Origin of the sequence: Streptomyces sp. NPDC059718, assembly GCF_042733315.1 — a bacterium.
Lineage (GTDB): Bacteria > Actinomycetota > Actinomycetes > Streptomycetales > Streptomycetaceae > Actinacidiphila.
The window spans coordinates 165,176-222,846 of record NZ_JBHWGA010000006.1; the positions used below are offsets into that span (position 1 = coordinate 165,176).

The window sequence follows — 57,671 nt, forward strand, 5'->3', positions numbered from 1 at the left end:
GCGGGGATGCAGGGATGCCGGGACGACCGCGGACGCCGAGGGCCTGACCAGCCCGTCGGCGGCTCGACGGCAGGAGGCGGGCTCCCGGCCTCGGAAGCGGTGCGGGGCCCGCCTCCGGGCGTTGCGGGGGGTCCACGGGGCGGACGGGACGCGGTTCACCCGGTCAGATCGCTACCATGGTGTCTCGGAACCTCCCTCCTCGCCCGTCTCCGGCCGGGAGGGGACCAGAAGGAGTGCCCTTGCAAGAAGAGGCCAGGCAGGCTCAGCCGACGACCACCGCAGACGGGAAGCAGGCGGCTTCCCTCTCCGCGGCTCCTCCCGTCGCGCCCGCCGCACCCGCGGAGAGCAAGGCCGCAGGGCCCGCTCCCGCCGCCCCGGCGACCCCCGCCGCCCGGCCCGTACGCACTCCCGGGAGCGTGGCCCCGAACCGGCCCGCCACCTCCTCCAACCGTGTCCGAGCCCGTCTCGCCCGGCTCGGCGTCCAGCGTTCCAGCCCGTACAACCCGGTCCTGGAGCCCCTGCTGCGCATAGTCCGCAGCAACGACCCCAAGGGCGACCCGTCGCAGCTGCGCCAGATCGAGCGGGCCTACCAGGTCGCCGAGCGCTGGCACCGCGGCCAGAAGCGCAAGAGCGGCGACCCGTACATCACGCACCCGCTGGCGGTCACGACGATCCTGGCCGAGCTGGGCATGGACCCGGCGACGCTGATGGCCGGGCTGCTGCACGACACCGTCGAGGACACCGAGTACGGCCTGGACGCGCTGCGCCGCGACTTCGGCGACTCCGTCGCGCTGCTGGTGGACGGCGTCACCAAGTTGGACAAGGTCAAGTTCGGCGAGGCCGCGCAGGCCGAGACGGTGCGCAAGATGGTCGTCGCCATGGCGAAGGACCCGCGTGTGCTGGTCATCAAGCTCGCCGACCGCCTGCACAACATGCGCACCATGCGTTACCTCAAGCGGGAGAAGCAGGAGAAGAAGGCCCGCGAGACGCTGGAGATCTACGCCCCGCTGGCGCACCGGCTGGGCATGAACACCATCAAGTGGGAACTGGAGGACCTCGCGTTCGCGATCCTCTACCCCAAGATGTACGACGAGATCGTCCGGCTGGTCGCGGAGCGCGCCCCCAAGCGGGACGAGTACCTGGCGGTCGTCACCGACCAGGTGCAGCAGGACCTGCGCGCCGCCCGCATCAAGGCGACCGTCACCGGCCGCCCCAAGCACTACTACAGCGTCTACCAGAAGATGATCGTGCGGGGCCGGGACTTCGCCGAGATCTACGACCTGGTGGGCATCCGCGTCCTCGTCGACACCGTCCGCGACTGCTACGCGGCGCTGGGCACCATCCACGCGCGGTGGAACCCGGTGCCGGGGCGGTTCAAGGACTACATCGCGATGCCCAAGTTCAACATGTACCAGTCGCTCCACACGACGGTCATCGGGCCCAGCGGCAAGCCGGTCGAGATCCAGATCCGCACCTTCGACATGCACCGCCGCGCCGAGTACGGCATCGCGGCGCACTGGAAGTACAAGCAGGAGGCCGTCGCCGGCGCCTCCAAGGTGCGCACCGACAGCCCGAAGTCCGCCAAGAAGGACGACGCCGTCAACGACATGGCGTGGCTGCGGCAGTTGCTCGACTGGCAGAAGGAGACGGAGGACCCGGGCGAGTTCCTGGAGTCGCTGCGCTTCGACCTGTCCCGCAACGAGGTCTTCGTCTTCACCCCCAAGGGTGATGTCATCGCGCTGCCCGCCGGCGCGACCCCCGTCGACTTCGCGTACGCCGTCCACACCGAGGTCGGCCACCGCACCATAGGGGCGCGGGTCAACGGCCGCCTGGTGCCGCTGGAGTCGACCCTCGACAACGGCGACACCGTGGAGGTCTTCACCTCCAAGGCGGCGGGCGCCGGCCCGTCCCGGGACTGGCTCGGCTTCGTCAAGTCCCCGCGCGCCCGCAACAAGATCCGCGCCTGGTTCTCCAAGGAGCGCCGCGAGGAGGCCGTCGAGCAGGGCAAGGAAGCCATCGCGCGTGCGATGCGCAAGCAGAACCTGCCGATCCAGCGGGTGCTCACCGGCGACTCGCTCGTCACGCTCGCCCACGAGATGCGCTACCCCGACATCTCCGCGCTCTACGCGGCGATCGGCGAGGGGCACATCACCGCGCAGTCCGTCGTGCACAAGCTCGTCGAGGCCCTGGGCGGTGAGGAGGGCGCGACCGAGGACATCGCCGAGGTCACGACCCCGTCGCGCAGCCGCACCAAGCGGCGCTCGGCCGCCGACCCGGGTGTCATCGTCAAGGGCGAGAAGGACGTCTGGGTCAAGCTGTCCCGCTGCTGCACCCCGGTGCCGGGCGACCCGATCATCGGCTTCGTCACCCGCGGCAACGGCGTCTCCGTGCATCGGGCCGACTGCGTGAACGTCGAGTCGCTCTCGCAGCAGCCCGAGCGGATCATCGACGTCGAGTGGGCGCCGACCCAGTCCTCGGTCTTCCTGGTCGCCATCCAGGTCGAGGCGCTGGACCGGTCCCGACTGCTGTCGGACGTCACACGCGTCCTGTCCGACCAGCACGTCAACATCCTGTCCGCCGCCGTCCAGACCTCCCGCGACCGGGTGGCCACCTCGCGCTTCACCTTCGAGATGGGCGACCCCAAGCACCTCGGGCACGTCCTGAAGGCCGTGCGCGGTGTCGAGGGCGTCTACGACGTGTACCGGGTGACGTCGGCGCGCCAGCGCTGACACGGCGCGGAGAAGCACGCAGAAGGGCCCGTACGCCTCGCGTACGGGCCCTTCTGCGTGGTCCTGCGGGTGCTTCGGTGGCTCAGCCGAGCCTCAGCCGCCGAACTCGTCCAGGGACTTGAGCGCCTGGTCGAGCAGCGCCTGCCGCCCGTCCAGTTCCCGCTGCAGCTTGTCGGCCTTGGAGGTGTTCCCCGCCGCCCGCGCCGCCTCGATCTGCTCGCGCAGCTTGTCGACGGCCGCCTGGAGCGCCCCGGTCAGGCCCGCGGCACGCGCCCGCGCCTCGGGGTTGGTGCGGCGCCACTCGGCCTCCTCGGACTCCTGGATGGCGCGCTCCACCGCGTGCATGCGGCCCTCGATGCGCGGCCGGGCGTCGCGCGGCACGTGGCCGATCGCCTCCCAGCGCTCGTTGATGCCGCGGAAGGCGGCGCGCGCCGCCTTCAGGTCGGTGACCGGGAGCAGCTTCTCGGCCTCGATGGCCAGCTCCTCCTTCAGCGTGAGGTTCTCGCGCTGCTCGGTGTCGCGCTCGGCGAAGACGTCGGAGCGGGCCGCGAAGAAGACGTCCTGGGCGCCGCGGAAGCGGTTCCACAAGTCCTCCTCCGCCTCGCGCTGGGCGCGGCCGGCGGCCTTCCAGTCGGTCATCAGCTCGCGGTAGCGCGCCGCCGTGGGACCCCAGTCGGTGGAGCCGGACAGCGCCTGCGCCTCCTCCACCAGCTTCTCCTTGCGCCGGCGGGCGTCCTCGCGCTGCGAGTCGAGCGCCGCGAAGTGGGCCTTGCGCCGCTTGGAGAAGACCGAACGGGCGTGGCTGAAGCGGTGCCACAACTCGTCGTCGGTCTTGCGGTCCAGCCGGGGCAGGCCCTTCCAGGTGTCGACCAGGGCGCGCAGCCGCTCGCCGGCGGCGCGCCACTGCTCGCTCTGGGCCAGCTGCTCGGCCTCGGTGACCAGGTCCTCCTTGGCCGTCTTGGCCTCCTCGGAGGCCTTGGCCTTGGCGACCTTGCGCTCCTCGCGGCGGGCGTCGACCTGGTCGGTCAGCGCGTCCAGCCGCTTGGCGAGGGCTTCCAGGTCGCCCACGGCGTGGGCCTCGGTCACCGTGGCGCGCAGGTGATCGATGGCGGTCAACGCGTCCTTGGGGGACAGGTCGGTGGTCTTCACCCGGCGTTCGAGGAGGCCGATCTCGACGACGAGGCCCTCGTATTTCCGCTCGAAGTAGGCGAGCGCCTCCTCAGGGGAGCCTGCCTGCCACGAGCCGACTTCACGCTCGCCATCGGCCGTACGCACGTACACGGTCCCCGTCTCGTCGACGCGGCCCCACGGGTCGCTGCTCACAGCGCCTCCTCCACGTGATGCCCGGCCGCCGTACGGCTCGCGGGCATCGTCCACAGTTCCATTCGGCCGGGCCGTGCCCTGACCGGTCCGACGGTCCGCTCACATCCATGGTGCAGCCGTCGGAGCAGGCACCCTACACAACGCCAACATAGGCGACCGGTGCCCCGGCTGTCCGCATCCCGCACCCGCGAAATTCACCTGCGGGTGCGGGACGCGGCGGTCAGGACTTCCCGACCGTCGCCTTGTTGATCACCACGGTGGCGTTCGGGGCGCCGTCACCGGCACCGGTCGACTCGCCCGCGGCCGCGATCTTGTCCAGCACCTTCATGCCGGCCTCGCTGATCGTCCCGAACGGGGTGTAGTTCGGCGGCAGCGGGCTGTCCTTGTAGACCAGGAAGAACTGGCTGCCGCCGGTGTGCGCCTGGCCGGTGTTGGCCATGGCGACCGTGCCCGCCGGGTACGTGCCCCCGGCGACCTCCTTCGCCTTCAGGTTCTCGTCCGGGATGGTGTAGCCGGGGCCGCCGCTGCCCTGGCCCGTCGGATCGCCGCACTGCAGCACGTAGATGCCGCTGGTGGTGAGCCGGTGGCACTTCGTGTGGTCGAAGTAGCCCTTGCCGGCCAGGAACGCGAAGGAGTTGACCGTGTGCGGGGCGTTCTTCGCGTCGAGGTCCAGCGCGATGTCGCCGCAGGTCGTCTGCAGCGTGAAGGTGTACTTCGCCGCGGCGTCGACGGTGACCGCGGGCTCCTTCTTCCACTGCTCCGTGCCGGGGCTGCCCGCGGCGGGCTTGGCGCACGGATCGGGCGCCTTGCTCGTCTCCGCGGGGGTGGGGGAGGCGCCCGCGGCGGCGGCGTCGTCCTTCTTGGGGTCCGAATTGAAGGCGCCCGCCGCCCAGGCCGTGGCGCCCGCCGCCAGGACCACGGCGAGCACCGCGGCGACCACCGCGTTGCGCCGTACGGTCTTCCGGTGGGCCTGCACACGGCGGTCGTGCTGCCGCTCGAACTTGTCCCGGGCGAGCTGGCGCCGCCGCTGATCCTTGGTGACCACTGAGCCGTCTCCCGATGCCTTCTGCTCGTCGCGTCCGAATGTGACTGCGTTCGCCGCCGATCTTCGCGCCCGGCGCGCCCCCCAGTCCAGCGACGTTACTGGTTCGCGATGGCCGCGTCAGCGCCGGTAGGCTCGTGGGGCCGCCGTCGTGCGGTACGACCTGCCGAGAACGACTGCCGACAGAAGGACGAACGTGCTCATTGCCGGGTTCCCCGCCGGGGCCTGGGGCACCAACTGCTACGTGGTCGCCCCCGCCGCCGGTGAGGAGTGCGTGATCATCGACCCGGGCCACGAAGCGGCCCAGGGCGTCGAGGACACGCTCGCCAAACACCGTCTCAAGCCCGTCGCCGTCATCCTCACCCACGGCCATCTCGACCACACTGCCTCGGTCGTCCCGGTCTGCGGGGCCCATGGCGTCCCGGCCTGGATCCACCCCCGGGACCGCTACATGCTGAACGACCCGGAGAAGGCCCTCGGCCGCTCGATCGGCGCGCAGCTGCTCGGCGAACTGACCATCGGGGAGCCCGACGACCTGAAGGAGCTCACCGACGGCAGCACGCTGGAGCTCGCCGGTCTCGAGCTGTCCGTGGCGCACGCGCCCGGCCATACCGAGGGGTCGGTGACCTTCAGGCTCCCCGAGACCGCCGAGATCCCCTCGGTGTTCTTCTCGGGCGACCTGCTGTTCGCCGGCTCCGTCGGCCGCACCGATCTGCCCGGCGGTTCCATGGACGAGCTGTTCGTGTCGCTGGCCCGTGTGTGCCTGCCGCTCGACGACTCGACCGTGGTGCTGTCCGGCCACGGACCCCAGACGACCATCGGCCGTGAGCGCGCCACCAACCCGTACCTGGCGGAGGTGGCCCGCGGCCTCGGAGGGGACGACCACCCCGCCCCTCCGCGACGAGGAATGTGACGAGAGACCTCCTGTGAGCACCTTCCAGGCCCCCAAGGGCACCTATGACCTCCTGCCGCCCGATTCCGCCGTGTTCCTGGCGGTCCGCGAGGCGCTGTCCGCGCCGCTGCGGCGGGCCGGGTACGGCTACGTCGAGACCCCCGGCTTCGAGCAGGTCGAGCTCTTCTCCCGCGGCGTCGGCGAGTCCACCGACATCGTGACCAAGGAGATGTACACCCTCACCACCAAGGGCGGCGACGAGCTGGCGCTGCGCCCCGAGGGCACCGCCTCCGTGCTGCGCGCCGCGCTGGAGGCCAACCTCCACAAGGCGGGCAACCTGCCGGTCAAGCTCTGGTACTCCGGCTCGTACTACCGCTACGAGCGGCCGCAGGCCGGGCGTTACCGCCACTTCTCCCAGGTCGGCGCCGAGGCGATCGGCGCCGAGGACCCGGCACTGGACGCCGAGTTGATCATCCTGGCCGTGGACGCCTACCGCTCGCTCGGGCTGCGTGACTTCCGCCTGCTGCTGAACTCGCTGGGCGACCGCGAGTGCCGTCCGGTCTACCGGGCCGCCCTCCAGGACTTCCTGCGCGGCCTCGACCTCGACGAGGACACCCGCCGGCGGATCGAGATCAACCCGCTGCGCGTCCTGGACGACAAGCGCGACAGCGTGCAGAAGCAGCTCGTCGGGGCCCCGATGATGCGCGACCACCTGTGCGAGGCCTGCAAGGCGTACCACGAGCAGGTGCGCGAGCTGCTGACGGCCGCGGGCGTGGCCTACGAGGACGACCCGAAGCTGGTGCGCGGTCTGGACTACTACACCCGCACCACCTTCGAGTTCGTGCACGGCGGCCTCGGCTCGCAGTCCGCGGTCGGCGGCGGCGGCCGCTACGACGGCCTGTCCGAGATGATCGGCGGCCCCGCGCTGCCGTCGGTGGGCTGGGCGCTGGGCGTGGACCGTACGGTGCTGGCCCTGGAGGCCGAGGGCATCGAGCTCGAACTGCCCCCTGCCACGCAGGCGTTCGCGGTGCCGATGGGCGAGGAGGCGCGCCGGGTGCTGTTCGCGGTGGTCACCGAGCTGCGCCGGGCGGGTGTCGCCACGGACTTCGCCTTCGGCGGCAAGGGGCTGAAGAACGCGATGAAGTCCGCCAACCGTTCGGGAGCGCGCCTCGCGATCGTCGCCGGCGAACGTGACCTCGCCGAGGGTGTCGTGCAGGTGAAGGACCTGGAGAGCGGCGAGCAGAGCGCGGTGCCGCTCGACGGCGTCGTCGCCGCCGTGCGGGAGCGGCTCGCCTGACCGTCCGACGGTCACGCGCGGCCGGCCGGTGTCCCCACCGGCCGGCCGCGCCGTGCGTGCACCGGCCATCGGCCACCTGCCTCCCGGCCGCGGGTCACTCCGGCCGTCCCCGCTCGATCCACCGGGCGATCCGCTCCGGCCGCATCGGCCGCCCGAAGTACCAGCCCTGGCCCCAGTCACAGCCCAGTGAGCGCAGCCGCCTGGCGTGCTGGGAGCTCTCCACGCCCTCGGCGGTGACCGTGAGGCCGAGCGCGTGCGCCAGCGACACCAGCCCGCCGACGATCCGCCAGCCGACGAGGTCGTCCGTTCCGGCGCGGTGGGGGTCGGTGACGAACGCGCCGGCGATCTTCAGCCCGGACACCGGAAGGTCCCTCAGGTAGGCGAGGTTCGACCAGCCGGTGCCGAAGTCGTCGACGGCCAGCGAGACCCCGGCGTCGGCGATCGCCTGCAGGGCGCGCAGCGACTCGTCCTCGGGCCCGATCACGGCGGTCTCGGTGATCTCCAGCTCCAGGCGCCCGGGTTCGAGCCCGGTGCTCTCCAGGATCGACGTGACGTCGTGCACCAGGCCGGGGTTGCGGATCTGACGGACCGCCAGGTTGACGTTGATCTGCGGGGCCGCCTCCCCGTAGCGCCGCACCCAGGCGGCCGCCTGCCCGACCGCGCGCTCCAGGATCCACCGGCCCAGCGGCATGATCAGCCCGGTCTCCTCCGCCGTCCCCACGAACTCGTCCGGCCCCAGCACCCCGAACTGCGGGTGACGCCACCGCACCAGCGCCTCCACCGCCACCAGGGAGCCGTCGGCGAGCGAGCACAGCGGCTGGTAGTCGATGAAGAACTCCCCGCGGTCCAGCGCCACCGGCAGCCGTACGGAGATGGCGTACCGGCTCACGGCGCGCGCGTTGTGCTGGGGGTCGAAGAGCGTCCAGCGGCCCCGTCCGGCCTCCTTGGAGCGGTACAGCGTCAGATCCGCCGCCCGCACCGCCGCGCCCGGGGTCGTGGCGGCGATCCGCTGGGCCAGCACCCCGACGCTCGCGCCGATCGTCAGCTGCTGGTCGCCCACGAGGAAGGGCCGTGCGAACGTGGTCAGGACGAGCTTGGCGACCGCCACCGCCTCCTGGTCGCCGCGGCACTCCTCCAGCAGCACCACGAACTCGTCCCCGCCCAGCCGGGCCACCAGGTGCCCCAGCGGGGCGAGCGCGGCGTCCAGCCGCTCGGCCACGGCCGTCAGCAACTGGTCCCCGGTCCCGTGGCCGAGGCTGTCGTTGACGACCTTGAAGCCGTCGAGGTCGACGTAGCACAGGCCGAAGCGCGCGCCGGGCTGCGGCTGCTCGAAGAGGCCCTCCAGCCGCTCGAAGAACGCCGTGCGGTTGGGCAGCCCGGTCAGCGGGTCGTGGGTGGCCTGGTGACGCAGCCGCTCCTGCAGCCGGTAGCGGTCGGTGATGTCCTCCACCATCGCCACCTGGTAGCGGGGCTCCCCGTGTTCGTCGCGGATCAGCGAGACGGTCAGGTGGGTCCACACCACCTCGCCGTCGCGCCGGTAGTACGGCTTGTCGCACTGGAACCGCTCGCGGCGCCCGTTGACCAGGTCGTCGTACGCCTCCCACACCCCCGGGGCGTCCTCGGGGTGCACCAGTTCGGTGACCCGGCGGCCCCGCAGGTCCTCCGGGCGGGCCCCGAGCAGATCCCGGAGCGCCTGGTTGAACTGCACGATCGTGCCGTCCACGTCCGCGATGCCGATGCCGATGGCCGCGTGCTCGAACAGCGCGCGGAACCGGGCCTCCGAGGCGCGCCGGGCCCGCTCGGCGTCCTCACGGGCCCGGAAGGCCGCGCGCTGGATCGCCTCCTGCTCGCGCAGCGTCCGCTCGCGCAGCGCCGCCGCCCAGCCGGAGGCGAAGGCGCCGGCCACCACCGGTACCCGGTCGGGAGCGGCCGGCTGGATCTGCAGCAGCGCCACGGCGGCCGCCAGGATCTCGGGGTCGGTGAAGTGGGCCTCCACCAGCAGCGTGCCGGCCTGTTCCGCCGGCGCGGTGTCGCACGTGGGGTCGCCCAGCGCCCGTCCGAGCAGCTCCGCGGTCGTGGCCGCCACCCGGTGCAGGGTCAGCGGGGGCAGGGCGAGCCCCGGGCCGGAACGCAGCAGGTGCGACCAGGCGTCCGCGAAGTCCGGGGCGGGTCCCGCGACGGGGGAGCGGGACTCCCTCACGGCCGCCGCCCCACACCGGCCAGGCCCGACATCCGCTCGGGATGCGGCCCCACCGACTCGGGGTCCTCCGGGCGCCACTCGGACAGCCACACCAGGCCCGGCGGCAGGAGGTCCCAGCCGTCGAAGAACGCCGTCACGTCCTTCCTGGTCCGCATGACCAGCGGCGTCGTGGTGCGCCGGGCGTACAGCTCCGCCAGCGAGTCCGCCTGCTCGGGGCGGCTGTCCCGGGAGGCGTGGGTGAGCACCAGATGGCTGCCGGGCGGTACGGCGTCGCGCAGCGCGCCCACGATCTTGGCGGGGTCCTCGGCGTCGGTGACGAAGTGGAGCATCGCCACCAGCAGCACCGCCACCGGTTCCCCGGGTGCGAGCAGGGCGGTGACCTCGGGCCGGGAGAGCAGGTCGCCGGTGTCGGTCATGTCGGCCATCACCATGGCGCTCAGCGGGTCGTCCTGGAGCAGCAGGCGGCTGTGGGCCACCGCGATCGGGTCCAGGTCCACGTACACCACGCGTGCTTCCGGGTGGACGGCCCGCGCGACCTCGTGCACGGCGCCGAAGGTCGGGATCCCGGAGCCGATGTCCAGGAAGCGGGTGATGCCCAGGCCGGCGAGGTGCTGGACCGCGCGGCGCAGGAAGGCGCGGTTGGCACGCATGATCACCGGCAGGTCGGGCCACAGTGCCATGGCCTGCCGCGCCATGTCGCGGTCGGCCTCGAAGTTGTGGGATCCGCCCAGGTAGTAGTCGTAGACCCGGGCGGCGTTCGGCGTCTCGACGTCCGTCCCTGCGGGCACCCACTCGGGTCGACGCATGGGGCACCTCTCCCCGTCGAAGTGAATCCTCGGATCTCCGGATCCTCTGAGAATCCTATATGTCTTATTTCTGTGCATTTTCGGGAGGGTTCGGTCCATCACACCTGCGCCGCGGCCGATAACACAGGGCGATGGATGCCACACGAAGCGCAGCCGAATCCCGCCCTCCCGCCCGGCCGTTGTCGCTCGCACGGGTGACACGGCACCATGGGACCCGGCACTTCCGGCGGGTTGGACGCGTTGGGCAGTGCGGCACATTCCCGACCCACGGAAACGGCGACATGGTGACTACGGTGGTTGACACGGCTCGCACCGACAGGGGGAGCCAGGAGCCCACGGACGGGCTCATCGGCGCGGGCAGGGCCTTCACCTGGCTGCTCGTGGTCTGCGGTGCGCTCGGCCTGCTCGCCTCGTGGGTCATCACGATCGACAAGTTCAAGCTGCTGGAGGACCCGAACTTCGTCCCCGGCTGCAGCCTGAACCCGATCATCTCCTGCGGCAACATCATGAAGAGCGAGCAGGCGCACGCCTTCGGCTTCCCCAACCCGATGATCGGCATGGTCGCCTACCCGGTCGTCATCGCCCTCGCCGTGGGAATGCTCGCCGGCGCCCGCTACCGTCGCTGGTTCTGGCTCGGACTGCAGGCCGGGACGCTCTTCGGCGTCGGCTTCGTCACATGGCTGCAGTACCAGTCGCTGTACAACATCGGCTCGCTGTGCCTGTGGTGCTCGCTGGCGTGGGTCGTCACCATCGCGCTGTTCTGGTACACCCTCGTCCACAACCTCAAGCACGAGATCATCCCGGCGCCCGCGCGCGTCCGGGACCTGGTGCTGGAGTTCCACTGGGTCGTCCCCGTCCTCTGGTACGGCGTGATCGCGGTGGCGATCCTGACCCGCTGGTGGACGTACTGGAGCACCCTGATCTGACGGCGGGGCCGCGGTGTCGGTGCCGTGACATAGGCTTCCTTGCCGTGGAGCCCGACCTGTTCACCGCCGCCGCAGAGGAACGCCAGTCGAGGGAGCCCGGAGGCAGCCCCCTGGCCGTACGGATGCGCCCGCGCACCCTCGACGAGGTCGTGGGGCAGGGCCATCTGCTCAGGCCCGGGTCGCCGCTGCGGCGCCTGGTCGGCGAGGGCGGCGGCGGACCGGCGGGACCGTCCTCGGTGATCCTCTGGGGTCCGCCGGGCATCGGCAAGACGACCCTCGCCTACGTCGTCAGCCACGCCACCAACAAGCGCTTCGTCGAGCTGTCGGCGATCACCGCGGGCGTCAAGGAGGTCCGCGCGGTCATCGAGAGCGCCAAACGCGAGTCCGGTGGCTACGGCCGCGACACCGTGCTCTTCCTGGACGAGATCCACCGGTTCAGCAAGGCGCAGCAGGACTCCCTGCTCCCCGCCGTCGAGAACCGCTGGGTCACCCTGATCGCCGCCACCACCGAGAACCCGTACTTCTCGATCATCTCCCCGCTGCTGTCCCGGTCCCTGCTGCTCACCCTGGAGCCGCTGACCGACGACGACCTGCGCGGCCTGCTGCGGCGGGCGCTCGCCGACGAGCGCGGGCTGGAGGGCGCGGTCACGCTGCCCGAGGACACCGAGGAGCACCTGCTGCGGATCGCCGGCGGGGACGCCCGCCGGGCGCTGACCGCCCTGGAGGCCGGTGCGGGCGCCGCCCTGGCGAAGGGCGAGCCGGAGATCTCCCTGAGCACCCTCGAGGAGACCGTCGACCGTGCCGCCGTGAAGTACGACCGCGACGGCGACCAGCACTACGACGTGGCCAGCGCCCTGATCAAGTCCATCCGCGGCTCGGACGTGGACGCCGCCCTGCACTACCTGGCCCGCATGATCGAGGCGGGGGAGGACCCGCGGTTCATCGCCCGCCGGCTGATGATCTCCGCGAGCGAGGACATCGGCCTGGCCGACCCGACCGCGCTGCCCACGGCGGTCGCCGCGGCCCAGGCGGTGGCGATGATCGGCTTCCCGGAGGCCGCGCTGACCCTCAGCCACGCCACGATCGCGCTCGCCCTGGCCCCCAAGTCCAACGCGGCGACGACGGCCATCGGGGCCGCGCTCGCCGACGTGCGCGCGGGCAAGGCGGGGCCGGTCCCGGCGCATCTGCGCGACAGCCACTACAAGGGCGCCGCGAAACTCGGGCACGGCCAGGGCTACCAGTACCCGCACGATCTGCCCGGTGCCATCGCCGCCCAGCAGTACGCGCCGGACGAGATCCACGGCCGGCGCTACTACGAGCCGACGCGCTACGGCGCTGAGGCCCGCTACGCCGACGTCCTGGAACGGGTCAGGGAGCGGCTGGCGGGGGAGTAGCGCCACGCCCGGTGGGGCCAGGTGCTCTGGGGCCAGGTGCGCCGGGGTCGGGGCCGGGTCGGCGCTCCTGTGCGGCCGCGGCCTCCTGCGCGGCGTCGAAGAGGGAGTGCATGGCCCGGTGCAGGTCGGCGTGGCCCCGTACGGGCTCCAGGAACTCGAAGCGGGCGTCGAAGGTGCCGTCCTCGCCGGTGAAGCGCACCCGCAGCCCGAAGCGGTCCAGGGCGAGCGGCACCGCGGTGGTCGGCGTGCTGCGGCAGGCGCCGGTGCCGCCGGCGAGCGCGCACAGCCGGCCCACCTGGTCGGCGTGGGCGGCCGCCAGGTGCTGCAGCAGGTCCGCCTCGTGGTCGACGAGCGGGTCGGGGCGGGCCGCGGCGAACTCGTCCGGCTCCACCTGCTCCGCGCCCCACAGGTCGTCCAGCGACGCCTCGCCGACCTCCAGTCGCAGCCGCACCTTCCCCGCCGGGGCCGGCAGGTCGCGCGCGACGGTGAGCCAGCCCGCGATCCAGGCGCGGCCGCGGATGCGTCCGGGCACCGCGACCGGGGCGACGTCAGTGATGTCGAGCACAGCCGTGAGGTCGTCGTCCTCGGCGTGCGTGGCGGCCCGCACGGCGGGCGATTCCGCGGGGAACAGCAGGAACAGGTCGCCGTCGGTGCCCACGATCCGCTCGTCCGGGACCATGAGCTCGGGGAGGTCGGGCACCAGGCCGGGAATCACCAGGATGGCGGAGGCGGTACTCTGTACGAGAGTTCGTGTGCGCTCGGCTGCTGACGGCAGTCGGGCGGTTTCATGCCCGCTGGGACGCGGCTGACCATGAGCTGATCGGACCCCCGTCAAGTCGGCGCCCGCCGTGGCGCCGGCGGCGCCGTGTGCGGCGTCCATTCCGTCCGTGATGCGCGTGGTGTTCCCAGGGCGAGACATACGATCTCCTTCGCTAAGGTAAGCCTTACCTAACTTACATGGAGGTCTGGGAAACGTGAACCAGTCGCGTCCCAAGGTCAAGAAGTCGCGTGCCCTCGGCATCGCCCTGACGCCGAAGGCCGTCAAGTACTTCGAGGCCCGTCCCTACCCGCCGGGCGAGCACGGCCGTGGCCGCAAGCAGAACAGCGACTACAAGGTCCGACTGCTGGAGAAGCAGCGTCTGCGCGCGCAGTACGACATCTCCGAGCGCCAGATGGCCCGTGCCTACGACCGCGCCCGCAAGGTCAGCGGCAAGACCGGCGAGGCCCTGATCGTCGAGCTCGAGCGCCGCCTGGACGCCCTCGTCCTGCGCGCCGGCCTGGCCCGCACGATCTACCAGGCCCGCCAGATGGTCGTCCACGGCCACATCGAGGTCAACGGCCACAAGGTCGACAAGCCGTCGTTCCGCGTCACCCCCGACGACGTCGTGATGGTGCGCGAGCGCTCCCGCGCCAAGACCCCGTTCCAGGTCGCCCGTGAGGGCGGCTGGGCCGGCGAGGGCGAGACCCCGAAGTACCTGCAGGTCAACCTGCAGGCGCTGGCGTTCCGCCTGGACCGTCTGCCGAACCGTCGTGAGGTCCCCGTGATCTGCGACGAGCAGCTCGTCGTCGAGTACTACGCTCGCTGACGCCTGCCCCACCCGGCACGCACGTCAGCCCCGGCGCCCCGCCCTTCCGGCGGGGCGCCGGGGCTTTCGCGTGCCCGGGGTGACCCTGCTCGCCCCGGTCAGTCCTGGGCGGACCGGCCGAGCGGCGCGCCCGCGGGCAGCGAATCGGCGGGTGGCACGGGACCGCGGGGCGGACGCGGGCCGGTTCGTGTCGGGGGCAGCCCGGTCAGGGCCCTGGCGACGGCCGCGTCGAGGTCGAGGACGCCACCCTCGGCGTACGCGCCCTCGTAGCCGACCCGGCCCAGCTCGGCGCGGGCCAGTTCCTCGCAGCGCTGGTGGGGGATGCCGAAGTGGCGCGAGCCGAACACCGGCAGCCCGACGAGCCGCCAGATGCCGCCTGCCGCGCCCTGCAGCACCGCCGCCTCCCGGGCGTCCCCCGGGACCCGCAGCAGCGCGAGCAGCTCGATGCCGAGCACGATGCCCACCATGTCGCGGAAGGCGTGGTTGATCCGCACGCACTCGGCCGCCAGTTCGGCGGCGAGCACGGGGTCGTCCTGCCACCAGGCGATGACCGCCCGCGTGTAGAGCGCGTACGCCAGCGCCCAGCGCTCCCCGTGGTCCTCGCAGACCTCGCGGATGTGCTCGCAGAGCTCGATCCCGCCCTCCAGGTCCCCCTCGAAGGCCACCGCCATCGCCAGCTCGACCTCGGCCATGATGACGTTGCTGTTGAGCTCGCCCAGCGTCCGGTAGTGCCCCAGCGCCTCCTCGAACAGCGCCCTGGCGCGCGGCAGGTCGTCGCTGAGCAGCGCCCCGCACCCCATGCGGTGGACCGCGTACGCCACCGCCGTCGCGTCGCCGGTGGCCAGTGCCTGCTCCCGGCACTCGTACAGCATGCCCAGCGCCGCGGTGCCGTCGCCCTGGAGGATCGAGACGTAACCGCACACCCACAGCGCCTTGGCGCGCTGCCCCGTGGGCTCGTGGTCGGCCGCCAGAGCGCGCTCCAGCCAGTACCGGCCCTCGGCGAGCCGGCCGCAGCCGACCCAGAAGAACCACAGGCTCGCCGCCAGGTACTGCCCGGTCCGCAGCTCCTCGGGGACCTCCAGGGAGAACTCCAGCGCGGCCCGCAGGTTGGCCAGCTCCCGCTCGGTGCCGGCCGAGACCTCCTCCTGCCGTGCGCCGAACCACTCCATCTCGCCCCAGGTGGCGAACCCCAGGTACCAGTCGCGGTGCCGGGTCCGCAGCCGCCGTTCCTCGCCCAGCTCGCGCAGCCAGCCCAGCCCGTACTCGCGCACGGTGTCCAGCAGCAGGTAGCGCACCACGCCCGCGTCCTCGCGGCGCAGCACCACCGACTTGTCCACCAGGTCCGCCAGGAGGTCCACCATCGCGTCGGCGGTCACCTCGCCGCCCGCGCAGACGTATTCGGCGGCGTCGAGGTCGAAGTCCCCGGCGAACACCGACAGCCGTGCCCACAGCAGCCGTTCGCGCGGGGTGCACAGCTCGTGGCTCCACCCGATGGTGGTGCGCAGCGCGCGGTGCCGTTCGGGACCGCCCGTGCCGCCGCGCCGGGTGAGCAGCCGGAAACGGTCGTCCAGCCGCCCGGTGATCTGCCGCACCGACAGCGCCCGCACGCGGCCCGCCGCCAGTTCCAGCGCCAGCGGGATGCCGTCCAGGTGGCGGCACAGCTCCTCCACCTCGGCCCGGTTGCCGGCGTCCACGGTGAAGCCCGGCAGCACCGCGGCCGCCCGGTCGGCGAACAGCTCCACCGCCTCGTCGGCGTCGCTCAGCGGCTCCAGCGCCACGATGTGCTCGCCGGCCACCCCCAGCGGCTGCCGGCTGGTGGCCAGCAACCGCAGTCCCGGTGCCCGCCGCAGCATCGCTTCGGCCAGCTCCGCCGCAGCCTCCACCTGCGGCTCGCAGCAGTCCAGGACGAGCAGCAGCTCGCGGCGGGCCAGGAAAGCGCCGAGCGCGGCCCGGGGGCCGCGCGTGGTGTGGTCGGTGAGGCCGAGCGCGTCCGCCACGGCGTGGTCCACCAGCCCCGGATCCCGTACGGCCCCCAGCTCGGCCAGCCAGACCCCGTCGGCGAACCCGGTGCGCAGCCCGGCCGCCGCGCGCAGCGCGAGCCGGGTCTTGCCGACCCCGCCCACGCCGGTCACCGTCACCATCCGGGCCCGCTCCAGCAGGCGGGCCACCTCGTCGAGCTCGCGCCGCCGGCCGACGAAGTGGTTCAGCTCGCACGGCAGGTTGCCGGGCGTCGTCTCATGGCGCATGGGTCACGGAGGGTATCGTCAAATAAGCGGAACGTACAGTCCGGGCCCCGTCGCCCGGGCCGGTGGGGGGCGGCCCCGGCCCGCAATGCGGTACGGAGCGTGCTGCCCGTCGCGATAAGGTCGGTATCTGATCGGTACCTGGTTGGCGCGGTGGATCCGAGGGAGTGGCAGCGTGTCCGGTGGAGAGGTGGCCGGCCTCATCGTGGCCGTCTTCTGGGCGATCCTGGTGTCGTTCCTCGCCGTGGCACTCGTGCGGCTCGCGCAGGCGCTCCGTCAGGCCACCCGCCTCGTGGCGGAGGTGACCGACCAGGCCGTGCCGCTGCTCGGCGAGGCCTCCGAGGCGGTCCGTTCCGCCCACGCCCAGCTGGCCCGCGTGGACACCATCACCTCCGACGTCGCCGAGGTGACCGCGAACGCCTCCGCCCTGTCCACGACCGTCGCCTCCACCTTCGGAGGCCCCCTCGTGAAGGTCGCGGCCTTCGGCTACGGCGTGCGGCGTGCGGTCACCCTCCAGGCCAAGGGCGCCGCCAAGAAGCGCACCGTGGTCGTCGGCCGGACGCTTCCGTCCGCCCGCAGCCGTAAGTCAAGGGGCTGACCTGCATGTTCCGCCGTGCCTTCTGGTTCACCGCCGGTGCCGCCGCCGGGGTGTGGGCCACCAACAAGGTCCATCGCAAGATCCGCAGCCTGACCCCCGAGAGCCTCGCGGCGAAGGCGGCCGACAAGGCCCTCGAGGCCGGGGACCGGCTGCGCACCTTCGCGCAGGACGTCCGCGCCGGGATGACCGAGCGCGAGGAACAGCTCAACGACCAACTGGGCCGTCCGGCCCCCGACCTCGACATGCCGGCCCAGCGGCCGGAGATCGCGTACCACCACCGGAAGGACGAACACTGATGGAGTCGGCAGAAATCCGCCGCCGCTGGCTGCGTTTCTTCGAAGAGCGCGGGCACACCGTCGTGCCGTCGGCGTCGCTCATCGCCGACGACCCCACGCTCCTTCTGGTGCCCGCGGGCATGGTCCCGTTCAAGCCCTACTTCCTGGGTGAGGTCAAGCCGCCCTTCCCGCGCGCCACCAGCGTGCAGAAGTGCGTCCGCACGCCCGACATCGAAGAGGTCGGCAAGACCACCCGCCACGGCACGTTCTTCCAGATGTGCGGCAACTTCTCGTTCGGCGACTACTTCAAGGAAGGCGCCATCAAGTTCGCCTGGGAGCTGCTCACCAGCTCCGTGGCGGACGGCGGTTACGGTCTCGACCCCGAGCGGCTGTGGATCACCGTCTACAAGGACGACGACGAGGCCGAGCAGATCTGGCGCGAGGTCGTGGGCGTGCCCGCCGAGCGCATCCAGCGCCTGGGCATGAAGGACAACTTCTGGTCCATGGGCGTCCCCGGACCCTGCGGCCCGTGCTCCGAGATCAACTACGACCGCGGCCCCGAGTTCGGCGTCGAGGGCGGCCCTGCCGTCAACGACGAGCGGTACGTGGAGATCTGGAACCTGGTCTTCATGCAGTACGAGCGCGGGGAGGGGACCGGCAAGGAGGAGTTCCCGATCCTCGGCGACCTGCCCGCGCAGAACATCGACACCGGTCTCGGTCTCGAGCGTCTCGCCATGATCCTGCAGGACGTGCAGAACATGTACGAGACCGACACCCTGCGCGCGGTCATCGACAAGGCCACCGAGCTCACCGGCGTCGCCTACGGCGCCGCGCACGACTCCGACGTCTCGCTGCGCGTGGTCGCCGACCACATGCGCACCTCCGTCATGCTGATCGGCGACGGCGTCACCCCCGGCAACGAGGGCCGCGGCTACGTGCTGCGCCGCATCATGCGCCGCGCCATCCGCAACATGCGGCTGCTCGGTGCCACGGACGCCGTCGTCGGCGACCTCGTCGACACCGTCATCAAGACGATGGGTCAGCAGTACCCGGAGCTCGTCGAGGACCGCAAGCGCATCGAGACGGTCGCCCTCGCCGAGGAGACCCGCTTCCTCAAGACGCTGAAGGCCGGCACCAATGTGCTGGACACCGCCGTCACCGAGGCCAAGTCCGCCGGTTCCGGTGTGCTCTCCGGCGACAAGGCCTTCCTGCTCCACGACACCTGGGGCTTCCCGATCGACCTCACCCTCGAAATGGCCGCCGAGCAGGGCCTGTCGGTGGACGAGGACGGGTTCCGCCGCCTGATGAAGGAGCAGCGGGACCGCGCCAAGGCCGACGCCCTGGTGAAGAAGAGCGGTCATGTCGACATGTCGGCGTACCGCTCCATCGCCGACGCGGCCGGGAGCACCGTCTTCACCGGGTACACCGACAACGAGGGCGAGGCCAGTGTCGTCGGCCTGCTGGTCGACGGTGTGCCCTCGCCGGCCGCCAACGAGGGCGACGAGGTCGAGGTCATCCTCGACCGCACCCCCTTCTACGCCGAGGGTGGCGGCCAGCTCGCCGACACCGGCCGCATCCGCACCGACTCGGGCGCCGTCATCGAGGTGCGCGACGTGCAGCAGCCCGTGCCCGGCGTCACCGTGCACAAGGGCAGCGTCCAGGTCGGCGAGGTGACCGTCGGCTCCGCCGCGTTCGGCAAGATCGACCTCGGCCGCCGCCGTGCCATCGCCCGCGCCCACAGCGCCACCCACCTCACCCACCAGGCGCTGCGCGACGCGCTCGGCCCCACCGCCGCCCAGGCCGGTTCGGAGAACTCCCCGGGCCGTTTCCGCTTCGACTTCGGCTCGCCGGCCGCCGTGCCGGGCAGTGTGCTGACGGACGTCGAGCAGAAGATCAACGCCGTGCTCTCCCGCGAACTCGACGTCACCGCCGAGATCATGAGCATCGACGAGGCCAAGAAGGCGGGCGCCATCGCCGAGTTCGGCGAGAAGTACGGCGAGCGGGTGCGCGTCGTGACGATCGGCGACTACTCCAAGGAGCTCTGCGGCGGCACGCACGTCCACAACACCGCCCAGCTGGGCCTGGTGAAGCTGCTCGGCGAGTCCTCGATCGGTTCCGGCGTGCGCCGGGTCGAGGCCCTGGTCGGCGTGGACGCGTACAACTTCCTCGCCCGCGAGCACACGGTCGTGGCCCAGCTCCAGCAGCTGGTCAAGGGCCGTCCGGAGGAGCTCCCGGAGAAGATCTCCGGCATGCTCGCCAAGCTCAAGGAGGCCGAGAAGGAGATCGAGCGCTTCCGCGCCGAGAAGGTCCTGCAGGCCGCCGCCGGGCTCGCCGCCTCCGCCCAGGACGTCAAGGGTGTGGCCCTGGTCACCGGCCAGGTGCCGGACGGCACCGGCGCGGACGACCTGCGCAAGCTCGTCCTGGACGTCCGCCAGCGGATCAGCGGCGGCCGCGCTGCCGTCGTGGCCCTGTTCACCGTCGCCAACGACCGTCCGCTGACCGTCATCGCCACCAACGAGGCCGCCCGTGAGCGCGGCCTGAAGGCCGGCGAGCTGGTCCGCACCGCCGCCAAGACCCTCGGCGGCGGCGGTGGCGGCAAGCCGGACGTCGCCCAGGGCGGCGGCCAGAACGCGGACGCGGTCGGCGAGGCCATCGCCGCCGTGCAGCGCCTCGTCGCCGAGACTGCCTGAGGTCGTCGATGCGCAGGGGTCGCAGGATCGCGATCGACGTCGGGGACGCCCGCATCGGGGTCGCCTCGTGCGACCCCGACGGGCTGATCGCCACACCCGTCGAGACGGTTCCCGGCCGGGACGTCCCGGCCGCGCGCCGTCGCATCGCGCAGATCATCGAGGAGTACGAGCCGATCGAGGTGCTGGTCGGCCTGCCCCGCTCGCTCAGCGGGCGGGAGGGGCCGGCCGCGGCCAAGGCCCGCGAGTTCGCCCAGGATGTGGCGAAGATCATCTCCCCCGTTCCGGTGCGCCTCGTTGACGAGCGGATGACCACCGTCACGGCCACCCAGGGCCTGCGCGCATCGGGCGTCAAGGCCAAGAAGGGACGTTCCGTCGTCGACCAGGCGGCGGCCGTGGTCATCCTCCAGAGCGCCCTCGAGACCGAACGGGTGTCTGGTAAAGAGCCGGGCGAGAGCGTCGAACCGTTTATCTGATCGCGGTACGGTAACGTTCCGCGCAGCACGGCGGCTCCACAGCTGGAATCCGTGGGTGCCGACGGGTCGGGACCCTCCCGCCCGCGCCACAAGCGCCGGCCGGCTGCCGCCTCGCGAACCGAACCGTAGGGGATCGATGACTGACTATGGCCGGAGCCCGGGCTCCGAAGCATGGCACCCCGAAGACCCTCTCTTCGGTGACCAATGGGGACAGCAGCAGCACCAGCAGCAACAGCAGTATTCCCAGTACCAGCAGCAGCAACATCAGCACCCGCAGAACCAGCAGCAACAGAACCAGCAGCAACATCAGCACCCGCAGAACCAGCAGCACCACCCTCAGTACTCGCAGCAGGGCGGCTGGGACCCCTACGGCGACACCGGTCAGCAGCAGCAGTACGCGTACGACCCGCAGCAGCAGTACGACTCCTGGGGCGCCCCGGCCGGCTACGGCCAGGACGGGTACGGCGGCCAGCAGCAGCCCGACTACTACGGGCAGGGCGGCTACCCGCCCCCGCAGCGGCCCGACCAGCGCTACCCGGAACAGCAGCCCCAGTACCAGCAGCAGCCTCAGCAACAGCAGCCGCAGCAGCCTCAGCCGCAACCGCAGCAGCGGCCACAGCGCCCCCGGCCGGCCGAGCAGGAAGCCCCGCTCTGGGACGACGAGGTGGGCGCCGCCGACGACCACTCCTTCTTCTCCGGCGCGGACGACGACGAGGACGACGAGCCGCAGCCGGGCCGCAACGACCGGCGCGGCCGCGCCGGCAGGGGCGGCAAGACCGGGCAGGGCGGCAAGAAGCGCCGCTCCGGCATGGCGTGCCTGGTCGTGCTGGTCGTCCTCGGCGGCGGCATCGCCGGGGCCGGCTGGTTCGGCTACCGCTACTACCAGAGCAACTTCGGCCCGCCCCCGGACTTCGCGGGGCAGGGCAGCGGCGAGGTCCAGGTCGAGGTACCGCAGGGCGCGAGCGGCATCCAGATCGGCAACATCCTCAAGAAGGCCGGCGTGGTCAAGAGCGTCGACGCCTTCACGGCGGCCGTCAGCAAGAACCCGGAGGGCAACTCCATCCAGGCGGGCGTCTACGTCCTGCACAAGGAGATGGCCGCGTCCAGCGCCGTCACGATGATGCTCGACCCGAAGTCGCAGAACGTCCTGGTCATCGCCGAGGGCCTGCGCGACGTGCAGATCTACGCGATCATCGACGCCAAACTGGGACTCGACAAGGGCGCCACCGCCAAGGTCGCCAAGGACCAGGTCGGCAAGCTCGGGCTGCCCGACTGGGCGGACGACAACAAGGACATCAAGGATCCGCTGGAGGGCTTCCTCTGGCCGAGCCGCTACAGCGTCGGCAAGGACACCAAGCCCGCCGACCTGCTGCGCAGCATGGTCACCAACGCCAAGAAGCAGTACACCAAGTACGACGTCGAGGCGAAGGCCGAGAAACTCGGGCTGGAGTCACCGCTGCAGGTCGTCACCCTGGCCAGCCTGGTGCAGGCCGAGGGCAAGTCGGACGAGGACTTCCGGAAGATGTCGCGGGTCGTCTACAACCGCCTCAAGCCGACCAACACCGAGACCAACGGCAAGCTCGAGTTCGACTCGACGTACAACTACCTGAAGAACCAGAGCGAGATCAACCTCTCGCTCAAGGAGCTCCGTACCTACGACGACGCCTACAACACGTACTACTACCGGGGGCTCCCGCCGGGGCCGATCGGCAACCCCGGCGCGAAGGCGCTGGCCGCGGCCATGGATCCCGAACCGGGCAAGTGGTACTACTTCATCTCCCTCGACGGGCACACGACCAAGTTCACGGAGACACTCGCGGAACACGACAAGCTCGCCAGGGAGTTCGACAAGAAGCACAACGGCTGAGCCGCCGCCGGGGCGCCGCACGGGGAACGTCCCCCGTGCGGCGCCCCGCTGCCGTCCCGACCGCCGCCCCGACCGGGCGGATCTTGAGGCCCTAGACTCGACCGGGCGTCCCCGCCGCCGGCCGGACAGGGGCGGCCCGGATCGACGGACACCACGCAGCCGAGGGGACCAGCCCATGACGAAGAGCCCGCGGGAGGCCGCGCGTGCCTAGGGCAGCGGTCCTCGGATCGCCGATCACGCACTCCCTCTCCCCGGTGCTGCACCGCGCCGCCTACGCGGAACTGGGGCTGGACGACTGGACGTACGACCGCTTCGAGGTCGACGAGGCCGCGCTGCCCGGTTTCCTGGCCCGGCTGGCCGAGCTGCCCGGCGGCGGACGCTGGGCCGGGCTGTCGCTGACCATGCCGCTCAAGCGGGCGGTCATCCCGCTGCTGGACGAGGTCAGCGACACCGCCTCGGCCGTCGAGGCCGTCAACACGCTGGTGCTCACCGAGGACGGACGCCGGCTGGGCGACAACACCGACATCCCCGGGATGGTGGCGGCCCTGCGCGAGCGCGGCGTCGGACGCGTCGGCTCCGCCGCCGTGCTCGGCGCCGGGGCGACCGCCTCGTCCGCGCTGGCCGCGCTGGCGCAGATCTGCGACGGCGAGGTCACCGCGTACGTGCGCAGCGACACCCGCGCCGGCGAGATGCGGCAGTGGGGCGAGCGCCTCGGCGTGGCCGTGCGGACGGCCCCCTGGGAGGACGCCGAGCAGGCCCTGGCCGCGCCCCTGGTGATCTCCACGACGCCGGCCGGCACCGCCGACGCGCTCGCCGCCGCCGTGCCGGAGCGGCCCGGCACGCTCTTCGACGTGCTGTACGACCCCTGGCCCACCACCCTGGCGTCGGCCTGGGCGGAGCGGGGAGGGGCCGTCGTCGGCGGACTCGACCTGCTGGTGCACCAGGCGGTGCTGCAGGTGGAGCTGATGACCGGCCGCAAGCCGGCCCCCCTGGCGGCCATGCGGGCGGCCGGCGAGGCGGCGCTGCACCACCCCTGACCGGTCCGGAGGTGTCCACGGCGCTGTCCGCCCAGCGGACCGCGCCCCGCCCTCGCCGCCGGACGTGAAAGGATCGGTTTACGCACGGATGGTCCGGTCCGCCTCGCCGCGGTCCGGGCGATGATGAAGGAGCGAGCACCGTTGAGCAGGTTGCGCTGGCTGACCGCGGGGGAGTCGCACGGCCCCGCACTCGTCGCGACGCTGGAGGGCTTGCCCTCCGGCGTGCCGATCACCACCGAGATGGTGGCGGACCACCTCGCGCGGCGGCGGCTCGGCTATGGCCGCGGTGCCCGTATGAAGTTCGAGCAGGACCAGGTCACCTTCCTCGGCGGCGTGCGCCACGGGCTCACCATGGGCTCCCCGGTCGCGATCATGGTGGGGAACACCGAGTGGCCCAAGTGGGAGCAGGTCATGGCGGCCGATCCGGTGGACCCCGAGGTCCTCGCCGGGCTCGCGCGCAACGCCCCGCTGACCCGGCCGCGCCCCGGCCACGCCGACCTCGCGGGCATGCAGAAGTACGGCTTCGACGAGGCCCGGCCGATCCTGGAGCGCGCCTCCGCCCGCGAGACCGCGGCCCGTGTCGCGCTCGGCGCCGTGGCCCGCTCCTACCTCAAGGAGACGGCGGGCATCGAGATCGTCTCCCACGTGGTGGAGCTCGCCGCGGCCAAGGCCCCGTACGGGGTCTACCCCACCCCCGCCGACGTCGACAGGCTCGACGCCGACCCCGTGCGCTGCCTCGACGCGGACGCGAGCAAGCGGATGGTCGCCGAGATCGACCAGGCCCACAAGGACGGCGACACGCTCGGCGGCGTCGTCGAGGTGCTCGCCTACGGCGTGCCCGTCGGCCTCGGCAGCCACGTGCACTGGGACCGCCGGCTGGACGCCCGGCTGGCCGCCGCCCTCATGGGCATCCAAGCCATCAAGGGCGTCGAGGTCGGCGACGGCTTCGAGCTCGCCCGCGTCCCCGGCTCCAAGGCGCACGACGAGATCGTCGCCACCCAGGACGGCATCCGCCGCTCCACGGGCCGTTCCGGCGGTACCGAGGGCGGCCTGAGCACCGGCGAGCTGCTGAGGGTGCGTGCCGCGATGAAGCCCATCGCCACCGTGCCGCGTGCCCTGGCCACCGTGGACGTGACCACCGGCGAGGCCACCCAGGCCCACCACCAGCGTTCCGACGTCTGCGCCGTCCCGGCCGCGGGCATCGTCGCCGAGGCGATGGTCGCCCTGGTCCTGGCCGACGCGGTCGCGGAGAAGTTCGGCGGCGACAGCCTCACCGAGACCCGTCGCAACGTGCGCGGCTACCTCGACAACCTGGTGATCCGATGAGCGGCCCGGTCGTCGTCCTGATCGGCCCGATGGGGGTCGGCAAGAGCACCGTCGGCGAGCTGATCGCCCTGCGGCTGGGCACGACCTGCCGCGATACCGACGCCGACATCGTCGAGGCCGAGGGCCGGCCGATCGCGGACATCTTCGTCGAGGACGGCGAGGAGCACTTCCGCGCGCTGGAGGCCGGGGCCGTCCGCGTCGCGCTCGCCGAGCACCGGGGCGTGCTCGCGCTCGGCGGCGGCTCGATCCTCGACGAGGGCACCCGCAAGCTGCTCGCCGGGCTGCCCGTGGTCTTCCTCGACATGGACGTCGCCGAGGCGGTCAAGCGCGTCGGCCTCGACACCGCCCGCCCGCTGCTCGCCGTCAACCCGCGGCGGCAGTGGCGCGAGCTGATGGAGGCCCGCCGCCCGCTGTACACCGAGGTCGCCCGCGCCGTGGTCAGCACGGAGGGCCGGACCCCCGAGGACGTCGCGGACGCCGTCCTGGACGCACTGGAGCTGAAGAACGCATGACGGAGCACGCCGCCCACGCCCCCATCCGCATCCAGGTCGGGGGCAGTGCGGGCACCGAGCCGTACGAGGTGCTGGTCGGCCGGCAGCTGCTCGGCGAGCTGCCGGGCCTGATCGGCGACAAGGCGGTGCGGGTCGCCGTCATCCACCCCGAGGCCCTGGAGGCCACCGGCCAGGCGCTGCGCGAGGACCTGGCGGAGCAGGGCTACGAGGCCGTCGCCATCCAGGTGCCCAACGCCGAGGAGGCCAAGACCACCGAGGTCGCGGCGTACTGCTGGCGGGCGCTCGGGCAGTCGGGCTTCACCCGTACGGATGTCATCGTCGGCGTCGGCGGCGGTGCCACCACCGACCTCGCCGGGTTCGTCGCGGCGACGTGGCTGCGCGGGGTCCGCTGGGTCGCCGTGCCGACCACCGTGCTCGGCATGGTGGACGCCGCGGTCGGCGGCAAGACCGGCATCAACACCGCCGAGGGCAAGAACCTCGTCGGCGCCTTCCACCCGCCCGCCGGGGTGCTCTGCGACCTCGCGGCGCTGGAGTCGCTGCCGGTCAACGACTACGTCAGCGGTCTCGCCGAGATCATCAAGGCCGGCTTCATCGCCGACCCCGTGATCCTGGACCTGATCGAGCAGGACCCGGCCGCCGCCCGCGGCCCCGAGGGGCCGCACACCGCCGAGCTCCTCGAACGCGCCATCCGCGTCAAGGCCGAGGTGGTCTCCGCGGACCTCAAGGAGTCGGGCCTGCGCGAGATCCTCAACTACGGCCACACCCTCGGCCACGCCATCGAGAAGAACGAGCGCTACAACTGGCGGCACGGCGCCGCCGTCTCCATCGGCATGGTGTTCGCCGCCGAACTCGGCCGCCTGGCCGGGCGTCTGGACGACGCCACCGCCGACCGCCACCGCTCCGTGCTGGGGTCCGTCGGCCTGCCGCTGACCTACCGCGGCGACCAGTGGCCGCGGCTGCTGGAGACCATGAAGGTGGACAAGAAGTCGCGCGCCGACCGGCTGCGCTTCATCGTGCTGGACGGCCTCGCCAAGCCGACCGTCCTGGAGGCCCCCGACCCCGGGGTGCTCCTCGCGGCCTACGCGGAGATCTCCGCGTAGGCCCGCACGCGCACGGGACGGCGGATCCCGAACGGCCGGGCACCTCGTGGGCTGCCCGGCCGTTCACACAACTGCGGCCGTTGACGGTACCGTTCGGTCGAACCTGAAAGCTCTTGTACGGACGGAGTGGCCTCGATGCAGCATGCCGTGGGTGCGCCGCTGCCACCGCCGCACGGTGGGCAGCAGGCCGGGCAGCCAGGGCCGCCGCCGCAGCCCCCGGGCACCACCGGCCACTTCCCGATGGCCCAGGGAGCCCCCGTCCAGCACCCGGTCCCGCCGCCCCCGCAGCCCGGCGCCGGCGGCGGCGCGCCGTTCACGGGCACCACGCACGGCCCCGTCGCGGTCCTGCTGATCGGCGCGGCCGGCGCGGGCAAGACGACCATCGCCCGGCACTGGGCCGACCACCGGGGCGTACCGACCGCCCACATCAGCCTGGACGACGTCCGCGAGTGGGTCCGCTCCGGCTTCGCCGACCCGCAGTCCGGGTGGAACGACCACTCCGAGGCGCAGTACCGCCTCGCCCGCCGCACCTGCGGCTTCGCGGCCCGCAACTTCCTGGCGAACGGCATCTCCTGCATCATCGACGACGCGGTCTTCCCCGACCGCCCGGTCGTCGGCCTCGGCGGCTGGAAGCGGCACGTGGGGCCCGGTCTGCTGCCCGTCGTCCTCCTCCCCGGCCTCGACGTCGTGCTGGCCCGCAACGCCCAGCGCAGCGGCAACCGGCGCCTGTCGGACGAGGAGGTCGCCCGCATCCACGGCCGCATGGCCGGCTGGTACGGCTCGGGGCTGCCCATCATCGACAACTCCCACCTCGACGTCGCCGCGGCCGCCGCCGCGCTCGACGGCGTCGTCACCCGCAGCCTCCAGGGCCCGCCCGCCTGGTAGCCGCCGGGTGGTCACCGCCCGGCGGCTCTCGACAGGCCGACCGGCGGCCCGCGACGTACGCTCGCCACATGTCCGAGGTGCACGCTGCCCGCAGGGAACGCCTCCGGGACCGCTGCGCGGCGGCCGGATCGGCGGCGGCGCTCGTCTCCAGGCCCGCCAACGTCCGCTACCTGACGGGCTGCGCCCCGCCGGGGACCGTGCTGCTCGTGGGGCCGGGTCCCGAGGACGTGCTGGTCCACCACCGCCACCCGTCCGGCGACCTGGCCGAGGGCCGGCTCCCCGACGACGTGCGGGCCGTCGTCCTGTCCGGCCCCGACGGCGACCCGGCGGTCACGGCCGCCGCGCTGGCCGCGGACCGCAAGGCGGAGGCCCTGGCCGTCGAGGAGCACCACCTCACCGTCGCGCGGCACCGCGCCGTCGGCAGCGCCGCGCCGGGCGTACGCCTCTCCGACCTCGGCTCGGCCGTGGAGCAGCTCCGCCTGGTCAAGGACGAGCAGGAGATCTCCGCGCTGCGGATCGCCGCCGAGATCGCCGACCAGGCGCTCAGCGAGCTCCTGGAGTCGATCCTGGTGGGCCGCACCGAACGCCACCTCGCCCTGGAGCTGGAGCGCCGCCTCATCGACCACGGTGCCGACGGCCCGGCCTTCCCCACCTGCGTGGGCACCGGCCCCCATTCGGGCGCGGCGCGCCATCTGCCCACCGACCGGCGGGTCGAGGAGGGCGACTTCCTCACCGTGTGCCTGGGCGCCTGCTACCGCGGCTACCGCTGTGAGGTGGGGCGCACCTTCGTCATCGGCACCTCGCCCGCGGACTGGCAGATCGAGCTGTACGACCTGGTCTTCGCGGCCCAGCGGGCCGGCCGCGAGGCCCTCGCACCAGGCGCCGCCTGCCGCGACGTGGACCACGCGGCACGCCACGTACTGGAGTCCGGGGGCCATGGCGAGGCCCTGGGGGAGTCCACCGGACACGGCGTCGGACTGGAGATCGGCGAGGACCCGCGGTTGTCCCCCTCGGCCATGGGTAAACTGGACGCTTGCGTGCCGGTCACCGTCGAACCGGGAGTCCACATCCCGGGCCGTGGCGGTGTCCGCATCGACGACACACTCGTCGTGCGTCCACCGACGGACGGCGGGCCCGAGCTACTCACCATCACGACCAAGGAGCTGCTCGCCCTGTAGAGGGCGGCCGCGGCTCCGGGTCCCCGAAGCAGCAGTGCAGGAGATTCCGCAACCGTGGCCACCACGAACGACCTCAAGAACGGCCTCGTGCTCAAGCTCGACGGCGGCCAGCTCTGGTCCGTCGTCGAGTTCCAGCACGTCAAGCCCGGCAAGGGCCCCGCCTTCGTCCGTACGAAGCTCAAGAACGTGCTCTCCGGAAAGGTCGTCGACAAGACCTTCAACGCCGGCGTGAAGGTCGAGACGGCCAACGTCGACAAGCGCGGGATGCAGTTCTCCTACAAGGACGGCGAGAGCTTCGTGTTCATGGACATGGACACGTACGACCAGGTCTACATCACCCCCGAGGTCGTCGGCGACGCCGCCCACTTCCTCCTGGAGGGCTTCGAGGCCGTCGTCGCCATGTACGAGGGCTCCCCGCTCTACATCGAGCTCCCGGCCGCCGTCGAGCTGGTCATCGAGTACACCGAGCCCGGCGTCCAGGGCGACCGCTCCACCGGCGGCACCAAGCCCGCCAAGCTGGAGACCGGCTACGAGATCGGCGTCCCGCTCTTCATCACCACCGGTGAGAAGATCAAGGTCGACACCCGCTCGGGTGAGTACCTCGGCCGGGTGACCAGCTAACCGTGGCCGCTCGTAACAAGGCCCGCAAGCGCGCCTTCCAGATCCTCTTCGAGGCGGAGCAGCGGGGTGTCAGCCCCAAGACCGCCATGGCGGACTGGATCAGGCTCGCCCGGACCGACGACCGGCAGCCGCCGGTCAGCGAATACACGATGCAGCTCGTCGAGGGCTACGCCGAACGGGCGAGGCGCATCGACGAACTGCTGTCGAAGCACGCCGTGGGCTGGACCCTCGACCGGATGCCGGTGACCGACCGGAACATCCTGCGGCTCGGCGCCTACGAGCTGATCTGGGAGGACGACGTCCCCGACGCCGTCGTCCTGGACGAGGCCGTGCAGCTGGCCAAGGAGTTCTCCACGGAGGAGTCGCCCTCGTTCGTGAACGGCCTGCTGGCCCGTCTCAAGGAGCTGAAGCCCAGCCTCCGGGACGACTAGCCCCCGACACCGCCCACCGGGCCCGGAACGCCGCGCGTTCCGGGCCCGTGGCGTGTCCGTCCGGCGCGTGGCGCGCCGCGCCGGGGCGGGCGACGGGGCGGCAAACACAACCGCCCCTCAGACGCGGCCTGGCGGCCGCGCCCAAGGGGCGGGACGTTTCTGCTTCCCGAGGGCGTCAGCCCTCCTCGTGCTGCACCGCGCGCCGTGCGTCCGCGTCGAGGACGCCCCAGCTGATCAGCTGCTCGGTCAGGACCGAGGGCGACTGGTCGTAGATGACGGCGAGGGTGCGCAGGTCGTCCTGGCGGATCGACAGCACCTTGCCGTTGTAGTCGCCGCGCTGGCTCTGGATGGTCGCGGCGTAGCGCTGCAGCGGACCGGCCTTGTCGGACGGCACCTGGCTCAGTCGCTCGAGGTCGAGGACGAGCTTCGGCGGCGGCTCGGCGGCACCGCCGGGCGCGGAACCGGGCAGCAGCTCCTGGACCGGAACGCCGTAGAAGTCGGCGAGCTCGGCGAGGCGCTGCACGGTCACGGCGCGGTCGCCGCGCTCGTAGGAACCGACCACCACGGCCTTCCAGCGGCCCTGGGACTTCTCCTCGACACCGTGGAGGGAGAGTCCCTGCTGTGTGCGGATGGCGCGGAGCTTCGCTCCGAGCTGCTTGGCGTAATCGCTGGACATATGGCTCCCCGGACGGAAACTCAGTAACTCACTGTGAGGTTACGCAGCGTAATTGGAATCCGTCAAGCCGAATGGTCCACACCGGTCCCCCGGAAGAGCGAGGAATGGCCGGTCACCGGCCTTTCGGCCGGGATCCGCAGTCGATCGTGGTACGGGTGGCGGACCCGCCCCGAGAGCCGCGCCAGGCGGCCGCCAGGCCCCGCCAGGGAGCACGCCAGGGTGCCTGATACGGTTGACCCGTACGTTTTGGCGTCCTTTAAGGCCCGTCCAGTGAGGCGGGGAAGGAGGTCCCTTTTCCATGACCGTCATCGGTTCCGATCCGGTCCGGCCCGTCCTCGAGGCCCCGGACATCGCGCGGGTGCTGACCCGCATCGCGCACGAGATCGTCGAACGCGCCAAGGGCGCGGACGACGTGGTTCTCCTCGGCATCCCCACCCGCGGGGTCCATCTGGCCCGCAGGCTCGCCGACAAGCTCGACGTCATCACCGGCGGCAAGGTCCCGGTCGGCTCGCTCGACATCACCATGTACCGCGACGACCTGCGGCTCGGCCCGGCGCGCGCGCTCGCCCGCACCGAGATCCCGGCCGACGGGGTGGACGGCCGGCTGGTCGTCCTCGTCGACGACGTGCTCTTCTCCGGCCGCACGATCCGCGCCGCCCTCGACGCGCTGGGCGACATCGGCCGCCCCCGCGCCGTGCAGCTGGCCGTCCTGGTCGACCGCGGCCACCGCGAGCTGCCCATCAGGGCCGACTACGTCGGCAAGAACATCCCCACCTCGCTGCGCGAGACCGTCAAGGTCCACCTGACCGAGGAGGACGGGCGCGACTGCGTCCTGCTCGGCGTACGCGACGGCTCCCCGGCGGACGAGTAGCGCGGGCCCGCCCCGGCTCCCGGGGCAGCGCCCTGCCCGCCCGTCCCCGCCCCCGGCCTGCCCGGGAGACGTGGCGTGCCGCCACCCAGTCCGCCTCCGCACGCATCCTCCGGAGTGACCCGATGAAGCGCCACCTGATCTCGGCCGCCGACCTCACCCGTGACGACGCCCTCCTCGTGCTCGACACGGCGGAGGAGATGGCCCGCGTCGCCGACCGTCCCATCAAGAAACTGCCGACCCTGCGCGGCCGCACGGTCGTCAACCTCTTCTTCGAGGACTCGACCCGCACCCGCATCTCCTTCGAGGCCGCCGCCAAGCGCCTGTCGGCCGACGTCATCAACTTCTCCGCCAAGGGCTCCTCGGTGTCCAAGGGCGAGTCCCTGAAGGACACCGCCCTCACCCTGGAGGCCATGGGCGCCGACGCCGTCGTCATCCGCCACCACATGTCCGGCGCCCCGCACCGGCTGGCGTACTCCGACTGGATCGGCGGCAGCGTCGTCAACGCCGGCGACGGCACCCACGAGCACCCCACGCAGGCCCTGCTCGACGCCTTCACCATGCGCCGCCACCTGTCCGGCCCCGGCCGCGACCTGGCGGGACGCCGCATCACCATCGTCGGCGACGTGCTGCACAGCCGGGTGGCCCGCTCCAACGTGCTGCTGCTGGGCACGCTCGGCGCCGAGGTCACCCTGGTGGCGCCGCCCACCCTGCTGCCGATCGGCGTCGAGAACTGGCCCTGCGAGGTCTCCTACGACCTGGACGCGGTGCTCGCCAAGTCCGACGCCGTGATGATGCTGCGCGTCCAGCGCGAGCGCATGAACGCCGCCTTCTTCCCCACCGAGCGCGAGTACTCCCGCCGCTACGGCCTCGACGGCCTGCGCATGGCCGCGCTGCCCGAGCACGCCGTCGTCATGCACCCCGGCCCGATGAACCGCGGCATGGAGATCACCGCCGAGGTCGCCGACTCGCCGCGCTGCACCGCGGTCGAACAGGTGAAGAACGGCGTCAGCATCCGCATGGCCGTCCTGTACCTGCTGCTCGGCGGCGCCGAGCCCGCCGTCTCCGCCCCCGCCCCCGCCCGCACCGAGGAGAACAACCAAGCATGAGCGCGACCCCGAAGACGCTGATCCGCGGCGCGAGGATCCTCGGCGGAGAGCCGCAGGACGTCCTGATCGACGGCGAGACCATCGCCGAGGTCGGCCCGGACCTGACCGCCCCCGAGGGCGCCACGGTGGTCGAGGCCGAGGGCAAGGTCCTCCTGCCGGGCCTGGTCGACCTCCACACGCACCTGCGCGAGCCGGGTCGCGAGGACTCCGAGACCGTCCTCACCGGTACGCGGTCGGCCGCCGCGGGCGGCTACACCGCCGTCCACGCGATGGCCAACACCTTCCCCGTCGCCGACACCGCCGGCGTCGTCGAGCAGGTCTGGCGCCTCGGCCGTGAGCACGGCTACTGCGACGTCCAGCCGGTCGGCGCCGTCACCGTGGGCCTGGAGGGCAAGAAGCTCGCCGAGCTCGGCGCGATGGCCGACTCCGCCGCCGGTGTGCGGGTCTTCTCCGACGACGGCAAATGCGTCGACGACGCCGTGATGATGCGCCGCGCCCTGGAGTACGTGAAGGCCTTCGACGGCGTCGTCGCCCAGCACGCCCAGGAGCCCCGGCTGACCGAGGGCGCCCAGATGAACGAGGGCCTCGTCTCCGGCGAGCTGGGTCTGACCGGCTGGCCGGCCGTCGCCGAGGAGTCGATCATCGCCCGTGACGTGCTGCTCGCCGCGCACGTCGGCTCCCGCGTGCACGTCTGCCACCTGTCCACGGCCGGCTCGGTCGAGATCGTCCGCTGGGCCAAGTCCAAGGGCTGGGACGTTACCGCCGAGGTCACCCCACACCACCTGCTCCTCACCGACGAGCTGGTGCGCACCTACAACCCGGTCTACAAGGTCAACCCGCCCCTGCGTACCGAGGCCGACGTCATGGCGCTGCGCGAGGCGCTCGCCGACGGCACGATCGACTGCGTCGCCACCGACCACGCCCCGCACCCGCACGAGGACAAGGACTGCGAGTGGGGCGCGGCGGCCATGGGCATGATCGGCCTGGAGACCGCGCTGTCGGTCGTCCAGCACGCCATGGTGGACACGGGCCTGCTCGACTGGGCCGGCGTCGCCGACCGGATGTCGTTCCGTCCCGCGGCGATCGGCCGGCTCTCCGGCCACGGACGGCCCGTCTCGGCTGGTGAGCCCGCGAACCTCACCCTGGTCGATCCGGCATACCGTGGTGTGGTGAATCCCGCGGGCTTCGCCTCCCGCAGCCGCAACACCCCGTACGAGGGTCTGGAGCTGCCGGGCCAGGTGTTCGCCACCTTCCTGCGGGGCAAGGCGACGGTCATGGACGGGAAGCTCTCGTGACACCTCTGGTACTCATCGCGGCGGAGGGGAAGCACTCCGCCGAGGTCACCGACTGGTCGGCCCGCATCGGCTGGGTCGTCGGGCTGCTGCTCTTCATCGCCCTCGTCTACTGGCTGATGCGCCAGGGCTGGAAGTGGCGCGGCACCCTCCAGAGCGACCTGCCCGCCCTGCCCACCGCCCCCGAGGAGCCCGGCGAGCCCCGGCTCGCCATGCTGACGACGAGTGGCCGGTACCACGGCAGCACCACCGCCGGGCAGTGGCTGGACCGCATCGTCGCCCACGGCCTGGGCGTGCGCAGCCGGGTCGAGCTCACCCTCACCGACCGGGGGCTGGACGTCCGGCGCACCGGCGCGCCGAGCTTCTTCGTCCCGGCCGCGGACCTGCGCGGCGCACGCCTCGACAAGGGCATCGCCGGCAAGGTCCTCACCGAGGGCGGCCTGCTGGTGGTCACCTGGGCGCACGGCGACCGGCTGATCGACTCCGGCTTCCGCTCGGACCACGCCGCCGAGCACGCCGCGTGGGTCGAGGCCCTGAACACTCTCACGCACGACCAGGAAGGCGCACGATGACGACCTCCACCCAGCGGCCCGCGAGGGTCCCTGCCGTACTCGTCCTGGAGGACGGCCGCACCTTCCGCGGCCGCGCCTACGGGGCCGTGGGGGAGACCTTCGGCGAGGCCGTCTTCTCCACCGGCATGACCGGCTACCAGGAGACCCTGACGGACCCGTCGTACCACCGCCAGGTCGTTGTCATGACCGCCCCGCACGTCGGCAACACCGGCGTCAACGACGAGGACCCGGAGTCCTCCCGCATCTGGGTGGCCGGTTACGTCGTCCGCGACCCCGCCCGCGTACCGTCCAACTGGCGCTCCCGTCGCACCCTGGACGAGGAGCTGACCCGCCAGGGCGTCGTCGGGATCAGCGGCATCGACACCCGGGCGCTGACCCGGCACCTGCGCGAGCGCGGCGCGATGCGCGTCGGCATCTTCTCCGGCGACAAGGCGCAGACCGACGAGACCGCGCTCCTGGCGGCGGTCCAGGCCAGCCCCCAGATGAAGGGCGCCGACCTGTCGGCCGAGGTCGCCACCAAGGAGCCGTACGTCGTCCCGGCGGTCGGCGAGAAGAAGTTCACCGTCGCCGCGATCGACCTCGGCATCAAGGGGATGACCCCGCAGCGCATGGCCGAACGCGGCATCGAGGTGCACGTGCTGCCCGCCGGCGCCACCCTGGACGAGGTCTACGCGGTCAACCCCGACGGCGTGTTCCTCTCCAACGGCCCCGGCGACCCGGCCACCGCCGACCTGACCGTCATCCAGGGCGTCCTGGAGCGGAAGACCCCGCTGTTCGGCATCTGCTTCGGCAACCAGCTGCTCGGCCGCGCCGTCGGCTTCGGCACCTACAAGCTGAAGTACGGCCACCGCGGCATCAACCAGCCGGTGCAGGACCGTTCCACCGGCAAGGTCGAGGTCACCGCCCACAACCACGGCTTCGCCGTGGACGCGCCGCTCGACCAGGTCAGCGACACCCCGTACGGGCGGGTCGAGGTCTCCCACGTGTGCCTCAACGACAACGTGGTCGAGGGCCTGCGGCTGCTCGACACCCCCGCATTCAGCGTCCAGTACCACCCCGAGGCCGCCGCGGGTCCGCACGACGCCGCGTACCTGTTCGACCGCTTCGTGAAGCTCATGGAGGGCCAGCGTGCCTAAGCGCACCGATATCCAGTCCGTCCTGGTCATCGGCTCCGGCCCGATCGTCATCGGCCAGGCCGCCGAGTTCGACTACTCCGGCACCCAGGCCTGCCGCGTCCTGCGCGCCGAGGGCCTGCGCGTGATCCTGGTCAACTCCAACCCGGCCACGATCATGACCGACCCGGAGATCGCCGACGCCACCTACGTCGAGCCGATCACCCCCGAGTTCGTCGAGAAGATCATCGCCAAGGAGCGCCCCGACGCGCTCCTGCCCACCCTGGGCGGCCAGACCGCGCTCAACACCGCGATCTCGCTCCACAAGGCGGGCGTCCTCGACAAGTACGGGGTCGAGCTGATCGGCGCCAACGTCGAGGCCATCAAAAAGGGCGAGGACCGCGACCTGTTCAAGGACGTCGTCGCGGCCGTCCGCGCCAAGATCGGCCACGGCGAGTCCGCCCGGTCGGTCATCTGCCACACCATGGACGACGTCCTCGCCGGCGTCGACACCCTCGGCGGCTACCCGGTCGTCGTCCGTCCCTCCTTCACCATGGGCGGCGCCGGCTCCGGCTTCGCCCACGACGAGGAGGAGCTGCGCCGCATCGCCGGCCAGGGCCTGACGCTCTCCCCGACCACCGAGGTGCTCCTGGAGGAGTCCATCCTCGGCTGGAAGGAGTACGAGCTGGAGCTGATGCGCGACAAGCACGACAACGTCGTGGTCGTCTGCTCCATCGAGAACTTCGACCCCATGGGCGTGCACACCGGTGACTCCATCACCGTCGCGCCCGCGATGACGCTGACCGACCGGGAGTACCAGATCCTGCGCGACGTCGGCATCGCCGTCATCCGCGAGGTCGGCGTCGACACCGGCGGCTGCAACATCCAGTTCGCCGTCGACCCCGAGGACGGCCGGGTCATCGTCATCGAGATGAACCCGCGGGTCTCCCGCTCCTCGGCGCTCGCCTCCAAGGCGACCGGCTTCCCGATCGCCAAGATCGCCGCCAAGCTCGCCGTCGGCTACACCCTCGACGAGATCCCCAACGACATCACCGAGCAGACCCCGGCCTCCTTCGAGCCGACGCTCGACTACGTCGTCGTCAAGGTGCCGCGGTTCGCCTTCGAGAAGTTCCCCGTCGCCGACGCCACCCTCACCACCACCATGAAGTCGGTCGGCGAGGCCATGGCCATCGGCCGCAACTTCCCCGAGGCGCTGCAGAAGGCGCTGCGCTCCCTGGAGAAGAAGGGCAGCCAGTTCGCCTTCACCGGCGACCCGGGCGACAAGGGCGAGCTGCTGCTCGCCGCCCGGCGCCCCACCGACGGCCGGATCAACACCGTCATGCAGGCGATCCGGGCCGGCGCCACCCCGCAGGAGGTCTTCGACGCCACGAAGATCGACCCCTGGTTCGTGGACCAGCTCTTCCTGATCAAGGAGATCGCCGACGAGCTCTCGGCCGCCGACAAGCTCGACCCCGAGCTGCTCGCCGAGGCCAAGCGGTACGGCTTCTCCGACGTGCAGCTCGCCGCGATCCGCGGCCTGCGCGAGGACGTCGTCCGCGAGGTCCGGCACGCGCTGGGCGTCCGGCCGGTCTACAAGACGGTCGACACCTGCGCCGCCGAGTTCGCCGCCCGCACCCCGTACTTCTACTCGTCCTACGACGAGGAGAGCGAGGTCGCGCCGCGCGAGAAGCCCGCGGTGATCATCCTGGGGTCCGGTCCCAACCGCATCGGCCAGGGCATCGAGTTCGACTACTCGTGCGTCCACGCCTCCTTCGCGCTGAGCGACGCGGGCTACGAGACCGTCATGGTCAACTGCAACCCCGAGACCGTCTCCACCGACTACGACACCTCCGACCGGCTCTACTTCGAGCCGCTCACCCTGGAGGACGTGCTGGAGATCGTCCACGCCGAGCAGCAGGCCGGCCCCGTCGCGGGCGTCATCGTCCAGCTCGGCGGCCAGACCCCGCTCGGCCTTGCCCAGGCCCTGAAGGACAACGGCGTGCCGGTCGTCGGCACCTCGCCCGAGGCCATCCACCTCGCCGAGGACCGCGGCGCCTTCGGCCGCGTCCTGGACCGGGCGGGCCTGCCCGCCCCCAAGCACGGCACCGCCACCACCTTCGAGGAGGCCAAGGCCATCGCCGACGAGATCGGCTACCCGGTCCTGGTGCGGCCCTCGTACGTGCTCGGCGGCCGCGGCATGGAGATCGTCTACGACGAGACCCGCCTCGCCTCGTACATCGCCGAGTCCACCGAGATCGGCCCGGACCGCCCGGTGCTGGTCGACCGCTTCCTCGACGACGCCATCGAGATCGACGTCGACGCGCTCTACGACGGCCACGAGCTCTACCTCGGCGGCGTCATGGAGCACATCGAGGAGGCCGGCATCCACTCCGGCGACTCCGCGTGCGCCCTGCCCCCGATCACCCTCGGCGGCCACGACGTCAAGCGGCTGCGCGCCTCCACCGAGGCCATCGCCAAGGGCGTCGGCGTCCAGGGCCTGATCAACATCCAGTTCGCCCTGGCCGGGGACATCCTCTACGTGCTGGAGGCCAACCCGCGCGCCTCCCGCACCGTGCCCTTCACCTCCAAGGCGACGGCGGTCCCGCTGGCCAAGGCGGCCGCCCGCATCTCGCTCGGCGCCACCATCGCCGAGCTGCGCGCCGAGGGCCTCCTCCCGGCCCACGGCGACGGCGGCACCCTGCCGCTGGACGCGCCGATCTCCGTCAAGGAGGCCGTGCTGCCCTGGAGCCGCTTCCGCGACGTGCACGGCCGGGGCGTCGACACCATCCTCGGCCCGGAGATGCGCTCCACCGGCGAGGTCATGGGCATCGACTCGGTCTTCGGCACGGCGTACGCCAAGTCGCAGGCCGCCGCCTACGGTGCGCTGCCGACCAAGGGCCGCGCCTTCGTCTCGGTCGCCAACCGCGACAAGCGCGCGCTGATCTTCCCGGCCCGGGCGCTGGTCGAGCACGGCTTCGAGCTGCTGGCCACCTCCGGCACGGCCGAGGTGCTCAAGCGCAACGGCATCGAGGCCACCGTGGTGCGCAAGAAGAGCGAGGGCACCGGCCCCAACGGCGAGCCGACCATCATCGAGCTCATCCACGAGGGCGCCATCGACCTCATCGTCAACACCCCGTTCGGCACCGGCGGCCGCCTCGACGGCTACGACATCCGCACCGCGGCCGTCGCCCGCGGCGTCCCGTGCCTGACGACGGTGCAGGCGCTCGCCGCCGCCGTCCAGGGCGTCGACGCGCTCAACCGCGGCGACGTCGGGGTCCGCTCCCTCCAGGAACACGCGGAGCACCTGACCGCCGCCCGCGAGGCGTAGGCCCGGGAGGGGGACACCGATCCGGTGTCCCCCTCTCCACGAGCCCCCGCGCCCTGCCCCCGTGGCCCGCGGCACGGGGGGACCCCCAGCCCGCCGTGGAAGGCTTCGCATGTACTCCCTGCTGTTCAACCTGTTCTTCAAGCGCCTCGACCCCGAGCAGGCCCATCACCTCGCCTTCGGGTGGATCCGGCTCGCCGCCCGGATCCCCGGCTTGCGCACCTTCGCCGCCGCGCTGCTCGCGCCGCGGCACCCGGCACTGCGCACCGAGGCGCTGGGCCGCCGGATGCAGGGCCCCTTCGGGCTGGCGGCCGGCTTCGACAAGAACGCCGTCGGCATCGACGGGCTCACCATGCTCGGCTTCGACCACGTTGAGATCGGCACCGTCACCGCCCAGCCGCAGCCGGGCAACCCCAGGCAGCGGCTGTTCCGCCTGGTCGCCGACCGCGCCCTGATCAACCGCATGGGCTTCAACAACGAGGGTTCTGCCGCCGTCGCCGCGCGCCTGGCCGCCCGCAAGGCGGTCTTCCCGACCATGGTCGGCGTCAACATCGGCAAGACCAAGGTCGTCCCGGAGGAGGAGGCGGTCGCCGACTACGTCACCTCCACCGAGCGGCTCGCCCGGCACGCGGACTACCTCGTCGTCAACGTGTCCTCGCCCAACACCCCCGGACTGCGGAACCTGCAGGCCGTCGACCACCTCCGGCCGCTGCTCAGCGCCGTCCGTGAGGCCGCCGACCGCACCGTGGCCGATCGCCGCGTCCCCCTGCTGGTCAAGATCGCCCCCGACCTCGCCGACGAGGACGTGGACGCCGTCGCCGACCTGGCCCTCGACATCGGTCTGGACGGCATCATCGCCACCAACACCACCATCGCCCGCGACGGCCTCGGACTGCGCTCGGACGCCTCGCTGGTCAAGGAGACCGGCGGGCTGTCCGGCGCCCCCCTCAAGGAACGCTCCCTGGAGGTGCTGCGCCGCCTGTACGCCCGCGTCGGCGACCGCATCACCCTCGTCGGCGTGGGCGGGGTCGAGAGCGCGGAGGACGTCTGGCAGCGCATCCTGGCCGGCGCCACCCTCGTGCAGGGCTACAGCGCCTTCGTCTACCGAGGTCCCTTCTGGTGCCGCACGATCCACCGGGACCTCGCCGGGCTGCTGCAGGCCAGCCCGTACGCCACCCTCGCCGACGCCGTCGGCGCAGAGACCCGGAAGGAAGCCACCCCGCGATGAACCCCGAGCCCTTCGGCGCCCGGTTGCGCCGCGCCATGGACACCCGTGGACCGCTCTGCGTCGGCATCGACCCGCACTCCTCCCTGCTCTCCGACTGGGGCCTGCAGGACGACGTCGCCGGACTGGAGCGCTTCACCCGCACCGTGGTGGAGGCGCTGGCCGACCGGGTCGCCGTCCTCAAGCCGCAGAGCGCCTTCTTCGAGCGCTTCGGCTCGCGCGGCATCGCCGTCCTGGAGACGGCCGTCGCCGAGGCCCGCGCGGCCGGTGCCCTGGTGCTGATGGACGCCAAGCGCGGCGACATCGGCTCCACCATGGCCGCGTACGCGGCCACCTACCTGGACCCCGCCTCGTCGCTGTTCTCGGACGCGGTCACCGTCAGCCCGTACCTGGGGTTCGGCTCGCTGCGTCCCGCCCTGGACGCCGCCCGGGCGAGCGGAAGCGGCGTCTTCGTGCTCGCCCTGACCTCCAATCCGGAGGGCGCGGAGGTGCAGCGGTCAACCACGGCGAGCGGCGCGTCCCTCGCGCAGGTGATGCTGAACCACATCGCGGCGGAGAACGAGGGCGACCTGCCGCTCGGATCGGTCGGCGCGGTCGTCGGCGCGACGCTCGACCAGGCGGGTGTGGACCTCGCCGTGAACGGCCCGCTGCTCGCCCCCGGCATCGGGGCCCAGGGCGCGACGGCGGCCGACCTTCCGCGGGTCTTCGGGGAGGCCGTGCGCAACGTCGTGCCGAGCGTCAGCCGGGGCGTACTGAAGCTCGGACCGTCGGTCTCCGCACTGCGCGAAGCGGCGGAACGCGAGGCCGCACAGCTCGCCGAAGTCGTCAAGTAGCGGTCAAGACGTCCGGAAACCTGCGCAGATTTGTCCGAAAAGTCCTGGTCGGTTGACGCTGACCAGGACTTTTCTTCTTGTTTGCGCTGACTGACGCCGCTGGGGCCGCTAGTCTCCGTCGAGAGCGCGCAAGCTGCGCGTTTCACGTTGCCCCTGCAGGTGGGGGGCGACTAGGTTCCACACCGGTCCGTATCCGACAGTTCTACTTCCGAGGTGACGTAGGCGTGGCTCTTCCGCCCCTTACCCCTGAACAGCGCGCTGCCGCGCTCGAGAAGGCCGCCGCGGCTCGCCGGGAGCGCGCCGAGGTCAAGAATCGGCTCAAGCACTCCGGCGCCTCGCTGCACGAGGTCATCAAGCAGGGCCAGGAGAACGACGTCATCGGCAAGATGAAGGTCTCCGCCCTCCTGGAGTCCCTGCCCGGCGTGGGCAAGGTCCGCGCCAAGCAGATCATGGAGCGGCTCGGCATCTCCGAGAGCCGCCGGGTCCGTGGGCTCGGCTCCAACCAGATCGCATCCCTGGAGCGCGAGTTCGGCAGCCCTGCTGCCTGACGTTCCCAGCACCCTCCGGGAACCGGGATAATCGCTCCATGAGTGAACGTCCGCGGCTGACCGTGCTCTCCGGCCCCTCGGGGGTCGGCAAGAGCACGGTCGTCGCTCATATGCGCACAGTCCACCCCGAGGTGTGGCTCTCCGTCTCGGCCACCACCCGCAAGCCCCGCCCCGGTGAGAAGCACGGGGTGCACTACTACTTCGTCGAGAACGACGAGTTCGACAAGCTCGTCGCCAACGGCGAACTGCTGGAGTGGGCAGAGTTCGCGGGGAACCGGTACGGCACGCCGCGCCAGGCGGTGCTGGAGCGCCTGGAGGCCGGCGAGCCGGTCCTGCTGGAGATCGACCTGCAGGGCGCCCGCCAGGTCCGGGAGTCGATGCCCGAGGCGCAGCTGGTCTTCCTGGCGCCGCCGAGCTGGGACGAGCTGGTCCGCAGGCTCACCGGCCGGGGCACCGAGGCTCCCGAGGTCATCGAGCGCCGGCTGGAGGCCGCGCGGGTCGAGCTGGCGGCCGAGCCGGAGTTCGACACCACCCTGGTGAACACCTCCGTCGAGGACGTCGCGCGCGAGCTGCTAGCCTTGATGGCTGTAGTCTGATCTTTTTGCACCCAATCGGAAGGTAGAGCGTGTCCTCTTCCATCACCACGCCCGAGGGCATCATCAACCCGCCGATCGACGAGCTGCTCGAGGCAACCGACTCGAAGTACAGCCTCGTGATCTACGCGGCCAAGCGTGCCCGTCAGATCAACGCCTACTACTCGCAGCTCGGCGAGGGCCTGCTCGAGTACGTCGGTCCGCTCGTGGACACCCACGTGCACGAGAAGCCGCTGTCGATCGCGCTGCGCGAGATCAACGCGGGTCTGCTGACCTCCGAGGCCGTCGAGGGCCCCGCTCAGTAACCGCGCCCAGGTGTTTCATCACGGGCCCGGCGGCACGACCGCCGGGCCCGTGGTGTGTCATGGGTACTACGCACCACGGTCCAACACAGCGCGGGAGAGGTCGATGGGGAAGCCACAGGTCGTCCTGGGTGTGAGCGGCGGGATCGCCGCCTACAAGGCGTGCGAGCTGCTGCGCCGGTTCACCGAGTCGGGCCACGACGTGCGCGTCGTGCCCACGGCCTCGGCGCTGCACTTCGTCGGTGCGGCCACCTGGTCGGCACTGTCGGGCAACCCCGTCTCGACCGAGGTGTGGGAGAGCGTCCACGAGGTGCCGCACGTGCGCATCGGACAGGGCGCGGACCTCGTCGTGGTCGCCCCCGCCACCGCCGACGTGCTCGCCAAGGCCGCCCACGGGCTCGCCGACGACCTGCTCACCAACACCCTGCTCACCGCGCGCTGTCCCGTGGTGTTCGTGCCCGCCATGCACACCGAGATGTGGGAGCACGCCGCCACCCAGGAGAACGTGGCCACGCTGCGCCGCCGCGGCGCCATCGTCCTCGAGCCCGCGGTCGGCCGCCTCACCGGCGTCGACACCGGCAAGGGCCGGCTGCCCGAGCCCGCCGAGATCTTCGAGGCCTGCCGCCGCGTGCTGCTGCGCGGCCCCCGGGCGCTCGAGACCGACCTGGCCGGACGCCATGTCGTCATCAGCGCCGGCGGCACGCGCGAGCCCCTCGACCCCGTCCGCTACCTGGGCAACCGCTCCTCCGGCAAACAGGGCTACGCCCTGGCCCGCACGGCCCTGGCCCGGGGCGCCCGGGTCACCCTGGTCGCCGCCAACACCGGCCTCGCCGACCCGGCGGGGGCGGACGTGGTGCGCGTGGGCACGGCGGTGCAGCTGCGCGAAGCCGTGCTGAAGGCCGCCTCCGACGCCGACGTGGTCGTGATGGCGGCCGCCGTCGCCGACTTCCGCCCGGCGCGCTACGCCGAGGGCAAGATCAAGAAGAAGGACGGCGAGGAGCCCGCGCCCGTGGAACTGGTGCGCAACCCCGACGTGCTCGCCGAGCTTTCAGCCGAACGGCCGCACCCCGCCCAGATCGTCGTCGGCTTCGCCGCCGAGACCGACGACGTCCTCGCCAACGGTCGCGCCAAGCTCGCCCGCAAGGGCTGTGACCTGCTGGTCGTCAACGAGGTGGGGGACCACAAGGCCTTCGGCTCCGAGGAGAACGAGGCCGTCGTGCTCGGCGCCGACGGCAGCGAGACCGCCGTGCCGTACGGGCCCAAGGAGGCGCTCGCCGAGCAGGTCTGGGACCTGGTCGCCGCCCGACTGCCTCGATGACACTTCGGGGCGGTACGTGTCCGCTACTGGCGTTCCGTCCCGAGGTGATGCACAGTGTCGCAGGTCACGGCATATCCAAGGTGCGAGATGCCGTGTCCCTGCACATGGTCGACAGATAAACTGACCCATGGCCCGCCAGGCGCAGCCCTGCGCGAGCCGCCAATGATCAGCCAGCAGCCGCTGCAACCCCAGGGAGCGATGTGTCCCGCCGCCTGTTCACCTCGGAGTCCGTGACCGAGGGTCACCCCGACAAGATCGCTGACCAGATCAGCGACACGATCCTCGACGCGCTGCTCAAGGAGGACCCCTCCTCGCGCGTCGCCGTCGAGACGCTGATCACCACCGGCCTGGTGCACGTCGCCGGAGAGGTCACCACCAAGGGATACGCGGACATCGCGACCCTGGTGCGGAACAAGATCCTCGAGATCGGCTACGACTCGTCGAAGAAGGGTTTCGACGGCGCCTCCTGCGGTGTCTCGGTCTCCATCGGTGCGCAGTCCCCGGACATCGCGCAGGGCGTCGACACGGCGTACGAGAGCCGGGTCGAGGGCGATGACGACGAGCTCGACAAGCAGGGCGCGGGCGACCAGGGCCTGATGTTCGGCTACGCCTGCGACGAGACCCCCGAGCTGATGCCGCTCCCGATCACGCTGGCGCACCGGCTCTCCCGGCGGCTGTCCGAGGTCCGCAAGAACGGGACCATCCCCTACCTGCGCCCGGACGGCAAGACCCAGGTCACCATCGAGTACAACGGCGACAAGGCCGTGCGCCTCGACACCGTGGTGGTCTCCTCACAGCACGCCAGCGACATCGACCTCGAGTCGCTGCTCGCGCCCGACATCCGCGAGTTCGTCGTGGAGCCGGAGCTGAAGGCGCTGCTCGACGACGGCATCAAGATCGACACCGACGGGTACCGGCTGCTGGTCAACCCCACCGGGCGCTTCGAGATCGGCGGCCCGATGGGCGACGCCGGCCTCACCGGCCGCAAGATCATCATCGACACCTACGGCGGCATGGCCCGCCACGGCGGCGGCGCCTTCTCCGGCAAGGACCCGTCCAAGGTCGACCGCTCCGCCGCCTACGCCATGCGCTGGGTCGCCAAGAACGTCGTCGCCGCGGGCCTCGCCTCGCGCTGCGAGGTCCAGGTCGCCTACGCGATCGGCAAGGCCGAGCCCGTCGGCCTGTTCGTGGAGACCTTCGGAACCCACACCGTGGACCACGAGAAGATCGAGCAGGCCATCGGCCAGGTCTTCGACCTCCGCCCGGCCGCGATCATCCGCGACCTCGACCTGCTGCGCCCGATCTACTCCCAGACCGCGGCCTACGGCCACTTCGGCCGCGAGCTGCCGGACTTCACCTGGGAGCGCACCGACCGCGTCGAGGCGCTGCGCCAGGCGGCCGGCCTCTAGGCCCTACCGTCGGGCGCGCGCCCGCCCCACGGCCTGACGACGGCCCCGGACCCCAGCGGTCCGGGGCCGTCGGCGTGCGCCGGGACCCCTCCGGCGGCGTCCGGTGTCCGACGCGTCTGGTAACACTGAGGCTGTGAGCAGCGAGGACGACCGGCAGGTGTCCCCGGCGGCGGAGCCGCACGGGGGAGAGCAGCTCGCGCTCATCCGGGAGACGGTGCGCAAGGCCAAGGAGCCTCGCGCCAAGCCGCGGACCTGGCGGGGCGCGGCGCTGGCCGAGGGGCTGCCGGTGGCCCGCGTCCTGGTCGACAAGGGCCTGCTCCACCTCGACCAGTACTTCGACTACGCGGTGCCCGCCGCGATGGACGCCGAGGCGCGGCCCGGCGTGCGCGTCCGGGTGCGCTTCGGCGGCCGCGTCGGCAAGGGCGGCCGCCGCGAGGGCGGGGAACTGCACGACGGCTTCATCGTGGACCGCCTCGCCGAGAGCGACTACCGCGGCCCCCTCGCCCCGCTCGCCCAGGTCCTGTCGCCCGAGGAGGTGCTGACCCCCGGGCTGCTGCGGCTGTGCCGGGCCGTGGCCGACCGCTACGCGGGCGCCCTCGCCGACATCGTGCAGCTCGCGGTGCCACCGCGCCGGGCCAAGGTCGAGGCGGAGCCGGTACGGGAGCCGCCGTCCATTCCCGGCGCGCCCGAGCCCGGGCCGTGGCGGCGCTATCCGACCGGGCCCGCGTTCCTGCAGGCACTGGCCCGCGGCGACACCCCGCGGGCGGTGTGGACGGCGCTGCCCGGGCCCCACTGGCCCGAGGAGATCGCCCGCGCCATGGCGGCGACGCTCGCCTCGGGACGCGGGGCGCTTGCCGTCGTACCGGACGGCCGCGCGGCCGCCCGCGTCGACGAGGCGCTGAGCGCGATCGTCGGGGAGGGCCGCCATGTGCTGCTGACCGCCGACGCCGGGCCGGAGGAGCGGTACCGCCGCTGGCTGGCGGTGAGCCGGGGCAGCGTACGCGCCGTCGTCGGCACCCGGGCCGCGATGTTCGCGCCCGTGGCGGAGCTGGGGCTGGCCGTGCTCTGGGACGACGGCGACTCCAGCCATGCCGAGCAGCACGCACCGCAGCCGCACGCCCGGGACGTCCTGCTGCTGCGGGCCGCGGAGGAGCGGGCGGGCTTCCTGCTCGGCGGCCTCACCTGCACCGTGGAGGGCGCGCAGCTGGTCGACACCCAATGGGCGCTGCCGCTGACCGCACCGCGCGAGCAGGTCCGGGCCGCCGCGCCCCTGGTCCGTACCGTCGGCGAGGGCGACGAGGCGCGGGACGCCGCGGCGCGCGCGGCGCGGCTGCCGTCGGTGGCGTGGCAGGTGACGCGGGACGCGCTGCAGCGCGGCCCGGTGCTGGTGCAGGTGCCCCGGCGGGGCTACGTGCCGCGGCTGGCCTGCGAGCGCTGCCGCGAGCCCGCCCGGTGCGCGCACTGCGCGGGACCGCTGCAGCTCGGCGACGGGGAGAGCGCGCCGCACTGCGGCTGGTGCGGGCGGCCCGAGGCGGCCTGGCACTGCAAGGAGTGCGGCGGCTTCCGGCTGCGCGCGCAGGTGGTCGGTGCCCGGCGCACCGCCGACGAGCTCGGCCGGGCCTTCCCCAAGGTGCCGGTGCGGACCTCAGGGCGCGACGGCGTACTGGCCTCGGTGCCCGGCACGCCCTCGCTGGTGATCTCGACCCCGGGCGCGGAACCGGTCGCGGAGGGCGGCTACGCCGCGGCACTGCTGCTGGACGGCTGGGCGCTGCTCAACCGCCCGGACCTGCGGGCGGGGGAGGAGACCCTGCGCCGCTGGGCCGCCGCGGCGGCATTGGTGCGCCCGGCCGGCGAGGGCGGCACGGTGGTCGTCCTCGGGGAGCCCACGCTGCGTCCCGTGCAGGCCCTCGTCCGCTGGGACCCGGTCGGCCACGCGGTGCGCGAGCTGGCCGAACGCGCCGAGCTGGGCTTCCCCCCGGTCTCCCGGATGGCCGCCGTCAGCGGCCGCCCCGCCGCCGTCGCCGACCTGCTGGCCACCGTCCGGCTCCCGGAGGGCACCGACGTGCTCGGCCCGGTGCCGCTGCCGATCACCGATCCCGCGCGGCCCCGTCGTTCCGGGGACACCCCACCCGGCGAGCGCTGGGAGCGCGTGCTGCTGCGCGTGCCGCCGGGCAAGGGCTCCGCCCTGGCCGCCGCGCTGAAGTCCGCGCAGACCGCCCGCATCGCCCGCAAGGAGCCCGACCCGGTCCGGGTCCGCATCGACCCGCCCGACATCGGCTAGCGTCCCGGGCGGCGAGTAAGGCGCCGCGTTGGCGTCCGCGTGGGGCGCCCGCAGGGAGCCCGCACCGCGTAGCGCCCGTGGCGGGAGTCGGCCGGTGGAGGGTGCGTCCTCGTCGGCCCGGCGCCGCGGGGTGTCTTCGGCCGATGGCGTCGCGTTGAGTCTGCGCAGACCGCCCCGGAGCGCGCGCGGGGAGCATGACCTGGGTGGGCCCCGGTTGTGTGGGGCGGCCGGGTGGAGCGGGTGCCGCCCGGCAATGGCGCCGCCTTGGCGGGCGTCGCACTCCGCGGGGGCGCTCGCATCAGCCGCTGCCGGCCGGACCCGGGTGGGGACCCGGCGGTGGGTGCGGGCGGGGAGAGCCGATCACCGGTGCCGGGCGGTCCTGCTGTTCGAGGGGCCCCATCGCGTGGGCCGGGTAGCGCCCCCGTCCTGAGGGGGCACCCCCGGCCGAAGGCTGGGGGAGGGACTTTGACGACAGGACCCGGCACCGCCGCGTCGCCGGTAGGAGGCACCGTGGCGGGCGCCGGAGGCGGATGCTGCGGTCGGGGAAATGCGCTTGACGCGCCGTCCTAGGGTTCCGGGTATGACCAGCACGCTCCGTCTGGAGAAGATCACCCCCGACAACGTCGGCGCCGCGATCGCCCTGAAGGTCCGCCCCGACCAGGAACACCTGGTGGCGCCGGTCGTGAAGTCCCTCGCGGAGGCGTACGCGTACGGGGAGACGGCCTGGCCCCGGCTGATCGTCGACGGCGACCGGATCGTCGCTTTCCTGATGGCCTTCTTCGACATCGACTTCGCGGCCGACGGAACCGGCACCGACCTCCGCTCCGGTCTGTGGCGCCTCGCCGTCGCGGCGGGCGAACAGGGCCGTGGCTACGGCAGGTTCGCCGTCGAGTCCGTCGCGGCGGAGATCCTGCGCCGGGGCGGCACCCGGGTCACCACCACCTGGCATCCCGGCGAGGACGGCCCGGAACGTTTCTACCTGGGGCTCGGCTTCCGGCCCACGGGGGAGTCAAGCGGCGGCCAGACCGTGGGGGAGCTGGAGCTGGGTCCGGCCCGGCTGCCCGCGGAGCACCGGCGGCCCTGACCGCGGTGCGCCCGTGCCCGTACGCGCCCGTACGCGCCCGCCCCGGCGGCCGTCCTGTCGGCGTGGCGGGCGGCGGGGCGGGCGTGCCCGGGGAGCCGCCGGATCAGCCGGTGCGCGGGGAGGGGACCGCTCCGGGGACGGCCTCGTCGCGGGGGGCGGGGGCGACGTGCGCGGGCATCGCGCGGGCCGCGGGCACGGAGGGCACCACCGCCGGGGCCGGGGGGTCGCCGTGGACCTCCGCCACGGCCGCTCCGGGCGGCGCCGAGCGCCGGTTGCCGTACCGCCGGTGGACGGCCTGCTTGGTGACGCCCAGGGCGGAGCCGACGGCGTCCCAGCTGAAGCCCAGGGAGCGGTCGAACTCGACGGCGGCGGTCACCAGGGTCTCGACGCTGTCCCGCAGCTCCTGGGCGAGCCGGACGGTGGGGGCGGGGGCGCGGCCGTAGACCACGAATCCCGCGGACGGCCCGCCCCGGCGGGGACGGTAGACGTTGCCCAGCTGGGTGGTGAGGGTGCGCAGCGCGTCGACCTGTCGGCGGACCCGCTCGATGTCCCGCACCAGCAGGTGAAGGCTCGCCCTGGCCTGGGCGTCATGAGTTGCGTGTTCGGGCATCAACTGGCCTCTCGAACCGGCTCTTGTGGGTCAAACTCCATTGACCAACGCGCCAGACTCCCGTGGAGTCACGCATAAGGGGCGCATCGCACCCTTCGGGGGGCGTGCGCAGGGGTGCGCGCCCCCACCCCACCGGCCCATAGACTGGTGCGGTTGCCCTGTCCCCGTCCGACCACGGAGCCACCGCGTGTCCATCCAGCCGATCCGCCTCTTCGGCGACCCCGTGCTGCGCATGACGGCGCAGCCCGTGACCGTCTTCGACAAAGAGCTGCGCACCCTCGTCAAGGACCTCGAGGAGACCATGAAGGACGCCCCCGGCGCAGGCCTGGCGGCTCCTCAGATCGGCGTCTCGCTGCGGGTGTTCACCTACCACGTCGACGGCGAGCTGGGCCATCTGGTCAACCCGGACCTCAGCCTGAGCGAGGAGGAGCAGGACGGCCCCGAGGGCTGCCTGTCCCTGCCCGGGCTACGCTTCGACACCAAGCGGGCCCACGGCGTCGTCGCCCGGGGCTTCAACACGCACGGCGACCCGGTGACCATCGAGGGCACCCAGCTGCTCGCCCGCTGCATCCAGCACGAGACCGACCACCTCGACGGCATCATCTTCATCGACCGCCTCGACCGCGAGCAGCGCAAGGCCGCGATGAAGGCGATACGCGAGGCCGAGTGGGCCGGTCGGCCCGCGCCCCAGGTCCGCGTCTCCCCGCACAGCACCTTCGGCCGCGCACTGTAGGGCCGCGCACTGCAGAAAGGCACCCCGCACGCATGAGGCTCGTCTTCGCCGGCACCCCCGAGGTCGCCGTTCCCGCCCTCGACGCCCTGATCGCCTCCGGCCGGCACGAGGTCGTCGCCGTCGTCACCCGGCCGGACGCCACCGCGGGGCGCGGCCGCAAGCTCGTCGCCAGCCCGGTGGCCCAGCGCGCGGAGGAGGCCGGCATCGAGGTCCTCAAGCCCGCCAGGCCCCGCGACGAGGACTTCCTCGCCCGGCTCCGGGAGATCGCCCCCGACTGCTGCCCGGTCGTCGCCTACGGCGCGCTGCTGCCCCGCGTCGCCCTCGACGTGCCCGCCCGCGGCTGGGTCAACCTGCACTTCTCCCTGCTCCCCGCCTGGCGCGGCGCCGCCCCGGTGCAGCACGCCGTCATGGCGGGCGACGAGGTCACCGGGGCCGCGACCTTCCTCATCGAGGAGGGACTGGACTCCGGGCCGGTGTACGGCGTCGTCACCGAGGACGTCCGGCCCCGCGACACCAGCGGCGACCTGCTCACCCGGCTCTCGCACAGCGGTGCGAATCTGCTCTCCGCCACCATGGACGGCATCGAGGACGGCGCGCTGGTCGCCCGGCCGCAGCCCGCCGAGGGCGTCAGCCTGGCGCCCAAGATCACCGTCGACGACGCCCAGGTCGACTGGAACGCCCCGGCGCTGCGGGTGGACCGGCTGGTCCGGGGCTGCACCCCGGCGCCCGGCGCCTGGACCCTGTTCGGTGGCGAGCGCCTCAAGGTCGGCCCCGTCACCCTGCTGCCCGAGCGCACCGACCTGGCGCCCGGCGAGCTGGAGGTCACCAAGCGCGCCGTGTACGTGGGCACCGGCAGCCACGCCGTGGAGCTCGGCGAGGTGCGTCCGCAGGGCAAGAAGCCGATGCCCGCCGCCGACTGGGCGCGCGGCGTCCGCGTCCCCTCCGGCGACCGGCTCGGCGCCTGACCGCGCCTCCCACGTACGCTCGAAGCGGGGCGCACCGTGCCCCGCCGTACCACCGACACTTCCGGAGCACCTTCCACGTGAGCGAACCGTCACGCCGCCGACCGCAGCCCGCCGCCCGTCAGGGCCGCACCCAGGGCAGGCCCCCGCAGGGCGGCCGGCCCTACCGCAAGCCCCAGCGCGACCCCGTGCGCATCCTGGCGTTCGAGGCGCTGAGGGCGGTCGACGAGCGCGACGCCTACGCCAACCTCGTCCTGCCCTCGCTGCTGCGCGAGGCCGAGGCCGAGGCGGCACGCAAGGGCCGGGAGTTCGACCGGCGCGACGCGGCGCTCGCCACCGAGCTGGTCTACGGCACCCTGCGCCGCCAGGGCACGTACGACGCCGTGATCGCGGCCTGCGTCGACCGGCCGCTGCGCGAGGTCGACCCGCCCGTGCTGGACGTGCTGTCGCTCGGTGCCCACCAGCTGCTGGGCACCCGCATCCCCAGCCACGCCGCCGTCTCCGCCACCGTCGAGCTGGCCCGCGTGGTCCTCGGCGACGGGCGCGCGAAGTTCGTCAACGCGGTGCTGCGCCGGATCGCCGCACAGGAGCTGGACGCCTGGCTGGACGAGGTGGCGCCGCCCTACGACGAGGACCCCGAGGACCACCTCGCCGTCGTCCACTCGCACCCGCGCTGGATCGTCTCGGCCCTGTGGGACGCCCTCGGCGGCGGCCGCGCGGGCATGGAGGAGCTGCTCGCGGCCGACAACGAGCGCCCCGAGGTCACCCTCGTCGCGCGCCCCGGCCGCGCCACCCCTCAGGAGCTCGCCGACGCACTTCCCGCGGACGCCACCCTCCCCGGCCGCTGGTCCCCGTGGGCGGTCCGGCTCGCCGAGGGCGGCGACCCCGCGACCATCGAGGCGGTGCGCGAGGGCCGCGCCGGCGTCCAGGACGAGGGCAGCCAGCTCGTCGCCGCCGCCCTGGCCGCAGCCCCGCTCGGCGAGGGCCCCGACCGGCTCTGGCTGGACGGCTGCGCCGGCCCCGGCGGCAAGGCGGCCCTGCTCGGCGCGCTCGCCGCGGAACGCGGGGCGGCCCTGGTCGCCTCCGAGAAGCAGCTGCACCGGGCCCGGCTGGTGGCCCGCGCCCTGGCCGGCAACCCCGGGCCGTTCGAGGTGATCGTCGCCGACGGCACCCGGCCCGCCTGGCGCCCGGGCGCCTTCGACCGTGTCCTGGTCGACGTGCCCTGCACCGGCCTCGGCGCCCTGCGCCGCCGCCCCGAGGCGCGCTGGCGCCGGCGCGCCGAGGACGTTCCGGGCTTCGCGCCCCTGCAGCGCGGCCTGCTGGAGTCCGCCCTGCGCGCGGTGCGCGTGGGCGGGGTCGTCGGTTACGCGACCTGCTCCCCGCATCCGGCCGAGACCCGTGCCGTCGTGGAGGACGTCCTGGGCCAGCCGGGGGCCGTCCCCGCCGAATGGGTCGACGCCCGCCCCCTCATGCCCGGGGTCCCCGACCTCGGCGAGGGCCCCGACGTCCAGCTCTGGCCCCACCTGCACGGCACCGACGCGATGTACCTCGCCCTGCTGCGCCGCACCGGGGAATGACCGCGCGGGTGCGGCCCGGACATCCGGGCCGCACCCGCGCGGCGGAGGCTCAGCAGTAGAGGTTGGCACCCTGGCTGACGCCCAGGATCGCCGTGAACTGCTGGTACTTGCTCACCCGGCTCTGCACCTGCGCCGGGTTGCGGCCGTCGCATTCCAGCGATCCGTTGATGGAGCGGATCGTCTGTCCGAAGCCCGCCTGGTTCACCATGGCGTTGTGCGGGGTCATGGTGCCGGGGCCGCTCTGGGTGTTCCAGTACCAAAGACCCGTGCGCCAGGCCACGGCCGCGTCCTGCTCCACGCGCCAGGGGTTGCCCAGCAGGTCGATGCCGAGGGCGTCGCCCGCCGCCTTGTAGTTGAAGTTCCAGCTGAGCTGGATCGGGCCGCGGCCGTAGTACGCGGCCTGGCCGGCCGGGCAGCCGTAGGGCTGGCCCCAGTCGCAGTAGTGCGGGTAGTTGGCCGTGTTCTGCTCGACCACGTACACCAGCCCGCCCGTCTCGTGGCTGACGTTGGCGAGGAAGGCGGCGGCCTCCTGCTTCTTCACGGTGTCGCTGCCGGAGTTGGCGAAGCCCGGGTAGGAGCTCAGGGCCGCGACCAGGCCGCTGTAGGTGTAGAAGCCGTTGCGGCCCGGGAACATCTGGTTGAACTGGGCCTCGCTGACGACGAATCCGGACGGGTTCGTGCCGCCACCGCCGCTCGCGGGGGCGTTCCACTTCTGGTTCGCCCCGCCGGTGCAGGTCCAGATCTGCAGCCGGGTGGCGTTGGCGGAGTTGTTGTCCCGGACGTCCAGGCACTTGTTGGCGGCGGGGTTGACGATGTCGCGCGCCGCGGTGACGACCCACTGCTGGTTGGCGCTGCCCGCGCAGTCCCACAACTGGACCGCGGCCCCGTCGGCGGTGCCGCGGTCGACGACGTCGAGGCACTTGCCGAGCGCGCGCAGCGTGCCGTCGCCGGGGTTGGACCAGCGCTGGGCGTTGGTCCCGTTGCAGTCGTAGAGCTGTACGGCGGTGCCGTTGGCGCTGCTGGCCGCGGCGACGTCGACGCACTTGCCCGCCAGGCCGCTGATCTGGCCGTCCGCCGCGCGGGCGGTCGGCGTCGCGACGAACAAGGTGGCCAGGAGCGCCGCGAGGACGGCGAACACCGCGGACGGGCCCAGGACGGTACGCCCTGCGGGGAGCCGTCCGGCGAGGGACGTGGACATGGGGGAGTCGCTCCTTACCCGGCCAGAGGCCGCGGTCGTGGGGGAGGGAGCTTGGCGGGGGTGCTCCGCACGGCGGGCACGGGTCTTCCGAGGAGGTCACGCACGGGCGCGGCGCGGCGTGCGTCGTGTCCGGGACGGCGTGGACTTCCCTGCCGCGCCGTCCCGTTGAGCCCAGCTAGGTCTAGACCATGCCAGGGTGACGGGGTCACGTCAATACTTGAAGGAGCGGGCGGGCGGGCGCCCGCGGCGCCACGACACACCCCTGTCCTGCGCCCCCGGCCCCAGCGGCGAGAATCATCCTGGAACGGCAGGCCCCGAACCGCTGATCCGGCAGGCCGCGCGCCGCGCGGCCGCCGGCGGCCGGGCCGTACAGGAAGGAACGACCGCGATGCCCGCGGAGAGCAACTGGGGCGGCAACGTCGCCTTCACCGCACGAAGCCTCCACCACCCCGAGTACGTCACCGAGCTGCAGGAGATCGTGGCCCGGTCCCCACGGGTGCGCGCCCTCGGGACCCGGCACTCCTTCAGCACCGTCGCCGACACCGACGGCGAGCACGTCTCGACCTCGCGGCTGCCCGCCGTGATCGACGTCGACCGCACCGCCCGTACCGCCACGGTCGCCTCGGGGCTGCGCTTCGGCGAGATCGTCCGCCCGATCGACGAGGCGGGTCTGGCGCTGCACAACCTCGGCTCCCTGCCGCACATCTCCGTCGCCGGTGCGTGCGCCACCGGCACGCACGGTTCCGGCACCGGGCGGCGCAGCCTGGCCGGCGCGGTCAGCGCGCTGACCATGGTCACCGCCGACGGCGAGCTCGCCGAGATCCATCGCGGCGATCCCGACTTCGACGGCTCCGTCGTCGCCCTGGGCGCCCTGGGCGTCGTGACCCGGCTGACCCTCGACCTCGTCCCGTCCTTCGCCGTGCGCCAGACCGTCTACGAGGACATGCCGAAGGAGGAGTTCCTCGGGAACTTCGACACGGTGATGTCGGCGGGGTACAGCGTGTCGGTCTTCACCCGCTGGCGCGACCGCGCCGTCGACCAGGTGTGGCTCAAGGAGCGGGTCGAGGCCGACGGCGCGGAGCCCGTACCGCAGACGTGGTTCGGGGCCACCGCGGCCGACGGGCCACGGCACCCGATCCCGGGGATGCCCGGCACGCACTGCACCCCGCAGCAGGGCCTGGTCGGCCCCTGGTACGAGCGGTTGCCGCACTTCCGCCTGGAGTTCACCCCGAGCAGCGGCGAGGAGATCCAGTCGGAGTTCTTCGTCGACCGGCGGGACGCGGTGGCGGCGTTCGACGCCCTGTGGCGGGTGCGGGAGCGGTTCTCGTCCGAAGTGCTGATCGGCGAGATCCGCACCGTGGCGGCCGACTCCCTCTGGCTCAGCCCCGCCCACGGACGCGACAGCGTCGCCTTCCACTTCACCTGGACCCCGGACGTCGCGGCGGTGACGCGGGCGGTCCAGGTCGTCGAGGAGGTCCTGCGCCCCTTCTCCGCCCGCCCGCACTGGGGCAAGCTCTTCACCCCTTCGCCCGCCGCACTGCGCGAGCTCTACCCGCGCTACGACGACTTCCGGCGGCTCGCCGCCCGGTTCGACCCCTCAGGGGTCTTCCGCAACGCCTTCATGCGCGAGCACTTCCCGGACTGACCGGGCGCGTCCGCGCCGAGCGTCGCTGACGTGCCGCACGCCGGGGCCGGTCATAGACTGACCGCGGTCGAAATGTCCTGTACGAGAGGGTTGGGCATCATGTCCAAGCGAGGCAACAAGCGGCGCGCCCGGAAGAAGAAGGGCGCCAACCACGGCAAGCGTCCCAACGCGTGACACCCGCCGTGCCGCACGTGACCCCCCGCGCCCGGCGCGGGGGGTCACTGCTGTCCGGCGGACGTCACGAACCGGCGTGCGGGGCGGCGGGCGCGGCCGGTTCCCCGGCCGGTGCCGCGGCGCGGGGGCGGTCCAGGCGGCTCGGCCACCACACGCGGTGCCGCAGGTCGAGGGTGAGCGCGGTGACCAGCACCGACCGCACGACCAGGGTGTCCAGCAGGACGCCGAAGGCCACCGCGAAGCCGATCTCCGCGAAGCCCACGACGGGCAGTGTCGCCAGGGCCGCGAACGTCCCGGCGAGCACCAGGCCTGCGGAGGTGATGACACCGCCGGTCGCCGCGAGGCCGGTCAGGGTTCCCTCGCGGGTCCCGGACAGCGCGCTCTCCTCGCGGATCCGCGTCATCAGGAAGATGTTGTAGTCGATGCCCAGCGCCACCAGGAACACGAAGACGAACAGCGGGAAGGCCGTGTCCTCGCCCCGGAAGCCGAAGACGTGGCGGAAGGCGAGCACGCTGACGCCGAGCGCGGCGGCGAAGGAGAGCACCACGGTCGCGATGAGCACCAGCGGGGCGGTGAGGGCCCGCAGCAGGATGCTCAGGATCACCAGCACGACGACGAGGATCATGGGGATGAGCAGCTCGTTGTCGTGCGCCGCGGCGCGGCCCGCGTCGAGCAGAGCCGCCGTACCGCCGCCGACCTTGGCGTCGGCACCCGGCACGGCGTGCAGGATCCCGCGGGCGCGGTCCACGGTGTCCTCGGCGGCCTGGCTGTCGGCCGGGTCGGTGAGCGTGGCCTCCAGGTAGACCCGGCCGTCCTTCTGCGCGGGTGCGCCCTTCGGCACGAGCGCGGAGCCCGGTGCGACGCCCTCGATGCCGTCGAGCGCGGCCTTGACCTGCTCCGCCGCACCCTCGTCGGCGATCACCACCAGCGGCTGTCCGGAGCCGGCGGGGAAGTAGCGGGACTCGACCTGCTGGCCGGTGACGGAGTCGGGGGTCCCGGTGAAGCTCTGGGCATTGCTCAGGCCCGCCGCCTCCAGGCCGATCAGGCCCAGCGAGAGCGCGGCCAGCACGGCGGCGGTGCCCACCCACACCGCGCGCGGCCGGCGGTCGATGCGGCGGCCGACCCGGGACCACACACCGTTCCGGGTGGGTTCGGCGGAACCGGCGTGCGGGACGGCGGGCCAGAACACCCAGCGGCCCACGACGACCAGCAGGGCGGGGAAGAGCGTCAGCATGGCGGCCAGGCCGATGACGACGCCGACGGCGGCGACCGGCCCGAGCCCGGAGGTCGAGTTCATCTCGGCGGCCAGCAGGCACAGCATGCTCACCGCGACCGTGGCGGCACTGGCGACGATCGCCGGCCCCGCCCGGTGCAGGGCCAGCGCCATGGCCTCGTGGCGGTCCTCGTGGCGGCGCAGCTCCTCGCGGTAGCGGGCGACCAGCAGCAGCGCGTAGTCCGTGCCGGCGCCGAACACCAGGACGGTGAGGATGCCCGCGCTCTGCGCGTTGACGACGAGGTCGGCGTGTTCGGCCAGCAGGTAGACCGCCGCCTGCGCGGTGAACAGCGCCCCGACGACGGAGACGACCGGCAGCAGGATGAGGGTGACGCTGCGGTAGGTCAGCAGCAGGATGACGACGACCACGGCGAGCGCGCTGTACAGCAGGGTGCCGTCGATGCCCTCGAAGGCCTCGGCGGAGTCGGCCGCGAAGCCACCGGGTCCGGTGATGTGCACCTCGAGGCCGCCGGTGTCGTCGCCGGTGACGGCGCGGATGCCGGCGACCGCGTCCGCGATGCCCGTCCAGCCGCCCTCGTCCACGCCGATGGGGACGATGAGCTGCGCGGCGCGCGGGCCGGCGGCGCGTTCCTCGTACACCGGGCCGACGGTGCGGCCGCCGTAGACGCCGTGCCCGGTCATCCGCCGTATCTGCGCGGCGTCCTGACCGACCGTCGCACGGTCGTCCTCGGTCAGTCCGCCGGGGCGCGCGTAGACCACGACGGCGGGGGCGGTGTCGGGCAGGAACCGCTTCTGCAGCTCCAGGACCTGGGTGGACTCCGCGTTGCCCGGCAGCCAGGAGGAGGAGTCGTTCTGCTGCGCGTCCGTGAGCTTCTGGGCCAGCGGCGCCACCGCCACCAGCAGGACCAGCCAGAGCGCGAGCACGACCCATTTCCCGCGCCGGCCGCAGACCAGGACCGCCCAGCCGTATGGAGCCTTCACACCCGCCACCTCCGCCTCGCCAAGGCGTCCCCCGAGGAGTGCTCCCGATCCGCACAGCATCCCACGCCCTGAAGGGCCGTGCGGGGTGGTTTTCCACAGCCGTCCGCCCGGTGCGCGGGGAGTGGCCCGGCACCGCCATACTGGGACCATGGCCGTGCAGATCAACCCCAGTATTCTCTCCGCCGACTTCGCGCGCCTCGCCGACGAGGCGCGGGCCGTCGAGGGCGCGGACTGGCTCCACGTCGACGTGATGGACAATCACTTCGTCCCCAACCTGACGCTCGGCGTGCCGGTCGTGGAGTCCCTCCACAAGGCGACCAAGACCCCGCTCGACTGCCATCTGATGATCGCCGATCCGGATCGCTGGGCGCCGGCCTACGTCGAGGCGGGCGCGGGTTCCGTCACCTTCCACGTCGAGGCGGCCGCCGCGCCGGTGCGCCTGGCCCGGGAGATCCGCGCCAAGGGCGCGCGGGCCTCGATGGCGCTCAGGCCGGCGACGCCGGTCGAGCCGTACGAGGACCTGCTGCCCGAGCTCGACATGCTGCTGATCATGACCGTGGAACCGGGCTTCGGCGGTCA

50 protein-coding genes (1 of these 50 cut by a window edge) are annotated in these 57,671 nt (G+C 72.7%); 40 read left to right on the plus strand and 10 right to left on the minus strand.

Annotated features, from left to right (window positions below; translation table 11 throughout):
- Window positions 1–176 precede the first annotated feature (176 nt).
- Complete coding sequence (locus tag ACFV3E_RS09935; protein ID WP_500534210.1) at window positions 177–2,729, plus strand: RelA/SpoT family protein; 2,553 nt, start codon at window positions 177–179, stop codon at window positions 2,727–2,729.
- Between the two features lie 93 nt (window positions 2,730–2,822).
- Here the strand turns inward: ACFV3E_RS09935 and ACFV3E_RS09940 are convergent, their stop codons facing one another.
- A complete protein-coding gene (locus tag ACFV3E_RS09940) occupies window positions 2,823–4,052 on the minus strand; it encodes a DUF349 domain-containing protein (protein WP_500370551.1) in 1,230 nt (409 codons plus the stop codon).
- A 220-nt stretch (window positions 4,053–4,272) separates the two neighbouring features.
- Window positions 4,273–5,097, minus strand: coding sequence for a peptidylprolyl isomerase (locus ACFV3E_RS09945; protein WP_500534211.1), 825 nt, complete (start codon window positions 5,095–5,097; stop codon window positions 4,273–4,275).
- Between the two features lie 193 nt (window positions 5,098–5,290).
- On the opposite strand from ACFV3E_RS09945, the gene ACFV3E_RS09950 reads away from it, so the two are divergent.
- Both ACFV3E_RS09950 and hisS read left to right on the plus strand, forming a co-directional pair.
- Entirely contained in the window at window positions 5,291–6,007 is a 717-nt protein-coding gene (locus ACFV3E_RS09950) for an MBL fold metallo-hydrolase (RefSeq protein ID WP_500324432.1), read from the plus strand.
- Window positions 6,008–6,020: 13 nt separating this feature from the next.
- Window positions 6,021–7,283, plus strand: a complete 1,263-nt coding sequence (gene hisS, locus ACFV3E_RS09955; protein WP_500534212.1) for a histidine--tRNA ligase — start codon at window positions 6,021–6,023, stop codon at window positions 7,281–7,283.
- Window positions 7,284–7,377: 94 nt separating this feature from the next.
- Here the strand turns inward: hisS and ACFV3E_RS09960 are convergent, their stop codons facing one another.
- Both ACFV3E_RS09960 and ACFV3E_RS09965 read right to left on the minus strand, forming a co-directional pair.
- Window positions 7,378–9,483 (minus strand): putative bifunctional diguanylate cyclase/phosphodiesterase, encoded by a 2,106-nt coding sequence (locus ACFV3E_RS09960; RefSeq protein ID WP_500534213.1) that lies wholly within the window; start codon window positions 9,481–9,483, stop codon window positions 7,378–7,380.
- Window positions 9,480–10,289: an SAM-dependent methyltransferase gene (locus ACFV3E_RS09965; protein ID WP_500534214.1), complete on the minus strand. Its 810-nt coding sequence runs from the start codon at window positions 10,287–10,289 to the stop codon at window positions 9,480–9,482. Before ACFV3E_RS09965 ends, ACFV3E_RS09960 begins: the two co-directional genes overlap by 4 nt.
- A 281-nt stretch (window positions 10,290–10,570) precedes the next feature.
- Between ACFV3E_RS09965 and ACFV3E_RS09970 the strand changes: the two genes are divergently transcribed.
- Complete coding sequence (locus ACFV3E_RS09970) at window positions 10,571–11,215, plus strand: vitamin K epoxide reductase family protein (protein ID WP_500534215.1); 645 nt, start codon at window positions 10,571–10,573, stop codon at window positions 11,213–11,215.
- Between the two features lie 44 nt (window positions 11,216–11,259).
- Window positions 11,260–12,609: a replication-associated recombination protein A gene (locus ACFV3E_RS09975; RefSeq protein WP_500534216.1), complete on the plus strand. Its 1,350-nt coding sequence runs from the start codon at window positions 11,260–11,262 to the stop codon at window positions 12,607–12,609.
- Here ACFV3E_RS09975 and ACFV3E_RS09980 read toward each other — a convergent pair.
- On the minus strand, window positions 12,584–13,384 hold the full coding sequence (locus ACFV3E_RS09980; RefSeq protein ID WP_500534270.1) for a DUF2470 domain-containing protein: 801 nt from the start codon (window positions 13,382–13,384) through the stop codon (window positions 12,584–12,586). The genes ACFV3E_RS09975 and ACFV3E_RS09980 overlap by 26 nt on opposite strands.
- 199 nt (window positions 13,385–13,583) lie before the next feature.
- On the opposite strand from ACFV3E_RS09980, the gene rpsD reads away from it, so the two are divergent.
- Window positions 13,584–14,195: a 30S ribosomal protein S4 gene (gene rpsD, locus ACFV3E_RS09985; protein ID WP_018564200.1), complete on the plus strand. Its 612-nt coding sequence runs from the start codon at window positions 13,584–13,586 to the stop codon at window positions 14,193–14,195.
- A gap of 98 nt (window positions 14,196–14,293) precedes the next feature.
- On the opposite strand, the gene ACFV3E_RS09990 is transcribed toward rpsD, so the two are convergent.
- A complete protein-coding gene (locus tag ACFV3E_RS09990; RefSeq protein ID WP_500534217.1) occupies window positions 14,294–16,441 on the minus strand; it encodes an ATP-binding protein in 2,148 nt (715 codons plus the stop codon).
- A gap of 172 nt (window positions 16,442–16,613) precedes the next feature.
- Between ACFV3E_RS09990 and ACFV3E_RS09995 the strand changes: the two genes are divergently transcribed.
- From ACFV3E_RS09995 to nusB, 13 genes are all read left to right on the plus strand, one after another.
- Complete coding sequence (locus ACFV3E_RS09995) at window positions 16,614–17,036, plus strand: DUF948 domain-containing protein (RefSeq protein ID WP_450385979.1); 423 nt, start codon at window positions 16,614–16,616, stop codon at window positions 17,034–17,036.
- A 5-nt stretch (window positions 17,037–17,041) separates the two neighbouring features.
- Entirely contained in the window at window positions 17,042–17,332 is a 291-nt protein-coding gene (locus tag ACFV3E_RS10000; RefSeq protein ID WP_500534218.1) for a DUF6167 family protein, read from the plus strand.
- Window positions 17,332–20,001, plus strand: coding sequence for an alanine--tRNA ligase (alaS, locus tag ACFV3E_RS10005; protein WP_500534219.1), 2,670 nt, complete (start codon window positions 17,332–17,334; stop codon window positions 19,999–20,001). Before ACFV3E_RS10000 ends, alaS begins: the two co-directional genes overlap by 1 nt.
- 8 nt (window positions 20,002–20,009) lie before the next feature.
- Window positions 20,010–20,474, plus strand: a complete 465-nt coding sequence (gene ruvX / locus ACFV3E_RS10010; protein WP_499510782.1) for a Holliday junction resolvase RuvX — start codon at window positions 20,010–20,012, stop codon at window positions 20,472–20,474.
- A gap of 136 nt (window positions 20,475–20,610) precedes the next feature.
- Window positions 20,611–22,341 carry an endolytic transglycosylase MltG gene (mltG, locus tag ACFV3E_RS10015; protein WP_500534220.1) on the plus strand — a complete coding sequence of 577 codons (1,731 nt, stop codon included), beginning with the start codon at window positions 20,611–20,613 and terminating at the stop codon, window positions 22,339–22,341.
- A gap of 203 nt (window positions 22,342–22,544) precedes the next feature.
- Window positions 22,545–23,378, plus strand: coding sequence for a shikimate dehydrogenase (locus tag ACFV3E_RS10020; protein ID WP_500534221.1), 834 nt, complete (start codon window positions 22,545–22,547; stop codon window positions 23,376–23,378).
- Between the two features lie 141 nt (window positions 23,379–23,519).
- Window positions 23,520–24,704 carry a chorismate synthase gene (gene aroC / locus ACFV3E_RS10025; protein ID WP_500534222.1) on the plus strand — a complete coding sequence of 395 codons (1,185 nt, stop codon included), beginning with the start codon at window positions 23,520–23,522 and terminating at the stop codon, window positions 24,702–24,704.
- Window positions 24,701–25,216: a shikimate kinase gene (locus tag ACFV3E_RS10030; protein WP_500534223.1), complete on the plus strand. Its 516-nt coding sequence runs from the start codon at window positions 24,701–24,703 to the stop codon at window positions 25,214–25,216. The genes aroC and ACFV3E_RS10030 overlap by 4 nt, the downstream gene beginning before the upstream one ends.
- On the plus strand, window positions 25,213–26,316 hold the full coding sequence (gene aroB, locus ACFV3E_RS10035) for a 3-dehydroquinate synthase (protein ID WP_500370564.1): 1,104 nt from the start codon (window positions 25,213–25,215) through the stop codon (window positions 26,314–26,316). Before ACFV3E_RS10030 ends, aroB begins: the two co-directional genes overlap by 4 nt.
- Window positions 26,317–26,451: 135 nt before the next feature.
- Window positions 26,452–27,201 (plus strand): AAA family ATPase, encoded by a 750-nt coding sequence (locus ACFV3E_RS10040; RefSeq protein ID WP_500534224.1) that lies wholly within the window; start codon window positions 26,452–26,454, stop codon window positions 27,199–27,201.
- Window positions 27,202–27,269: 68 nt separating this feature from the next.
- The gene (locus tag ACFV3E_RS10045; RefSeq protein WP_500370567.1) at window positions 27,270–28,379 is read left to right on the plus strand and encodes a M24 family metallopeptidase; all 1,110 of its coding nucleotides are present in this window, start codon (window positions 27,270–27,272) and stop codon (window positions 28,377–28,379) included.
- 54 nt (window positions 28,380–28,433) lie between these two features.
- Window positions 28,434–29,000, plus strand: a complete 567-nt coding sequence (gene efp, locus ACFV3E_RS10050; RefSeq protein ID WP_319134977.1) for an elongation factor P — start codon at window positions 28,434–28,436, stop codon at window positions 28,998–29,000.
- Window positions 29,001–29,002: 2 nt separating this feature from the next.
- Entirely contained in the window at window positions 29,003–29,431 is a 429-nt protein-coding gene (gene nusB, locus ACFV3E_RS10055) for a transcription antitermination factor NusB (RefSeq protein ID WP_500534225.1), read from the plus strand.
- Between the two features lie 175 nt (window positions 29,432–29,606).
- Here nusB and bldD read toward each other — a convergent pair whose 3' ends face one another.
- Window positions 29,607–30,107 carry a transcriptional regulator BldD gene (bldD, locus tag ACFV3E_RS10060; RefSeq protein ID WP_018564185.1) on the minus strand — a complete coding sequence of 167 codons (501 nt, stop codon included), beginning with the start codon at window positions 30,105–30,107 and terminating at the stop codon, window positions 29,607–29,609.
- Window positions 30,108–30,405: 298 nt separating this feature from the next.
- On the opposite strand from bldD, the gene pyrR reads away from it, so the two are divergent.
- From pyrR to ACFV3E_RS10135, 15 genes are all read left to right on the plus strand, one after another.
- Window positions 30,406–30,978: a bifunctional pyr operon transcriptional regulator/uracil phosphoribosyltransferase PyrR gene (gene pyrR / locus ACFV3E_RS10065; protein WP_500534226.1), complete on the plus strand. Its 573-nt coding sequence runs from the start codon at window positions 30,406–30,408 to the stop codon at window positions 30,976–30,978.
- A gap of 122 nt (window positions 30,979–31,100) precedes the next feature.
- The gene (locus ACFV3E_RS10070; protein ID WP_499510771.1) at window positions 31,101–32,084 is read left to right on the plus strand and encodes an aspartate carbamoyltransferase catalytic subunit; all 984 of its coding nucleotides are present in this window, start codon (window positions 31,101–31,103) and stop codon (window positions 32,082–32,084) included.
- Complete coding sequence (locus tag ACFV3E_RS10075) at window positions 32,081–33,379, plus strand: dihydroorotase (protein WP_500534227.1); 1,299 nt, start codon at window positions 32,081–32,083, stop codon at window positions 33,377–33,379. The genes ACFV3E_RS10070 and ACFV3E_RS10075 overlap by 4 nt, the downstream gene beginning before the upstream one ends.
- A complete protein-coding gene (locus ACFV3E_RS10080; RefSeq protein ID WP_500534228.1) occupies window positions 33,376–33,948 on the plus strand; it encodes a PH-like domain-containing protein in 573 nt (190 codons plus the stop codon). Before ACFV3E_RS10075 ends, ACFV3E_RS10080 begins: the two co-directional genes overlap by 4 nt.
- A complete protein-coding gene (carA, locus tag ACFV3E_RS10085; RefSeq protein ID WP_500534229.1) occupies window positions 33,945–35,084 on the plus strand; it encodes a glutamine-hydrolyzing carbamoyl-phosphate synthase small subunit in 1,140 nt (379 codons plus the stop codon). Before ACFV3E_RS10080 ends, carA begins: the two co-directional genes overlap by 4 nt.
- On the plus strand, window positions 35,077–38,388 hold the full coding sequence (gene carB, locus ACFV3E_RS10090) for a carbamoyl-phosphate synthase large subunit (protein ID WP_500534230.1): 3,312 nt from the start codon (window positions 35,077–35,079) through the stop codon (window positions 38,386–38,388). Before carA ends, carB begins: the two co-directional genes overlap by 8 nt.
- A gap of 109 nt (window positions 38,389–38,497) precedes the next feature.
- Window positions 38,498–39,613 carry a quinone-dependent dihydroorotate dehydrogenase gene (locus ACFV3E_RS10095; RefSeq protein ID WP_500534231.1) on the plus strand — a complete coding sequence of 372 codons (1,116 nt, stop codon included), beginning with the start codon at window positions 38,498–38,500 and terminating at the stop codon, window positions 39,611–39,613.
- Window positions 39,610–40,443 carry an orotidine 5'-phosphate decarboxylase gene (gene pyrF / locus ACFV3E_RS10100; RefSeq protein ID WP_499510765.1) on the plus strand — a complete coding sequence of 278 codons (834 nt, stop codon included), beginning with the start codon at window positions 39,610–39,612 and terminating at the stop codon, window positions 40,441–40,443. Before ACFV3E_RS10095 ends, pyrF begins: the two co-directional genes overlap by 4 nt.
- Window positions 40,444–40,667: 224 nt before the next feature.
- On the plus strand, window positions 40,668–40,991 hold the full coding sequence (locus ACFV3E_RS10105) for an integration host factor (protein WP_018564176.1): 324 nt from the start codon (window positions 40,668–40,670) through the stop codon (window positions 40,989–40,991).
- A 38-nt stretch (window positions 40,992–41,029) separates the two neighbouring features.
- The gene (gene gmk / locus ACFV3E_RS10110) at window positions 41,030–41,587 is read left to right on the plus strand and encodes a guanylate kinase (protein ID WP_500370577.1); all 558 of its coding nucleotides are present in this window, start codon (window positions 41,030–41,032) and stop codon (window positions 41,585–41,587) included.
- A gap of 29 nt (window positions 41,588–41,616) precedes the next feature.
- The gene (gene rpoZ, locus ACFV3E_RS10115) at window positions 41,617–41,889 is read left to right on the plus strand and encodes a DNA-directed RNA polymerase subunit omega (RefSeq protein ID WP_030610454.1); all 273 of its coding nucleotides are present in this window, start codon (window positions 41,617–41,619) and stop codon (window positions 41,887–41,889) included.
- A gap of 103 nt (window positions 41,890–41,992) precedes the next feature.
- Window positions 41,993–43,204 (plus strand): bifunctional phosphopantothenoylcysteine decarboxylase/phosphopantothenate--cysteine ligase CoaBC, encoded by a 1,212-nt coding sequence (gene coaBC / locus ACFV3E_RS10120; RefSeq protein WP_500534232.1) that lies wholly within the window; start codon window positions 41,993–41,995, stop codon window positions 43,202–43,204.
- A gap of 200 nt (window positions 43,205–43,404) precedes the next feature.
- Window positions 43,405–44,613: a methionine adenosyltransferase gene (gene metK, locus ACFV3E_RS10125; RefSeq protein WP_499510762.1), complete on the plus strand. Its 1,209-nt coding sequence runs from the start codon at window positions 43,405–43,407 to the stop codon at window positions 44,611–44,613.
- 133 nt (window positions 44,614–44,746) lie between these two features.
- A complete protein-coding gene (locus tag ACFV3E_RS10130; RefSeq protein ID WP_500534233.1) occupies window positions 44,747–46,894 on the plus strand; it encodes a primosomal protein N' in 2,148 nt (715 codons plus the stop codon).
- Between the two features lie 580 nt (window positions 46,895–47,474).
- Window positions 47,475–47,978 carry a GNAT family N-acetyltransferase gene (locus ACFV3E_RS10135; RefSeq protein WP_500534234.1) on the plus strand — a complete coding sequence of 168 codons (504 nt, stop codon included), beginning with the start codon at window positions 47,475–47,477 and terminating at the stop codon, window positions 47,976–47,978.
- A gap of 103 nt (window positions 47,979–48,081) precedes the next feature.
- On the opposite strand, the gene ACFV3E_RS10140 is transcribed toward ACFV3E_RS10135, so the two are convergent.
- Window positions 48,082–48,588, minus strand: coding sequence for a hypothetical protein (locus ACFV3E_RS10140; protein WP_500534235.1), 507 nt, complete (start codon window positions 48,586–48,588; stop codon window positions 48,082–48,084).
- Window positions 48,589–48,775: 187 nt separating this feature from the next.
- Between ACFV3E_RS10140 and def the strand changes: the two genes are divergently transcribed.
- From def to ACFV3E_RS10155, 3 genes are all read left to right on the plus strand, one after another.
- Complete coding sequence (def, locus tag ACFV3E_RS10145; RefSeq protein WP_500534236.1) at window positions 48,776–49,321, plus strand: peptide deformylase; 546 nt, start codon at window positions 48,776–48,778, stop codon at window positions 49,319–49,321.
- 32 nt (window positions 49,322–49,353) lie between these two features.
- Window positions 49,354–50,286, plus strand: coding sequence for a methionyl-tRNA formyltransferase (gene fmt, locus ACFV3E_RS10150; RefSeq protein ID WP_500534237.1), 933 nt, complete (start codon window positions 49,354–49,356; stop codon window positions 50,284–50,286).
- Between the two features lie 77 nt (window positions 50,287–50,363).
- Entirely contained in the window at window positions 50,364–51,860 is a 1,497-nt protein-coding gene (locus ACFV3E_RS10155; RefSeq protein ID WP_500534238.1) for an RsmB/NOP family class I SAM-dependent RNA methyltransferase, read from the plus strand.
- A 49-nt stretch (window positions 51,861–51,909) separates the two neighbouring features.
- On the opposite strand, the gene ACFV3E_RS10160 is transcribed toward ACFV3E_RS10155, so the two are convergent.
- Complete coding sequence (locus ACFV3E_RS10160; protein ID WP_500370584.1) at window positions 51,910–53,058, minus strand: glycoside hydrolase family 19 protein; 1,149 nt, start codon at window positions 53,056–53,058, stop codon at window positions 51,910–51,912.
- A gap of 388 nt (window positions 53,059–53,446) precedes the next feature.
- Here ACFV3E_RS10160 and ACFV3E_RS10165 point away from each other — a divergent pair, with 388 nt between their 5' ends.
- Both ACFV3E_RS10165 and ACFV3E_RS10170 read left to right on the plus strand, forming a co-directional pair.
- Complete coding sequence (locus ACFV3E_RS10165; protein WP_500534239.1) at window positions 53,447–54,703, plus strand: D-arabinono-1,4-lactone oxidase; 1,257 nt, start codon at window positions 53,447–53,449, stop codon at window positions 54,701–54,703.
- 99 nt (window positions 54,704–54,802) lie between these two features.
- On the plus strand, window positions 54,803–54,877 hold the full coding sequence (locus tag ACFV3E_RS10170; protein ID WP_373297613.1) for a 50S ribosomal protein bL37: 75 nt from the start codon (window positions 54,803–54,805) through the stop codon (window positions 54,875–54,877).
- Window positions 54,878–54,941: 64 nt separating this feature from the next.
- Here the strand turns inward: ACFV3E_RS10170 and ACFV3E_RS10175 are convergent, their stop codons facing one another.
- The gene (locus tag ACFV3E_RS10175) at window positions 54,942–57,152 is read right to left on the minus strand and encodes an MMPL family transporter (RefSeq protein ID WP_500534240.1); all 2,211 of its coding nucleotides are present in this window, start codon (window positions 57,150–57,152) and stop codon (window positions 54,942–54,944) included.
- An 88-nt stretch (window positions 57,153–57,240) separates the two neighbouring features.
- Between ACFV3E_RS10175 and rpe the strand changes: the two genes are divergently transcribed.
- Window positions 57,241–57,671, plus strand: partial view of a ribulose-phosphate 3-epimerase gene (gene rpe, locus ACFV3E_RS10180; RefSeq protein WP_499510752.1) — the 5' portion only. It continues 235 nt past the right edge of the window; the window shows 431 of its 666 coding nt (coding positions 1–431); its start codon is at window positions 57,241–57,243; its stop codon lies off the right edge, out of view.

Bases quoted from the DNA above. Each gene is read 5' to 3' on its own strand.
- ACFV3E_RS10095 (WP_500534231.1), top strand. From the start codon at position 38,498: ATGTACTCCCTGCTGTTCAACCTGTTCTTCAAGCGCCTCGACCCCGAG.
- ACFV3E_RS10135 (WP_500534234.1), top strand. From the start codon at position 47,475: ATGACCAGCACGCTCCGTCTGGAGAAGATCACCCCCGACAACGTCGGC.
- aroB (WP_500370564.1), top strand. From the start codon at position 25,213: ATGACGGAGCACGCCGCCCACGCCCCCATCCGCATCCAGGTCGGGGGC.
- ACFV3E_RS09965 (WP_500534214.1), bottom strand. From the start codon at position 10,289: ATGCGTCGACCCGAGTGGGTGCCCGCAGGGACGGACGTCGAGACGCCG.
- carA (WP_500534229.1), top strand. From the start codon at position 33,945: ATGACGACCTCCACCCAGCGGCCCGCGAGGGTCCCTGCCGTACTCGTC.
- ACFV3E_RS10175 (WP_500534240.1), bottom strand. From the start codon at position 57,152: ATGCTGTGCGGATCGGGAGCACTCCTCGGGGGACGCCTTGGCGAGGCG.
- ACFV3E_RS10045 (WP_500370567.1), top strand. From the start codon at position 27,270: ATGTCCGAGGTGCACGCTGCCCGCAGGGAACGCCTCCGGGACCGCTGC.
- ACFV3E_RS09970 (WP_500534215.1), top strand. From the start codon at position 10,571: ATGGTGACTACGGTGGTTGACACGGCTCGCACCGACAGGGGGAGCCAG.
- ACFV3E_RS10000 (WP_500534218.1), top strand. From the start codon at position 17,042: ATGTTCCGCCGTGCCTTCTGGTTCACCGCCGGTGCCGCCGCCGGGGTG.
- ACFV3E_RS10160 (WP_500370584.1), bottom strand. From the start codon at position 53,058: ATGTCCACGTCCCTCGCCGGACGGCTCCCCGCAGGGCGTACCGTCCTG.
- bldD (WP_018564185.1), bottom strand. From the start codon at position 30,107: ATGTCCAGCGATTACGCCAAGCAGCTCGGAGCGAAGCTCCGCGCCATC.
- ACFV3E_RS10030 (WP_500534223.1), top strand. From the start codon at position 24,701: ATGAGCGGCCCGGTCGTCGTCCTGATCGGCCCGATGGGGGTCGGCAAG.
- ruvX (WP_499510782.1), top strand. From the start codon at position 20,010: ATGCGCAGGGGTCGCAGGATCGCGATCGACGTCGGGGACGCCCGCATC.
- pyrF (WP_499510765.1), top strand. From the start codon at position 39,610: ATGAACCCCGAGCCCTTCGGCGCCCGGTTGCGCCGCGCCATGGACACC.
- ACFV3E_RS10165 (WP_500534239.1), top strand. From the start codon at position 53,447: ATGCCCGCGGAGAGCAACTGGGGCGGCAACGTCGCCTTCACCGCACGA.
- ACFV3E_RS10070 (WP_499510771.1), top strand. From the start codon at position 31,101: ATGAAGCGCCACCTGATCTCGGCCGCCGACCTCACCCGTGACGACGCC.
- alaS (WP_500534219.1), top strand. From the start codon at position 17,332: ATGGAGTCGGCAGAAATCCGCCGCCGCTGGCTGCGTTTCTTCGAAGAG.
- pyrR (WP_500534226.1), top strand. From the start codon at position 30,406: ATGACCGTCATCGGTTCCGATCCGGTCCGGCCCGTCCTCGAGGCCCCG.
- gmk (WP_500370577.1), top strand. From the start codon at position 41,030: ATGAGTGAACGTCCGCGGCTGACCGTGCTCTCCGGCCCCTCGGGGGTC.
- mltG (WP_500534220.1), top strand. From the start codon at position 20,611: ATGACTGACTATGGCCGGAGCCCGGGCTCCGAAGCATGGCACCCCGAA.
- ACFV3E_RS09990 (WP_500534217.1), bottom strand. From the start codon at position 16,441: ATGCGCCATGAGACGACGCCCGGCAACCTGCCGTGCGAGCTGAACCAC.
- coaBC (WP_500534232.1), top strand. From the start codon at position 41,993: ATGGGGAAGCCACAGGTCGTCCTGGGTGTGAGCGGCGGGATCGCCGCC.
- ACFV3E_RS10075 (WP_500534227.1), top strand. From the start codon at position 32,081: ATGAGCGCGACCCCGAAGACGCTGATCCGCGGCGCGAGGATCCTCGGC.
- fmt (WP_500534237.1), top strand. From the start codon at position 49,354: ATGAGGCTCGTCTTCGCCGGCACCCCCGAGGTCGCCGTTCCCGCCCTC.
- ACFV3E_RS09935 (WP_500534210.1), top strand. From the start codon at position 177: ATGGTGTCTCGGAACCTCCCTCCTCGCCCGTCTCCGGCCGGGAGGGGA.
- ACFV3E_RS10040 (WP_500534224.1), top strand. From the start codon at position 26,452: ATGCAGCATGCCGTGGGTGCGCCGCTGCCACCGCCGCACGGTGGGCAG.
- ACFV3E_RS10140 (WP_500534235.1), bottom strand. From the start codon at position 48,588: ATGCCCGAACACGCAACTCATGACGCCCAGGCCAGGGCGAGCCTTCAC.